Here is a 57,671-nt window from a genome sequence, read left to right as displayed (position 1 = left end):
TTGATCAACCATTTTCTCGGGATCTTCGGCGCGATCAAGAAGTTCGTTGATGTTTGCTTTGATGATTGAGGTAAAACGTTCGAGCATTCCCATGGTGGTTCTCCTAACCTGTTATGAGTTTATTTATCAGCACTTTCGTACTTACTGGCCAGCTCTTCTACCTCCTTATCGCTAAATTTTTCTAGCGGCTGGTCTATAGCATCCAATATTTGTTTGCGTTGCTGTTCTTCAAGCGCTTGCTTTTTCTTCTTATTGCCGATTATAACAATCACACATATCACAGCGCCTGCCAGCAAGATTGCAATCACGTAACCAATTTTGCCGCTTCCTGCGCTATGTATTTCCATGATCTGATCAGCAGTCTCAGAGAAGGTATTGGAGAAGATCTGCTCTTCAGATAGGTCGTAATTGAGATAGTTCTTTTCCAAATTCTGCTCAAATATACCCAGAGCGTGCGCATCCATAACCGTGCGTGCCTGCGTGCCAAGGGCGTATGCACACACATAGGAGCCATCGCCCTGATCGCAAAAGACGAGAAGAAAATGACCCTCATCGCTAAAGAGCTCATCATAGGCCTCTTGAGCATACGCTGCTATCCGATTGCCATCGCCCGATTCACCATTAGGCAAAATGATGACGTAAGGCTGCACGCCCGTCTTGTCATAAAAATGGCGAAGCCCGTTCTCTAACGTGGCTTTCTGGTGAATCAAATCTCCGTCAAGATCCTCATAGTAGCCCGTCTCGGTAACCACACCTGGTGCAAGTGGTGTGCGCTCGATAGTGTTTTGATCTGCATCGGAGCTTACTGCGCCAAACAGGCCGAAAAGAGCCACCGCTAGCACCACAATTGCAACAATCAAAACGATGCGCATCGTCTTTGACATGCCGCCTTGCGGCTTAAATGGAACAGGCCCATTTGAGTTATTCGACGAAGCTGCCGGGTTGCGTGGCGGAACACCGCCAGAAGAAGCGCCATCAGGCGTTTGTGTCTCTGTCGAAGAAGATGTAACTGCTTGCGTCGGAGATTGAGAAACCGTTGGAGGTGGCGGAATGACCTGCTGAGGCTGAGAATTACGTTGCGAAAAGTTCATCAAAAATGGCAAGAATGGCAAAAACGAAAAACCACCACCTGTGTGACGGTGGCCACCTGAATAGCCGTCACCAAAGGGGTCGTCGTCAAAAGCGCCGCCTCCAAACGGATTGCTTCCGGCGCCGCGATTACTTCGACCACCGCTTCTGCCCGATCCGCTTGAAAACAGACCTCTACCACCGCCAGAGAAGCTGCCGCCACTGCGACCGCCGCCTGAAAAGCTGCCGCCTCCGCGACCACCACTACGTCCGCCGCCTGATCCACCTGATCTACCCATGCGAAGCTCCCATCGCTGTTATGTGGCGTACTTTTGCTCCAACTGCTCTAGTTGAAGTGATTTACCCTCATTCAAAAGAGAGAGGGCGTGCGCCTTATCTATGAGGCTTGTCGTCTCGTCATCTATCTGCTGAAACGCGTCTAATGCAGCACGAGCACTTTGACTCTGTTCGTCTGCTGCGCCATGAGCTTGCGTGCGCACATTCGCCTCAAGCAACTTCAGCAGCAAATCCTCTTTGCGGTCTTTGAGCGCTTCAATATGTTCAACAATGTTGTCGTACAAATCGCTCATTGCATCTGAAGCTTTTTGCGCCTCTTGAAAATCTTGATCAAGCTCTTCGCGCTGTGTTTCAAGCTCTTGCTTTTTCGCTACAAAAACACGCGCATCGTCTTCATTGCCCGCCGCCAGCGCCTTCTTTGCCAAGTTCTCAAAACGCTCAATCTGAGCGGCATTTTCCTGACACTCACGCTTGCGAGCCTGCGTCAACGCAAGCGCTGTTTCGGTATCCTGGCGAATACTCTGCAACGTGGTATAAAGGCTCACCAAATAGTTATCTACGACAACTTTTGGGTCGTCTTCCTGATCGAGCAATTGCTTGAACGTTGGCGCTTTATGCGCGGTATCTTTACCAAAAAATGCCACAGGGCATCATCTACCTTAAAGCTGCCACCTTAAGCAGCTGAACAGGGAATATTTGCTTACGCGTACTGCTCCACCAGCTCACTTAAGACCGACGAAAGTGAAAGGCCTGCTGCCTTACACGCCAACGGGAAGAGCGAGTTTTCTGCCATACCCGGAGAGATGTTCACCTCAAACACACGTGCTTGTGCGCCATCCCAAATCAAGTCAATGCGTGCCAAGTCTTTAACGTTATAGGCGCGATATACCTCAAGCGCCGCACGCTCAATTTCAGCGCGAATACCCTCAGCGGTTGACGGGTCATCGGAAAGCGATTCCAAGCGAACAGGGGCAACATATTCCACCATGCCAGGCTTCATGCGTGCATCGGTGTCATACATGTCAGATTTCTTCACGATCTCAACCGGCGGCAGCGCGTATGCATCCCAGCCGGTTCCTAAAACAGAAACCGCAATTTCAACACCCTCAACCCACTGCTCAATAACCACTGCACTATCATACGAAAGCGCATCAAGAACGGCTTCGCCCAACTCATCTGCGCTGTCCACGCGATGCACACCCAATGCAGATCCACCATGAGCAGGCTTTACGCATACAGGAAAGCCGCCAATAACGCGCTCGGGCACCAAATCAAGTGCGGTTGCTGCGCCCATGTTTTTGAACGCGTCACGCGCCAGATAAATACCCTGAGGCCATGAGGCAATGGGCGCTTCACCGGTAATTGCGCGATACGTTGCCATCTCGGAATGCATTGAGTCTTTGTTCCATGCACGCTGGCAAACAGAACCGGGCGAACCCACAAAAGGAATGTCCAAAAACTCAAGTAAGCTTTGAATAGTGCCATCTTCGCCATGTTTGCCATGCAAAGCGCTGTAGCACACATCGGGTCGCTCAGAGCGAAGGGTCGGGACAAGGTCTGCGGTGGTGTCCAAAGGAACAACCTTATGACCTGCCTCTTCAAGTGCGGCGCACACGTTTTTACCACTTGCTAACGAGAACTCGCGCTCATATGACGCGCCACCCATCAATACGGCAACCTTCAGTCCCATTCGGTTTTCCTTTCAAACGAGCTACTCGGTCACAGGCTCGTCTTCGCCAGACGAAACCGCGCCAGCAGCAATAAATGCGCGATACAACTCCATACGGTCTTGAATAACATTGGCTAGACGACGAATTGCTTCGCGAATATTTTCAGGTGATTCATAGCTAAAGTTAATGCGCATAGAGCTTTTGCCACCACTTGCAGCCGGATAAAAGCTGTCTCCCGGCACAAAGGTTACGCCTGCTTCAAGCGCTTCGTTGAGCAGCTGACCAGTATCGAAATAGTCAGGCAGCGTCACCCACACGAAAAAGCCACCCTCGGGGTGTGTCCATGTTGCCTCGGGCGGGAAAAACTCTTCAAGCGCCGCAAGCATAGCGTCTCGACGAACGCGGTAAGTCTCAACGAATTTCTGCAGCGTTTTTTGCCACGGCGTATCGGTAAAGTAGTGCTCCACGACTACCTGGTCAAACGAACTTCCGCATAAATCTGTTCCTTGCTTGACCAGATTAACGCGCTTAAGAACGTCAGCCGGCGCTGCAATCCAACCAGTGCGCAGGCCTGGCGCAAAAACCTTTGAGACGGTTCCCAAATAAATAACCTGGTCATCCATGGCTTTAAGCGGAACCATATGGCCACCGTCATAGCGTAGGCGTCCATAAGGATCATCCTCAACCACCATGAACCCATATTCATGAGCAAGCTCCAACAAGCGCTGACGACGCTCATGTGACAGCGTTACGCCACCAGGGTTTTGGAAGTTCGGAATGGTGTAGAGAAACTTCAGGCGCGGATTGTCCTTGCCAATCTTTTCCAGCTCCGCCTCAAGCAGATCCATTCGCATGCCGTTTTCATCAAAAGAAATGCAACGAACGTCTGGCTCATACGCCGAAAATGCTTGAAGTGCACCCAAATATGTTGGGCCTTCGGCCAGAATAATATCGCCAGGATCAATGAAAGCCTTCGTCAGGAGGTCAAGCGCCTCTTGCGCGCCTGACGTGATGAGGATCTGTTCAGGTTTTACGCGAATTCCAATATCGCGCATCATGTCACAGAAAACCTGGCGCGTTTCTTTACGTCCGTTGGTGCCGCCATACTGAAGTGCAACCGCCCGATCATCGTTGCACGCGGCGCGAACTGCCAGCTCAATTGAGCTTTTTGGCAAAAGTGATACGTCGGGCATGCCACCGGAAAGCGAGATTACATCTGAGCGCGTTGCAGCCGCAAACAAATCACGGACTGCCGATGAACGCATCTTTTTAACGCGCGTGGCAATCTTGTCTTCGGTGGTGTCGAATATGAGATGTGCTGTAGTCATTTCGATAGCATACCATGACCCAAACATCGAATGAGGGTTTTGCATACAAATAGTATGCGAAGTGACATTTTTTGGATTATTAGTTGCTCACAGCTTCAAAAACGTGCCGGTAACGTTGCCCATGTTGCCACCGCGTACCGTGGTTTAACTTCTGGCAGACTCACTTGTTTCTGCTTGTAAAAGATCGTTCAAAAAATCAGTTGCCTGGCGAAACGCAGCCAGAGCAACAAGATCGTCGGCAAAACTTACCTGAACACGCGCAACACCTGCGGCTTTATTGATCCACTCCGTCGTACCAACAAAGGTGTCTTTGTGCTGGGAAACGTCTATCCCCTGTTGAGCTGCTTGCTCTAATGCCTGCTGAGTCATGCGCACCTGCGCGTCAATCACCATATGCTCAAGCACATGGGCAAGCGACGTGTGGTTCATGACATCGGCAAATCGTTCGCCATACTCATTGACGCATGCATGATCGGCGATATGGGGGTACTTCGCAAGAATCTGGCGAATCAGCTCTGGGGAAGACATGCGCGGCACGTCGGGGGCAAACTGCACTTCAGCTTGTATGCGGCTTGCATAGACCGTCAAGCTTGACAGCGAAAGAGGAGCTGCTGTGTTATGCGGCGGCACTCTCGCCACCTTCGTCCGGGGTTACGCCTGGATCCACATACTGGTCTGCGCCCACATCTTCAGCGCCGCCATCACCATCAGCTGCACCTGTGCCTTCGTCCACGAAGGCTTCGTCTGGCTCAAGACCGCCATCATCGGTTGGTCTTGTTGGCAGCACGCCCCCATTAGCTCCTTCGCGAGAAAGCAACGTAACGCCCGCCTGCGGCTCTCGCTTAAGCGGAGACTGCCCGAGCACGCTTCGTTTGAGCTGCTCGGCGTCGTATGACACATCATCAAGCAAGGTTGAAAGGGCGCTGTAGGTGTCGCCATCAGTAATCATGAGCTGCTGGCGATCTTCACTAAACCAATACCGGCCACTCCCCTTCATGCTGCCAAAGGTGTAAGTAATAGTCTTGGCAACAGGGTCAATCGTATAATCATATGCCACATCATCAGCAATGCGAATGGTTGTGTCATCAATAACTACGAGACTTGTCGTGTCATTTGCAAGCCAGTTGCCCAGAAAGTCCTGCGCGTCGTCATAACGCCACCAGCGATTCCACGCAAACAAGCCCACCGCCAATGCAATAACCAGCACAAACGCGCCAACAACCCATGGCCACTTGCGTCTACGACGCAGCGGTTTAGTGGGCTTCGCCGGCAAAACACGTTTCGTGGTAGGTGAAGCAGCGCCTGAGTGTGCTTGCCTGGCAGACGCCGTTGGCATGGGACGCATGGGGGGAACCGGTTGCGCCGGCGCAGGCGCGGGCGTGGGTTGAGCGGGTGTCGCGGGCACAGGTTGCGTTGGCTGCGCGGGCCTCATTGGCGCCGGCGCGCCCTTCGCTGGCGCGCCCTTCGCCGACTTCGCAGCTGCAGCCTTCGCAGCTGCAGGCTTCGCCTTTGCCGACAAACGCGCAGACTTTTGAGCGCCTCGGGAAGAGGCGCCCGTTGTTTTTTTCGATTGTGTGGTTGATGCTTTTCGCTTCGTGACCACGACGAATTGACTCCTTATGAAGCTCGGACTTCACCGGCTATTCGTGGCGTTTGTTTTCGCCTGCTTCGCCTTACTCTGCGGTGATGACCTCTACGCCGCCCATGTAGGGTACCAATACTTCAGGCACTTTAATGGATCCGTCAGGCTGCTGATAGTTTTCCATGATGGCTGCCATGGTGCGACCAACCGCCAAACCTGAACCGTTGAGCGTATGCAAGTAACGCGAACCTTTGAAATTCTCCGGATCGCGATATTTGATATTAGCGCGACGCGCCTGGAAATCGGTGCAGTTCGAGCACGAAGAAATCTCTTTGTAATTATTGTAGCTTGGCAGCCAAACCTCCAGGTCATAGGTCTTTGCTGCCGAGAATCCAATGTCACCCGTGCACAGCGAAATGACGCGATACGGCAAACCGAGCAATTGCAAAATATTCTCAGCGTCCTCTACCATGGACTCTAAGTCGTCATAGCTTTCCTCAGGCTTTGCATACTTCACCATTTCAACCTTGTCGAACTGATGCACGCGAATCAAACCACGTGTATCACGACCGGCTGAGCCTGCTTCTTCGCGGAAGCACGGCGTGAACGCGCAGTACTTAAGTGGCAACTGCTCAGCGTCTAGCACCTCGCCTGAATGGATGTTAGTCAGCTGAACCTCAGCAGTTGGAATGAGATAGAGACCTTCGCGCGTCTTGAACAGATCGTCCTCAAACTTTGGCAATTGACCAGTTCCCGTAAGCGTTTCTGCATTTGCCATTGCCGGGCACCACCACTCTTTATAGCCACGCGATGTGTGCGTATCAGCCATAAAGTTAATGAGGGCGCGCTCTAAACGAGCGCCCTGTCCGCCAAGCAGAATAAAGCGGCTTGCAGCCAGTTTAACTGCGCGCTCAAAGTCAATCATGCCCAAAGCCGGACCTAAATCCCAGTGTGCCTGCGGCTCAAACCCTTCCGCAGCAAAATCTCGCGGAGTTCCCCAGCGGCGAACCTCGGGATTATCATTCTCATCAGCGCCAACCGGCGTTGTATCAGCAGGCATGTTCGGCGTTGTTAAAAGTATCTGGTTCAATTCCGCCTCAACCGCATCGCGCTCAGCGCCAAATGTTGCAATTTCTTCATTGATGGCACGCACGCGCTCTTTTGCCGCTTCGGCCTCAGCTTGCTTGCCTTCTGCCATCATCTTGCCAATTGACTTCGACGCCGCATTGCGCTCAGCCTGCAATGACTCCTCTTTCGCAATGACCGCACGTCGTTTCTCGTCAAGCTCGTTAAAACGTGCTGCGTCCCATGAGGCGTTCCTGTTTTTCATAGCCTGTGCAACGGCCTCTTGGTTTTCGCGAACAAAGCGGATATCAAGCATGATGAGCTCCTTCTTGTGACACATGGGCACATCGGCCGCATGGTTGTCGAAAGCAAATTAGTAGTCTGACCAGTATAGCGCACCAAATCAAACAGACGACACCAAACCACGCAGTTAAACACCAGGTTTACCCGAAAGATGCCGCATAAGTTATATCCATCCGCGCCAAACTTTCACTCATGCAAGCGCTCACTGCAGTTTGAGTTTCTCGTGTAACTCTTTTCTGCAAAACTGCTGGCAACAAATCAGCGCAAAAAACTGCGCGATTTTTCTTCCTTCATTCCTCAACTCCGCTCGTCATAGTATACTTTCTAGGTTATACGTCTTTTGAAACCTAATCCCTGATGAATAGTTACAGGGAAGATATTGAGGTAAGACATGGATTTTGCATCTCTCTATCATTTTTTATTTGAAACCTATGCTGGCATTGGTTGTTTAGTAGGCGCTGGCTTACTTCTCAGTTTAATTGCCTGCGTTATCATGGAGCGCCGCACGCGCAAGACCTATGTTGACCGCGAGCCCACCGAAGACGATTGGTCCTTTTTTGATGATGACGACGAAGAGGACGAGGATTAGTTATGAATGAATTATTGAGCGAAGAGGCAGCAAAGAGCTCAGTACTTTACCAGCGCGATGGCGCCTACATTCCGCGCGTAGGAGCTGTGCATGACTTGTGTGGTTATGGCAAGTGCTCGCTCGGCGTTGCTATTCCGGTTTTGTCGGCTGCTGGCTGCGATGTCTGCCCTGTTCCAACTGGTCTTTTTTCCTCACACACAGCATTTCCTGGCTGGTATATGCATGACACTACCGACATGATCAAGGACTACTTGGCTGCATGGAGCGGTATTGGCGTTGAGCTTGATGCAATTTACTCGGGCTTCTTGGGTGCCCCTGAACAAGTTGATCGCATCCGCGATTTATACGAAATGTATCCAAACGCACTGCGCGTAGTTGACCCCGTTATGGCTGATCACGGCAAAGTCTATCCCACTTACACACCTGAATTATGCGCAGCCATGGCAGAGCTTGCCGCCGGTGCCGACATCCTCACGCCAAACCTCACCGAGGCCGCCATTATTCTTGGCGAACCTATTGGTGAAAACTGGGGTGGCACGAACATCTCAGATGAAGAAGCAACGCGCATCTTAGAAGCTTTAGTAGCAAAAGGTGCCAAGCACGTCGTTTTGAAAGGCATTCGTCGAGAAGGCGAAGACGTGGTGCGCAATTTTGTTGGCGGCGTTGATTGCCCTGTTGTTGAAGTTCACAATGAGTATCTCCCCTACATGCTCCATGGCACCGGAGACCTCTATGCTTCTTGCTTATTAGCTGCAATTATGTGTGGACGCACACTGGTAGAAGCTGCACAATTCGCGGGCGAATTTGTGCGCGACGCCATGGTTGTGTCAGCTCAGCAGCCTGAGTTTGAAGCGCGTGGCGTCAGCTTTGAGCCATTGCTTGGTCGCGTTTGCAACCTACTCTAAAACCCATAGGGCGGATCTTTTTGAGGATCCTGTTCTTTACACACCGCAGGGTAGCACGCAAATAATGCATGCTACCCTGCTTTTTTGTACGTAGCTCTCTTACAGCTCAAAGCCCAATGAATCTAATACGTATTTGGGAACCATGAAGCGTACGGTTTTTTCGGGATCTACCATCTGACAAACCTGCACATCTGCAACGAGCGAAAGAAGCATGATGGCCTCATCTGCTCCCATATCACAGCGGTCACACAACAGATCAACCATCTCATTAACCGCACGCTCAGCTGCTGCATCCAAAGACTCAGCTGAAGCAATGACACCAAAATGGGTTGCGGTCTCAATAAGAGGATCGGGCACACTCAACTCAGGCAACGCCGTAAATGTCACGGTAGCCCAACCAGCAACCTCAGCACCCGAAACGCTTACTTCGCCATCTCCCATAACTGCATGCATGTCTCCGCAGCCAAACAGCGCACCATCTACTGCAACGGGGAAATAAAGCGTAGCTCCCACGCCAATAGCCGTGTTGTCCATGTTTCCACCATGGCTACCCGGGGTTCCGCAATTGACCGCGTCGCCTGCAGGTGCCACACCGATAACACCAATCATGGGATTGAGCGGGATAGAAAGCTTGTCGTTCCAGATGAGTTTGTCGCCTTCAATGGCGCACAAGTGCGTGCTCCACTCATTGAAACGCGCACCGCATACGCCCTCATCAGCGCCAGTACATGATGCAGTCTGAGCATCAAGTTCAATCTCATCAATATGCACCGCCAGCGTGCCTCCCGCAACAGCCCCTTCAACAAAAATCGGACCCGTGGCAGGGTTGATGGCATCCCAGTCAATACTATCAAGCTCATCTTCGGGGCTCTGAACTTGATTGCCAAAACAGTCCTTCGTGCGAATGCGCACCGTCTCTCCCGACGGAACCACAAGCGCAGGTTCTAGTTGTTTGTCGAAAGCAAAAAATGTTGTTGCGTCATTGAGTTCAATCATCCTCAAACTCCTCTTCATCAGACCAATAAGCCTTATCAAATTCGGCCGCTTCTTCTTCATACTGCGGCTCTAAGGTCAACACACATGCAACAAGCATAAGCAAAATGCTTACCAAAAGCGATACCCACTGCATGATGGCGGGGCTTGATGAACGTAAGGTATCGGTAGCCGAAACCAAACAAAGCACCGTACCTCCTACCAGCACAGACAAAAACGCAAATGCACGTGTTGGACGCAGCCGAATGAGCGATACCAACCCACTTACACCAATCCAACCAGCGCATCCACACCAAAAGCTAGGCGAAACCAAAAACGCACTAAACGATTGTTGGATATCAGGCGCAACCGCTCCTTGCACGAGCGCAAGCGCATTCCAACCATACAATGGATTTGCTCCATCTGTAGTGAGCGACGCCAAAATGGCCATCACAAATACCGAATATGCCGTGGTCACAAGCGCACGAACCGGTCGCAGCATATAGCCACTCACGAGCGGCGCAACAGGCGCAAGTCCAAGAGCACCCGACAGCGGTGCCGCTAAAAGTACCTGAGCTGCACAACCGCGCATCTGACCCACGAAATACCACCACAACCCAGAGAGCACAATGGCCACTATGCCAAGTGCTGGCGCTCCATGAGCAATAAGCCCTGCACCTAAAAAGATGCTTGATGCTAAAAATCCCACATGGCCTTTCAAGGCCCCCAGCACCAAAAAGGCCACCACACACACCCAAAAAAGCGGATTGAGCAACCCCGCTGTGGGCGTAATAAGCGATGCAGCAGCCGCTCCCACAAGCGCTGATCCAGCCGCACTACACGCCCGTCCCGCCACAGCAATCTGAGTATCTGTAATGCGATAACGAAGCGGAATATGCGGGTAAACCTCTTGCGGCTCTTCTTCGCATTCTGTTTGAGGGTTCTTTGCGTCTTCCACAAGACGTGCGAGATCTTTTGTTCCCTGCTTTACGCGTCCCAAATGCGGCATGAGCGCCTTGGCGAATTCGTCCACCGAATCAAAGCGTTGCTCCCGATCAGGATCAAGAGCGCAGAACAAAATCTCATCAACCTCAGGCGACAAATCATCCCAACAAAGCGATGGAAGCACGAGCTCAGCATCTTCTATAGCAGACTCCGCCCGTTTAAGGTCTGGCGCAAAAAAGGGATTGTGGCCCACCAACATCCAATACACCACCGAGGCAAGCGCCCATTCATCACAGCGCTCATCCAGGTTTTCCTGGCGCATTTGCTCAAGAGGCATATACCCAATGGTGCCACCCCCTGCTGTGCCATATCCCGTTGCATCGGCAAGAGTAGCTAGACCAAAGTCAGTTACCTTGACCTGGCCTTTTTCGTTAATTAGCACGTTGTCGGGCTTGATATCAAGATGAAGCACTTGATTTGCATGCGCCATTTCCAACGCGTGCGAAATAGCCGCGAATACCGCAGCCACAATGTCTAAAGTAAGCTGATCATCATAGGCGCCCAAAAGTTGTGTGAGCGTGAGGCCTTCCACATATTCCATGATGAGATAGGCAGTGGTTCCCTGAATCTCAAAATCATAGACTGCCACAATATTGGCATCGGTAAGCATTGCGGCAGTGCGCGCTTCATCCAATCCTGGCACATGCGACAAAAACCTTACGAGCGTTTCTTCGTCATTGGTCTCAGGCGCACCCGCACCTTCACCGCTCTCATACACCTGCGGCGCAGCAGCCCCCGGAAGCGCCGCACGCGCAGCATCAATCTCAGAAAGCTCAATGCATTTAATGGCAACCTTGCGCTGAATGCGCGTATCCCATGCTACCTGCACGGTGCCAAAACCGCCCGAACCTGCTCGCGAAAGCGGCTTGTAGCGATTCAAGATGAGATGTTCAGAATGTGTCATAGCGCCTATTATACCGAGTACCACGCAGCTCCGCTGACTAAAAGGCGGCTTCTATTGGTTCGCTTACCTGCACGCATGCCTGCCCGCGCTCAAGTTCAGTCAGCTTCACCAAAAATGGATCCTGCGTACCATCAAGCATGCGCACCACTAAGGTAACCGCGTCATCATAGCGCGTATCGCGAACCTTCGCGCCGCATTCACCTGCAATGCGCACCAGTGGCTCATAATTGGAATACGATGTACGTATAGTAAGATCTACGCAGCGCGAAACCTCCACGAGCTCTGCCGCCTCTATGCCTGCTTGCGTAGCTTGAGTATACGCACGCACCAAACCGCCCGTCCCCAGCAAAACGCCACCAAAATACCTGGTCACAACACAGACCACATCCGTAAGGCCTGCATGCTGAAGCACTTCTAACGTGGGCAACCCGGCTGTTTTTTGCGGCTCGCCATCATCAGAATAGCGAACGCGCCCAACCGCACCCGCGCCCCCTTGGCGCAAAATGTAGGCATACACGTTATGGCGCGCCATACGATTTGCAGCGCGAATCTCTTCAAGAAATGCAAGCGCTTCTTCCTCGGTCTCCACATGAGCGAGCGAGGCTATAAAGCGGCTTTTCTTCTCTTCTATTTCGCCAACAGCGCGGCCTTCAATGGTGATATAGGAATCCATAGTGAACTTCTGGGGGTTGACGGCACCAATGTTTCATTACGTAAGGTCAGTATAGCGTGTTGCAAAGACACGCGGACACGCAACCTCAAAACACCGTGCCAACGCAAATAAATTAACAAAGCAAAGACATCAACGATGCTTTCTTGGCATTTGTAAGATAATGAAACGATGAAGACCATTAACAGCACCCTTGTTGTCTTATTCGCCTGAGGAGCACTCGTGAACTCTACCACTCTCTCACCCACCGCTCTTGCGCAAAATGCCGCCTACACTCAGGAATATCTCGCGTATCTTTCAGAAGACACCCACGATGAGGCCAACCGACGCCTTGCATGGGCACGCATGGGCGAAGGCACCGCGTTTTATCAGGGAAAACCCAACGCCATATCATATGTATCCCGCATATTTGGCGAAGAGACGCGCACTTTTATGAGCACGCTTTCGCAAACTGCCTATCACATCATGTGCAAAGTGATCATTGCCTACCAGCATGATCCTAAGATTCGCGCCCTCTTTCATTTTGATAAGCGTGTAGAGCGTTTGGTGCAACTGCCCTCATGTATCAGCGAACCGCTTCCTCTTACGCGCGTTGATTTCATGCTGGACGAGACCAACGGCGCGGTTCATTTCTGCGAATTTAATACCGACTCTTCAAGTGGCATGGACGAAACACGCAACGCTACTTCCTCTCTTGCTCCAACCACTCCCTACCAGGAGTTTTGCGCACAGCACCCCTGCAAAAATGACCTCGCACAACTTTTTGATGGTTGGGTGGATACCTTCTTAGATCTCTTGCGCAAGCCATCCCAAGAACACACACCATCACCTGCAAATCACTCAGATGAGCCAAGTGAGTCTACGCAGCCGACTCATGTAGGAATCATCGTGTGTCTGGAAGATGCTCATCCCCACATTGGAGAATTGCAAACCTATGCCGAAGTGTTTGAAGCGCACGGAGTGAGCTGTTCGGTATATGATGTCCGCGAGTTGGAATTTGATGGCAAAAATCTGCGCGGTAAACACGCATATTATGGTCGTGACAATACCGTCATTGATGCAATCTGGCGCTTTTGTATTGTCGTTGATCTTTTAAAGTATTGGGATCAAGTGAGCCCCCTGATTAGCGCTGTTGAGTGCGGTGCCGTCCGCATGATCGGTGCGTTTTCTACGCAAATCGTCCACGACAAACAACTCTTTGCTCTTCTTCGCCACCCGCTCATGCAAGCGCTGTTTTCCCCTGATGAACAGCGTTTTATTGAAGAGCACATTCCCGAAACGCACTTTCTTGATGAAGCTGGACTTGATCTTGAGGAAATTGCCGCCAACCCACAAAAGTGGGTGCTCAAACCAACTGATTGGTATGCCTCTATCAATGTGGTAGCAGGTCCTGATTGCACGCCCGAAGCATGGGCTGCCCACCTTGAAAGCGCACGCTCTGATCCGCACACAACATATATCGTGCAGCGTTTTTATGCGCCTTCGCAAACTCCAACAATTCCCCTTTATGGAAACGAAGCTGATTTCTCAGCTCCACCTACCACTGTTGGCAATCTTTTTGGAGCCTATGTATACGCGGGAGGTTTTGCGGGACTCTATGTTCGCCAAGGACCTCATGACGTCATTGGAACTGCTCGAGAAGGCCTTGTTGCTCCTGTTCTTTGGGTGGACGAATAAGAACCCCATTCCCCACATACGCACCTCTTTGACACGTTTGTTCTTTCGTACCTACCGCAAAAGCGGTGGTAGAATAGGTAGCGCATTGTCGCATACTTACACATGAGGAGATTAGTATGTATCGCAAAATTTTGGTTCCCTTTGATAATTCCGAACCGTCGCAACACGCTCTGCAAGCTGCACTTGATATGGTCTCAGATACTCCCGATGCGTGTATCACGGCACTTTCAGTAGCCGACAGCAACGATGCCATTTATGAAACATTTAAGATTGCCTCACGCATGTCAGGCGTTTTGGGCGATTCCCTTGATGTCAATGCGGTGCCAGAACCCGAAGATGAGCGTACTAAAGAAATTGAGCGCATTGAACGTTTGGTTGCTCCTTTGGTGGGCGATACCCAAAACGTTGTCATTGACGTAGTGAAAGGCTCTCCGCATGATGCTATCACTGTCTATGCAGATGAAGGAGATTATGACTGCATAGTAATGGGTCACCGCGGAATGGGTGCCGTACGCGGCATGCTGGGCAGCGTTTGTTATTCGGTGCTTCATAAAACAAATGTGCCGGTACTTGTTGTAAAGTAGCGACACGTTTCGCCTGAGCCCATACTCCTCTCATCTCGGGCAGGTAATGCAAAAGCCGACAAGCTCTCTCTTCACTTGTCGGCTTTTTCTTTTTGGGGCACCTCCACAGAGATGCCCCTCTATTTCGTCTTTACTACACCATCTGCCTCAGAGGCTTCTGGTGTTTAGGGTGCTATCGCTTTGTTGCGCGGCTGCGACGCGCGCGCACAAGTTGAGTGCCCGACAACACACCACCCGCAACAAGCGCACATCCTAACAGCAGATACATGCTGGTTTGCAGCGGATCTCCTGTGGTTGCAAGAGCAGCTTTGCCTGTCTTGGCCAGCGGCGTAAGCACACGTTCTTGATTAACACCGGCAGTCTGCGTCAAGCGATCTTCGTCTTCAGGATTGGGGCTAACAACACCGCCAGCCTCATTGGTTCCCGGCGCATAAGCTTTTGGTGAAGAGACGGTCACACGCGATGATGTCCAGCTCTCCCACGACTGATCGCCCTCACCAAAGGTAAACGGATCACCGGGCACACTCGGATCATGATTCAGATCTACTACTGAAGGCAATTCGCCAGACACCGTAGCAATGTTGCCAATATCAGCATTCAACGCATCATTTGTTACCAACACATCAAACGAAAGCGTCACACTCTGTGTGCCTTCGATATGGCCAAGCTGCACCATCAATACACGCTCAGTGCGATCATAGACTGCATCGGCCACCGCAGCACGGGATCCGTCTGGCATCGTCAACACGAATGATCCTGCCAAAGGCTCAACACCTTGTGGCAGTTCGTCACGCAATACCGCATGCATGAGCGACGTATACTCACGCGTATTTGAAACAACAATGGTATAGCGAAGCGTGTCACCCACATGCGTTGTTCCGTCATCACGCGTCAGGTTTTCAGCCGTCTTGTCTACCGTTATATCACCATCTTGCGGATCGTCAGCAACAACCGTATCAGGAACAACTGATGGAGTGGTAACAACAAACTCAGGATCAGGTGTCTTAGGATTCTCAGGGTCAGACGGGTCATCGGGATTGCTTGGATCATCCGGGTTGTCAGGATTGTCGGGATCACTCGGATCATCTGGATTGGTAGGATCGTCAGGTACCGGCTTGTCGGGAACGTCTGCTGGATCAGGACCAGGTTCGCCCGGTTCATGAGTGTTTTCGGTTCCCTTTGACGGGTTATCGCCGCTGAACAAAGCTAGATTTGCCACTGACTGATGCAATGCAAGCGGCGTCACCTTCGCATCAAAGATCAACTGCGCAGATTGACCGCCAGCCAATTCACCCGCATATACGCGCACCGTATTGCTTTGCGCATACCACGCATCATCTGAAACCGCATGTGTCACGCCTGACGCATCAACCAGTTTTACCGAGCCAGGCACAAAGGAAAGCGCCGTTGGCAGCGGATCGGAAATCAGCACATTGCTCACCGATGAATTTGCTGCTCCCTCATGCTTTAAGGTGATGGTATAGCGAAGCGTGTCGCCCAAATGCGTGCGATCAGAATCTTTGTGCGTAAGGTTTTCCACGCTCTTTGAAGCTACCAAATCGCCAGCTTTCGGATTTGCCGGGAATACCTTCGGTCCTTGTTCGGGGGTGGCAGGGTTAGTTGGGGTTGGCTTTGGGTCATCAATGGTGTCTTGCTCTTCACCTTCAGCCGGAATATCGTTGGGATCCAACTTGGAGCCTTGGAACTGCGCAACGTTAGTGATGTCAGCACCAACTGCGTCGTCATTGACGATGCAATCAAAACTCACCACTGCCTTGGTACCGCCGCCAATATCACCTGCAAATGCATTCAACTGCACCTGTCCATCTGCTGTTTGGGTCACAGCGAATTGGCCGCGAGCAACCGCATCTGTCGTTTCACTCAGAGCATCATCATAGCCATCCGCTTTGTTTTTAAGGTAAACGCTTGTCTGATCAAGGGTCAGCCCTGCAGGAATCACGTCAGTTGCAACAACGTTTTTCCATACCGAACCAAGAGCAGTATTTTCGGCTACCAGCTCAAAACGAATACGATCACCCGGCTGCGTAGCACTGTTGGGATGCGTCAAATTCGTGGCAGATTTCGACGTAACGCGAATAGGATCAATACCCGGATCAGGAAGTACTTTTACCTGATACTCCCACGTGGTTGCCGTATAAGCACCATTGGGCTTCTGCTCAATGGTAAGCGTTGTCGTTCCAATGAGTTTTGGATCAATTTGAATCTCGTAAGTGCCGTCTTCACCACGGATTGGCTTTCCGTTTTCATCTACGACAACCTGCGCTTCAATGATGTCACCTTCTTCGGTGGTAATAACAATAGGAGCGCTTGAAGGAGTCTTCACCTTGATGGTAACCATACCAGGATGCGGGTCATCTTCAGTTGGGCGCACATACTGGATCTCCATTGAACCGGTGATAAGCTTGCCATCTTCGCCATCATCTTTTGGCGGATTTGACTCAATAGTCTTCGGACCATCATCAGGGTCAGCCTCAACTTCAGCCTCTGGGTCTACTGGCTTGATATGAATGTCAGCGCTTGGCACGCTCTCATCTTCATCAGGATTGGTGCTTGCCAAATAGTTCAAACCGCGCTCGTAACGCAATGACACCTTATGCTTGTTGTCATCCGTGCTTGCCTCATTGGGCACATGGAAATCTTCATCCGCAGGCGTAAAGAGATACTCGAAATGCGTTGTAGAGCCGCCACTTCCATTGGGAACCTTAACTGCATTTGCAGGAATAACTGTGCCATCTTCAAGCGTTTCTGGCTCAAAGCGCAACTGAATAGGATCTCCTACTGGTTCATCATCAATGTAGAGTTGCACCTTACCCGTTGGTGCCTTGCAGGTAGCTGCAACGGGTTCTTTTTTATCTTCGTCAAAGTAGCCGCCACCAATATCAGCACGCACCATAATCTGCTGACGCGCATCATGCTCATTGGTGCCAGGTTCTTTGTCGGCCACCCATTCGGCTTCTACCAGTTTTACCTGAGACGGAACGGGGTTAATAACACACCAGCCATAGGCGCGATGACCCCAATAATTCTGGTCGAAACCATCTTCCTTCTCATCAGAATACTGCGTTGATGTCATAACGAAACGCATGACGCCCTCGTCACACGGCATTTCGTTGTCATCAACTTCAGCTCCGATGGAAGTGCCATTAATCTCGGTATAGCGCTGATAGCTATAGGTCATTTTTTCATCAAGGTTTAAGATCTTCGGCGGTTTTTCCTCAGTAATAATCTGATTGCCGGGAATCTCAACGCTGTATTTGTCAAAAGGCAGACCATCGTAGTATTTCACGAGCTGGTCAGTATAAGAGCTTGGCAGCTCAAAATCTACGTAGCGCTTAAGAACGTCTTCTGAATTTGGATTACGGAACAACGGCTTAATGGCAACCTCTTCGCCGTTTTCGTCATAGTATGACATGTTAACCATGATCTGCTTATCGGTTGCAGATTTGGGTAGCCACAGATACAGCACACCATTGTCGAACTGCTGTGGTGCACCATATTCATACGGCTCGCCCGCCACCAACAACTCCCACTTTGCCACAAGGTTGTTGCCATCGGTGATGTAGTTACCGTCATCATCTTTTTTCTTGATCTCAGAGCTCAAGTCAATCTTCACCATGAAGACCTTGTTGGGATCATTGGGATCATTGGGGTTATATCCTGGTTGGTTGTAAGCGTCATTTCCCCAAGCCGTTTTACCAATACCTTGGAAGCGAATACTTGGATCAGTGCATCGCACTGTACCGCCCGTGATCTCTACATAACCACCAGAGCCACCAATTTCAGGGAAGACATTATAGTCACCGGTATGGGCACCGCCTCCACCAGTACCTGCAATAGGAACCAGAGTGCCACCGGTTACCTTAATAATTTTGCCTCTATTTGATGACCAGCACGCACTACCAAATGCGCCACCATGCCAACCGCCATGCGAATAAATGTAGCCGCCGTTAATGGTGATATTGCCTGCCACGTTTCCAAAGTGACCCGAACCACGTGTTCTGATCGTATTTGGTTTCTGCGCAGGAAAACTGGTGTCCCAGCCACTATGACCTGCGCCAATGCCTGCACCATGCAAGCCGCCATAAGCATTAATCGTGCCACCGTTAAACGTCATGACGGTAGCGGTGCCATCGGCAGAGCCCGCAGCTCCAATGCCTGCTGCATAGCTTGCACCGCCTTCACCAGAGAAATTCCAACCATATGTACGAATATCTATGTTGCCACCATTGAAGGTCATCGTACCGCCATTTTCGTAGGTGCTGCCACCAACGCCAGGCGCATACCCGCCACCAACAACATTAAGCGTGCCGGGGTTTTCGCTATTCAACTCTGTTGAAGGAGTTCCTGCGGCAATCTTTTTGCCTCCTACAAGGACAATGTCGTTAACAACTTTTTCGCCCTCAACTACCGCTTCTCCGCCACCTTGCAAGCGATTATCTAACTCATCGTCAATGGTAAGAATAGAACCTTCGCCGCAACGAATGCCTGCGTCGTTGGTTCCTCCTTTTGTCGTAAGCGTGTTAACAGAACCGTCTTTAACGCGCAGGTAGAGCGAAGTAGGATTAAGAATTTGCGACCCATCAGTAGCAGCAGCACCCGTTGCGGTGTTATTGATGTTAGTTACCAAATTCACGGCTGGCACTGTAGCATCTTGAATGGTGACACCATCAAACAGAAGGTCAGCATGAACACCAGCGGCAATCTCAATGGTGTTGTTCGTTGCCTCTGGCGTAGAGATTGTCATAGGCTTAGATGAAAGAATAGTCAGGACTGAGCCACTAAAGGAATAGTCGGTCCCTGCATTGCCGCCCGTAATCTCAAAAGGACCTGCCGCTGCTTGAGTAGAAATACCCTCGTCAGATTCACTTGCAACAGCAAGCGATTGTGCAGGAACCATCAAACCAGCTGCCAAAACACAAGAAAGAGCAAGCTTTGCAACTGCGTGTGTTCGATGTTTCAGTGATTGCGCTGCTCGTTCACGTGACTGTCGTGATGCGGCATCGAGCTTCCCTTCGCTGGGTATCGCGCGCTTCATGGCTACCTCCAATGTGTATCTCGTACATGGTGCGTTTGATCATTAAGTTGTAGCAAATAACCAGATAAATCCCCGTCATTTCTCTAAGCCCCCTGCTTAGAGAACAACATTTTCATGATACGCCTAATGTTGCCTCTCGTGAAGCATTTGATAAAAATTTACGAGCTGTGAATCGGGAATGGTTGCGCCTGCGTTTTGACACACTAATGCTGAAATTTGATTGGCGAAAGACACCGCATCTGGCCACGTCATGCCGCACGAATAGCCTGCAATAAGTGCACCCAGATGCGCATCCCCTGCCCCGACCGTATCAACCACTTCAACGGGGGTAGTTGGTATATGCACGCAGGTGCTGCTCTGGTTCGAGCAAGGATCAGGCTCAAAGATATAAGCTCCCTGCGCACCAGCGGTCACAATAACTATATTTTGAGTTTGCTGAACCAGGGCGCATCCTGCCGCTTCAATTGTTTGGCATCCACTAAATTCAAGCGCCTCTTGATCGTTAATATGCCAGATTGCATCAAGCTCAAGAATCCTTCGCAATTTTTCATCAGACACCGAAGCAATGCGCGGTCCGGCTGCATATATGATGACCGCATCGGGCGACTGCTGGCGAATCCGATTCAAATAGTCAAGAATGGCAAAACCGCCTGCGCCATCAATCTCATAACCACTGCAAAAAGCAAGGGCTACGTCATGTGTTGGCGCCTCCTCAAACCACGCTTGTTGAAAATGCCGCTCTATACCTGGAAGCGTAATCATAGTGCGCTGTCCATCAGGGGTCACCAAGCAGATACACGCTCCACAATCGGCGGGTGTTCCTTCAGGAGAGAGTGTTGGCGGCAACCATATATCCACACCGCGCGCAGCAAGTTGTTCTTGCGCCAGATGGGCGAACATACCCTGCCCCATCGGAGCTAACAGCTCGCAGGGTATGCCCAACTGACGAAGAATCTCTGCCGAATTAAAAGCGCATCCTCCTAAAACAGCGTGCGAAGAGGACACCACTACCCCTTCGCCTGCTTGTGGCAGGTTATCCACACGACAGAGCAGATCAAGCATCAAGGCTCCAACTGCCACTACTTTCAAAGACGGTTTTTGAGCAGACGGTTTTAGCATAGCTTTACGGATGCCTGCACCACAAACGGCGACCAACCACAATGCCTGCTGCCAACACTAACGCACCCAATACGGTGCAGGCTGCACCAAGCGGATCGCCCGTGGGAGCAAGCAGTGTATTTTCTAAGCTCTCGCCAAACGTGCGCGGCAAACGTGTTAAGGGGCTTGCCTCCGTTCCATCTAGTGCAAGCACTCCGCTAATGGCATCCATCTCATGTGGATATACCGGATCAGTTGCAATCGCACCCTCAGGAAGCTCTTTATCTGCAAATGCTGGCGTAAAAGCATCTCCGGGCATCCACGCGCCGTTTTCACCGCTGCCTAAGAGCTCGGAAATCCATGTACCACCAGGTAAGTCAGTACCACCTTGCGCAGCACCAACATTACCAATGTCAGCACCTGCAGCATTCTCTGACACCTGCGCCTCAAATATCAGCATTGCCTGCTCTTTGCCGTACAAGTCACCAACATAAACTGCAATTCGATGCGTGTTTGCGTCGTATGCATCCGGAGAAACAGCTACACGCTCTCCACTTGGCAAAACCAATTCTGCAGTTGCCATATTTGGCGTGAGATCGGTCGGTAATTCGTCAAACAACACCACATCAACCCACTTTGAAGATGTATTGCTGTTCTGCGCAACAAGCGTATAGCGAAGCGTGTCACCTACGCGAGTTTGTTCCCCAGGGCGCGTAAGATTTTCTGCTGTCTTGTTAATGTGTCCAGCAGGATCACCCCAATAAACGGTTGTATCTACGGGCACATTCGGCTCTGTTGGATAGACTGGTGATGACGGATCGCCAGAAGTCACTTCTGCCTCTTCGCCATGCGGAGTTTCACCTACGGCTGCGACAGGGTCAAACTCAAGCGGCTTACCAACGGCGTCTTCGTCCACAACAACCTCATAGACAAGCTTATACTCTTCGCCACCACCCAGAGGTCCAACCTCGTAGGTAAGCGTACCGGTCGTAGGATCAAACACCTCATCAGGAAGCTCAATCTCATGTCCCTCAGAATCAATCAGCTTGATAGAACCAGGCACCACATGAGTGCCCGAAGGGATGGGGTCGGTGATTACCACATCATCCCACACTGAATCAGGGGCGTCGTTTTTAATGGTCACCGTTACTTCAAGCGTGTCTCCTACCTGAGTAGGACCAGTTGCATCAGTGATATTAATCACTTCTTTTTCAACACTTGGCGAAGGATCAAACGGCGTTACAACCCAACTTCCGGGATGAGAGCCCGGCGTCGTATCAGATTCGGGATCAGGATTGGGATATGCCTTATCGGTAACAATAGGCTCAATATTCGTCCCGTCTGAACCTTGACCCGAACCGGTTGCAAGGTTGCCAATATCGCGATGATCTGCACCATCTTCATCATCTGATACGTCAATTGCCAAGCTATTTATCTTGCCCGTAAACACAAGCTGATAAGTCTGGCCGCCCGTTATCGTGGGAAGCTGATACGAAATTGCATGCGATGCTTCATCATATGCCGTATCGCTCACAACGGTAGAGGTTCCATCAGGCGCAACAAGCCTCAGCGAACCCGCAACATAGCTGATACCTGCCGGTAAACGATCTGCAATCAGCGCATTTTGCCAAGCTGAATTAGCCGGACCTGCGTTGGTTGCAGTAATGGTGTAGGTAAGCAGATCTCCCACGTTGTTTTCGCCCGTTGCGTGCGTTTGGTTCTTAACCGTTTTTGTCATCTGGGGTACTGCCTTGCGCACGGGGTAGAGCACCACATTCTCGTCAGGCATGGTCGTTTCATCATCAACGGTAACCGTAGAACCACCCGGCGTGGTTGTCCAACCCACCACCGTATCAGGATCGCTCAGTTTTTCGGGAGCTCCCAGCTCAGTCATTATGTCAGTAAGATTAGTATCGAAATCAACATCCGGATCACTTGCAATCACATTGCCAGCATCGTCGCGCACTTCAACCGCGTGTTTGTTTGGCACCCATACCGCATAAACATCGTTGCGTCCTGCGTGCAATTGCGTCGTTGCTGTCATCTCGTTGGTCAAAGACCCATCTTCTGCGAATTCACCTTCAGGCGCTTGCGCCCAATAACGCACGGTGTAGCCGTGACGCTCAGGAACCGGCACAATGTTGTCACCGAGCGTGGTACCTACCAAATAGCAACCTGGATCAATCTTGTACACCTCCGAGTCATCTGACGATTCATCCTCATCAGTATGTACACCGTCATTCCAGTGATAGACCACATAAGCCGGCTCAGCAATGTTGACGGTCTTAGCACCTTGCGCCTTTAAGACTGTTGCGCCAGCGTTTGTCCACTCATATCCCAGTTGATATACGCCGCGGTCATCCTCGGTTGCCGTACGCTCGCCACTGAAGAGCTGCTCCAACTCCGGCGTCCACGGGATTGGTTCAAATTCGCCCTCTTCGTTTTGCTTATAAAGCGTCACATGCAATTCGTCGTCATCCATGGTGCTACCCAGTTCATAGGTAAGCGTACCATCTGCGCCAATGGTTGATGCAGCATCCTTCGGGAAGTCAACCGATGTGATTTTATGCTTCTCAAGCTTGTCTTCTTTGCTATCGGTACTCTCATCAAGAAGGAAGCTGTTCAGTGCTGTTGAAGTTGTGGTAACGAAATTGATGGTGTCGCGATGGTCGTAACGAATTGACGAATCAGACGGAACCTTCATGCCATCAAGATTAACACTGGGAAGTGACGTTACCACATCGGCATTGTTTAAGCCCGACGCGCCAAATGATGCCATAGCAATTGCGGTTGTAGGCACCAGGCGCAGACGACGCATACCAACAGCTCCACTCTTGCTTTCAGTTGCATTGATTTGCAGCCAACCGATACCAGGAGCTACCGACGATACGTTGTCTGAACGGCCAACATCAGCCAAAGAGACAATGGGGATATCTCCGTCCAAAATGGGGCTAATATTGGGATAAAGCGGGTTTTCAGGATCCTCACCCACATAATTGTTCCAGGCTATTGCGTAATTCGATTTTCCGGAGTTTGCGTTGTTGGTCAGCGGAAAAACGTAGCGAATATGACGAACAGTGTCATAGTCAGAGCCGTCTTCGGCTGCATAGAGATGCACCGTTGCAGCTGACGCAACGGAGCTTGCACGCGCAATAGCGTCATCGGCTTTCGAGAAGACAGCCAGTTCGGGATATCCGCCCTCCGAAAATACCCAGACAGGATCTCCGTTGTCATCAACAACGTCAGCAAAGCCTTCGCCCTTAATAAGGTCACGTGTCAAAAGACCTGTTACATGACCAGAAACAATGCCGTTATCGCACATGCCTGTGGTTTGCTTATCGTAGAAACAATTGGTGAGCGTACCTTTGTTGTCACCTGCAAAACCAGTAACTTTTTGATCCCTCAGGGGGTTTCCGTGCTCATCAAGCGGCGTGCCATCTTTGTCCGAGCGCAACGTGCCCACTTCGCCTGCTGCATAGCAATTAGTAAAAGACATATTTTCGCCAAGACCAGCAAAGCCACCCATGTTTCTGCCGCCACTTGACATGCCGACCATAGAGGTTGAATAGCAGTTCGTAAATGAGGTAGGACCGCCGCTTTCGTAAGCACCAATAAAGCCGCCAATGGTGTCGGTACCCTCAATCTTGCCTGATGCATAGCAATTTTCAAAGGTATGAGTACCCCCGTGCACAACGCCTTGGAATACGCCGGTTTTCGTATTGCCATACACATCAATGTTTGTGAAGCAATTGCGATAAGTTACTGGACCGGTGTCACACGAACCAAAACCACCCGAGTGGCCACCAGGAACAATGAGCGTTCCGTTAATGGCATAGCAGTTTTCAATAAGCGTGTTGGGCTGAGCTGCCTCAATAAAGCCCGCGCTACAACCACCACCGTAAACATGCACATTATCAGTATGGGTATTGCGAACAACTTTATTTGTAATAGGCAAAGCATATCCACCCGTGCCATTGCCACCAAAAGAAACACAGCCAGACATGACCGCCCAAATGCCACTCGTGGCATTGTCCTGCCATACAAGCGCATTCTTGACCGCACAATCGAGCACCTGACCACCTGCAAATTGCGCAATAAGCGGTGCGCCATAGGTTGTTGTGCTGTTAATCTTTGCGTTGGAAACCGTGAGGTTTTTAAGAACGAAATCTGCATGGGCGCTATCGCCAATTAAACCAGTGTGGGTAGCTGCACGCGAATAGAGGTTGTAAACCGTATGCCCATTGCCATCAATCACCCACGCCGTGCGTGCCGCAACACCCGTCCAGTTCTGGCCACTCCGTCCGCCCAGGTCAAGGTCATTTTGCAGCTGACAACTCTTCTGGTTTGTCAGACACCACCGAAACTCTTCGGGTGTCTTTACCAGGTAAGGATCATCTGGCGTACCTGTACCTTGTGTGGGCTGAACTTCAGTTCCATTCCATTCTGCAAGACCAGTTTCTACCCATCCTACCTTTGCCTCGCACTCCGCCCATCGTGCGTTGTAATACGCAGGCTGGCCAGGCTGAGGACCAGTGGCAGCAAAAGCCTGAGCACTCGGTGAAACCATGCTCCAGGTAAGCGTTGAACCAAACGCTAAAAAGAGCGCCAAGATTATCGAAAGGCAAATGGATAAAACTTTGCGTGACATGGCATGAGTTGTGAGCATCATGCAGAGCACCCCGTTTCTTATTTGAGCTTCATTAAATGGGTGTTACCGTATCGTTACTATGATACGCCTGATATTGAAAGAGTAAAAGCACATTTCTGCGAATGTCGCCACGACCAGGGAAAAGCAACTAACAGGTGCGCTGTTTTCGCAATAAAGCACGCGAAAGTTGGTGGTGCGCAACGACTGTGCGCCGTAATCTGTCCGCAGTCGACTAAACTACATAAGCACCAAAAACAAGAAAGGCACAACATGAGCTTTCGAGATAATCTCTTGCACCTTCGCAGTGCTCATAATATGACTCAAGAACAACTTGCCATGCTCCTAGGCGTTTCTCGCCAATCTGTAGCAAAATGGGAGTCTGAACGAAGCTATCCAGAAATGGATAAGCTGCTTAAGATGTGCGATGTCTTCTCTTGCACCCTTGACGATCTTGTTCAAGGTGATTTAACGGATAGACCTCAAACACCAGATAGTACAACCTCCTCGTCCACCTGGCACAAAGACTTATTTGGCTACGATGATCTTATGCGATTATTCGCCGCGCGCATTGCCAATGGCGTTATGGCAATCATCCTTGGTGTTGCCATAATGGTGGTCTTCTTCTCTTTAGGTGATAGCACCGAACACGCCGCTTACTTGAGCGAGAACCTTGCTTCATGTGTTGCTTTGCTGACTTTGTTTATTGGTATCACTATTGGTTTAGCGTTCATTATTCCTATTTCCATGAGCAGGTCTTCTTTTATGAAGGCTCACCCTTATTTGGAAAATTTCTATACGCAAGCTGAGATTGATCAGACGCGAAAGGCATTCACCCTACAACTCCTTGGAGGTATCTTCTGTATTTTTTTGGGCATTTGCATACTTATCGCTTTGGCCGATACCTCTTTAGAAGAACTGGTTGGACTTCCTGTACTACTTGCACTCATAGCCATTGGGGTTCGCTTTATTGTTCATGGTGGCCTTATGCTGGGACGCACCAATCTTGATCTTTATAACGAAACCGCCGCTGAGATTTTAGAAGCCCACGAAATAAGCCACGCGTCCATTCCTCCGGAGCAAAAAAAGCAGATGCTCTCACAAAATAGAACGAACAAAAAGATTGGCGCCATCTGCGGTTGTATCATGCTCATTTCTACCGTCGTAGCACTTTGCATCCTCTCTATCCCTTATCTAGAAGGAGGTAAAGTGAGCTACACCTCAGGTCCGCTTGCGCTGTTTTGGCTGCCTTGGCCAATCGGCGGCATCCTCTGCGCAATTGTGAGCATCCTCATGAAAGGCTTTTCGCACGAAGACGAAAGCCTCTAAAAAGACAACGCCGCGCACCCAGACTTGCTGCATATGCATCTAGTCGAGGTGCGCGGCACACGTTTTTATAAAGCGGTGGTTATTCTTCGCCACCCGGCAACGTCTCATTGGCCTCTTCCACGAGGTCATTTGCAATCTCATGAGATTGACGACGTTCTGAGCGCTCTTCGTTTGCAATACGCTCTTCAATTGGTTCTTTTTCTGATTTCATCTCGTGATATTCGCGATTCTGTTCCGCTTTCCATGCATGACGAATTTCGTCTTCTTCATGATGGCGCTTTTTATCTTCATGAATGCGTTCACGCTTTTCTTCTTCGCGGTTCATGACAGCCTCCTGACGATACGTTTTTCAAGGTCATTGCGACACCTTTACTTTACGCCAGGAAATATGATTAGTTGATTACTCACCCCATTCGTCACGAAAATGAAACGCCGCTTTGACCTGGTTGTAGCAATCATTGTGTCTGCGCTAAGGATGCGCAATGCTGACGTGGCTTTCTTCGTTTGTTCGTCGCAGCGTAAAGATAAGCGTAAACTCGGTTCCTTTGCCCAGCGTACTGCAAACATCAATGGTGCCATTCATCATGTCCACAAGATTTTTGGTAATAGCCATACCCAGTCCCGTACCTTGAATGCCGCTAACAGTTGATGTGCGCTCGCGTTCAAAGGGATCAAAAATGTGCTCCAAAAAGCTTTCGCTCATGCCAATACCGGTATCGCTTACCACAATCTTAAAACGTGCGTGCTCAATTGGCGCATCGGGGAGCTCTTCAACGCGGACGCTTATCAATCCGCCTGTATCAGTAAACTTAATTGCGTTGCCAAGCAGGTTAAGCATAATCTGATTGATTTTTAAGCTATCACATGTAATATCGGAGTGCGTAATGCGCGATGTGTCCACTGAAAGAGTCAAACCCTTACGCACTACCTCGGATTGCAGGATAATTGCAAGGTTATCGAACACCTCAGTAATATTGCACGGCTTTTCGTCAAGAAAAGCCTTACCGCTCTCAATGCGACTCATATCCAAGATATCGTTAATAAGATTCAACAAATGAGCACTTGACGTGCGTATTTTCGCCAAATAGTCACGCACGCGCTCAGTTTCCGTCACATGATTGCTCGCCAAAGTAGTAAAACCCATAATGGCATTCATTGGCGTGCGAATATCATGGCTCATGTTTGTCAAAAATGCGCTTTTTGCCTCACTGGCTTTGTTGGCGCGCATGAGCGCTTCTTCAAGCAAAGTGGTTTTTTGCATCTCTTCGCGTATTTGGTTGTCCACATTGCGCAGACCAAGCACCACTAAGTGGTCGTTACCCCAATCACGCACACGCACAATAGTAGCTTGTCGATACTCCAAAACACCGTCGTATTCGGTACGATACGTGGTGTCAAATCTCTTTTTGCTTTCCATCTCCTTAGCAATGGAATCACGCGAGAGCACACAGGCCAGCATTTCGCGATCTTTTTCACACACACGCTTATTGATGTAAGCCTGCAAGCAGTCTTCCAGATTTACCTTTTCAGGGAACAGCTCTGAGAGCATAGCACCTTCGCCCTCATTAGTAATGCGAAGGGTTTCTCCCTGGCCAGTGTCAAGGTCAAATGCGCAAACAAGCTGGTAATCACGACTCAGCGCATTGATAAGATCACGATGATGGCGCTCTTTTTCCTCTTCGCGCAGCTTATGCTCGGTAATATCAATCAAGAAGCGTTGGTAAAACATCTCGCCATTTTGTTCAACCAGCTTGGCGTTGCCCATTACATGGGTAATTGAACCGTCGTCACGTCGGAGGCGATATTCCACACTGGCACTATCACCAGGGTTTTTCAGGTTGCAAATGCATTCATACAGCGCCTCTTTATCATCTTCAAACAACGAGGGAGCCACCATATCAAAGCCGCTTTCCATCAGCTCCTCAAGCGAGCCGCATCCCAAAATTGAAAGCGCGGCTTCGTTAACACTCAGCACCTGTTTGCCGTCAAGTGAATGAGCAATAACGCCGCCATCCATGGATCTAAAGATTGACTCCAAGCTTCGGTTTTTCTCAATAAGTGAGTTTTTGTAAGCGCGTTCTTGCGTGATATCAATGGCAACCCCAACCGTGCCCATGACCGATCCGTCCAAGTTATAAAGCGGAGATTTGTAAGTGGTAAGAAGCTTTTTTCCATCTCCGGTTTGTACCTCTTCTTCGGCAATGCATGTTTGCTGCGTAGACATAACGACACGTTCAGACTCTATGCATGCAGGATCCTCTTGTTCGACATCCCAAATATAGGCATGGCGTTGACCTTGCACTAAGTCTTTGGGCTTGTTGACCGTCTCGCAAAACGCATCATTTACTATTTCGTGGACCCCATCGGCGGTCTTATACCAGACCAAACAGGGAATTGAATTGATAGTTGCATCCAAAAACTGTTGCGCCTCAAACAAATCATCAGCTTGCTTGCGCACCTGCAACCACCGAGTGAGACGGAATTTGAGCTCTTCTTGATCTCCTGGCAATGTGCCAACGTCAAAGATGCGTGCATCTTGCAGAGCTATCACACTTGGCACTGTTGAAGCTGATACCAAGAAAATAACCTGTGTGTGTTCCCCTATTTGTGACAACACATGTGTTGCTGTGGCAAGTTCATCACCGTCCGAGCACGCTGCAATCACAAGGTCGGCATGCGTCATGAGCGATTCTGCGTGTCTTGGAATATCTTCTTGTGCATCACATGCTGCTTGCGCATCTACCGCCACGACATTCACTCTGCACGCAGACGGCACCGGACAAGCATTCACCACTTCATTAAGCTCAGGCGAAAGACCGCTTGTAACAATTGCTATATGATCTTGATACACGAGACGACCCCCGAAGCTTCATGCACCTGTATCTGAGATATCTAAACTTGCCACACATTCGCCACCCGCATCTTTGCAGCTAGCAACGCTGTTGTCATATTATACGAAAGTGTCAGTGAACTTACAGCTTGCATCACATATGTTTATAATTCCCCTCATATAAAGACACTTGTTCCTGAAATCTCCCCCTGCATTCGCCTTCCGCGTCCCACGCGTTTGGCCTGCGCTCCAGCCTACATGACAATTCGCGCGTTTGGCCTGCGCTCCAGCCTACATTCCGACCCGCATGTCTGGTCGTGCTCGTGATAAAATTCGCACACGCCAAACACTCGCAGCTCAACAAAACTCACGCACGCCAAATACTCGCAACACGCCTACTTGTTCTGGGTACCATGCTTCTTGTAAACCCGAAGTTCAAGCATTAAGCAAATGACAACTGCAAACGCAAACAACAGATAGGTGATCCCATAGCTGCCGGTATAATTCGCCAAAACACCAGGTAACATGGTGAATACGAATCCGCCAAATGCAAACGACACTTGAAAGTCTCGCAAAAATTTTAGCCTATGCGAAGGCGACGACAACTCAAGCGCCCAAATGGATACACCGGTGTTGCCTACCGCAATTCCCGTGCCCAAAAGCAGTGCGGCGAAAAAGGCATCCGCACTTCCTACGCGACTTACCAGATAACTAAGTACCAATCCAACAAAGAAGAGCGTAAAAAATATGATGGATCCTCGTTTGGTTCCAATGAGATCAAATATCCAACCTGTTAGCAGCTTGGAGATGGTAAGGGCGAAGCCCATGATGGAAGTAAAAATAGCAGCAGCTGTAAACGTAATACCAGATGATGTCAGTAAAACCGAGAAGTAGCTGTTGCCAACGATGCAGACTGCACCCATTAAAAAGGTGCATACGAGCATAAGGCGCTTTTCATGCACACCAATGCTGGTGGCACCCACAACCACGCGGCGTCCTCGTTTATGCGCATACGCATCTGGCTCATCCTGTATGCTCAAGCCAATATCTTCGGGCTTTGAACGCAACAGTGCCCCAACCACGCCTGCAAGCAACAAAGCCAGGGCACCTTCAAACATAAATGCCGATGAGAGCGAATATGCTTGAATAATAGATGCGGCAACCACCGGCATAATCATGGATGAAAGCCCTGTTCCCATACCTGCTATACCCACCATGGTGCCCAAATGGCCTTTAAACCAGTTTCCGATAATCATAGTCACAACAACAATTGTGCCAAACCCATATCCTGTACCGGTAAGAATGCTGCCAAGGCACAATAAGAGCAGGTTATCCGCTATTCCATAGACAAAAAAGCCCACAGCCGTAAACAGCATTGCCAAGGTTGCGCCTAACCTCAGCGAGACGCGCTTATACAAACCGCTGACGAAAAATATTGCCACAAGCGACACGAATGTACGCACCGTCAGCACAATTGAGCCACCGATATCGCCCACACCAGGCATCTGCACAATATAGGTTTGAAAGACATTAAATGAGGTAGCGGTTAATCCCTGATTTACAAAGAGAAGGAGGAAACAGCACAGGATAATGCGGGCTTTCACGTTTCCTCCTTCGCATCAAGTTACCGTATTGCCTATTGCGCCTCCCGTCGAAGCGCCTCAACGATGTTGTCAGCTTTGCATCTGTTCATACCATATGCCACTGACAACGCCATAGCCACACTCACCATACCAATTGCAAGCAAGACGTATAGCCACGGAATGCTAAACGTTATTCCACTCAGCGATAGAGTCACTGCTGCATAAAGCAGTGCCGATACTAACAACGACAACACCACACCTGGAATAAGACCGCGCAGGCTATAACCAACGCACTCGCTTACAATCATGCGGCGAAACTGCCTTCCGGAAAGCCCCACGGATTTCATGATGGCAAATTCCCGACGACGCAGAATAAGACCATTCGTAATGGTATTAAAGACATTCGCAAGTGCAATGAGGGCCAAAATTATGGCGAAAAGCAGGCAGAACACATTAACAACGGTGGCCATCATGGTGATGTTTTCCATCTCAGAAGCCATGTTGGATATAGTGTAATAATCTGGGCTTGTTTGGTTCGCCAATGGGGCAAATGCGCTCTCTCGTTGCTCTTCGAGTTCCTCTGCAACTTCTTCATAGGTAAGATCAGTATCTGGACTCAAATTAAACGCCCCATGAAAAGACGGATTGCCTTCGTGCAGGTCAAGGGTTGCTGCGGTTGATGCGGGCATGATAAGCACCACGCCTGAACTGTCACCAAGTATCTCGGGAGCCTCTTCCGCCAACGCCACCACTTCAATGTCAACGTAGTCATACGTGGTTTTCTCAGGATCCAAATATACTATGTCATCAGCTTCGTCGAAGTAGTAAGGAGCCAAAACAACGTCATCACCTGCATTTTGGTCACCCAACTCAGAAGCGTCAGTATCACGCGGGTCAGCGCTCTGTGCACCATTTGCATCTTCTGCGCTGCTGGCGGCTCTATTTGAATTTACTTGCTTGGCAAGATATTCCCTCTCAGCAGTGCTCATAAACGAAATATAAGAAGCCGTTGCACCATCTTCTTGCGCTCCCACTACCAGCTGGATAGTACCCGTATCTTTCAGCATAGTAAGGAGCTGATAAACCATGCCATTGTTGCCGTATCCTTGCGCAAGCGCAAGTGCAGGAGCACTTTGAGCTGTGACATTGTCAAACTGCGTCGCAGTGACCCCCATGCTATCTGCGTAGGAGGCAAAAGAAGCATCATCCAGAAAAACAATCTGAGCCATGCATCCCACCACGCCTTCATCAAAGGTACCAGCAACACCAAACAGCGAGCCATCAACAAGGCTCGCGCCAACCATCTGATCAGGCACAAGCGCGGGCACAGGCATTTTCGCAGTCCAACCAACACCTTCTGCACCTGAAACACTTGCGAGGCTTTCGTAAGCTTGTGCATACTGTTCCATCAACTGTGCGTCAGCATGACGATCTTCAAAACTGGCTGATACGGCAAAGTCGCACAGTTCGCTTCCGCGAGCAGCGTCAACCAGCGAACCCAACCACATATTCAGCGAGCCCGCAGTCATAATAAGCACCACAGCAAGCGCAAGCGAAATAGAAGCTGCGCGACTCTTTGACGATGAGCGCCTCTGATTAATATGCGCCAACTGCCCGCTCATACCAAAAACTTGCCCTGCTAATCCGCGATTCTTCCATACTTTGCCAGGTCGCGCACTTACACGAGCGTCTTTCAAACCGCGCTTACTTATTCTGCCAGTTTGAGCTTCTCGAATTGCATCAATTGCACTTACGCGGCTAATCCTTAGTGCAGGCAAGAACGCTGAGGCGAACACCGTAAGCACGGTAAGCACCGCCGCAAAAATAAGTGCCCAAGCTTCAAAATGCGCTTCAAACTGCGCCGCTTCACCAACAGCAATGCGTGCAATATCTGGCCCCAAAACAGCGAACGTCACAACACAACCACCGATGCCAATAAGCAGACCGAGAGGCACTCCCACAAGCGTGACAAATCCTGCTTCAAACAGCACTGCTCTGCGCAGCTGACGCTTTGAAGCCCCAATAGATGAGAGCAATCCAAATTGGCCTGCACGCTGCGCCAACGAGATGGCAAACGCGTTGTAGATAAGCGATACGCAGGCAACCACGATAATGATTGCAAGAATGCTTACAAGACCAAAAAACGTATCCCAAATAGCGCCATCACCGCTAATGCCCATAAATCGCAACAGCGCTGTATGCAGCGTCACACCTGCATCAGGAAAAAGATTAAGCGTTGCCTCTTTCACTTCAGTCTGGTTGTTCATACCGCTAAACGAGAGATACACCTGCAAAGGTTCAGATGGATCTATTTCACCAGCAATAAGGCATGACTGCCCCACCGCAGAAGAAATTGCGAAAGTGGATCGGTCGTAAAAACCTACCACGGTATACGTGTGCTCTTGTGTATTGATAAGCCGCTCATCATAGATGCCCCCTTTCACTGAGGAATTGTAGGCATCCTCTCCGTGCAAAATCATTCCAGGCTCATAGGTAGTCGTGGTAACTTCGCCCTCCGAAGTAACCTCATACGCATGCGGAAGATCCATGGACTGTTCGGTAACCGTAAGATCTTCTTCGCCTTCAGGCATAATCAATTCGCGTTGTCCCACATTGAGCGTAATCGTGTCACCAATGGCCACGCCTTCTTTGCTCTTCCACGTTTCAAACAACAGAATTTCACCAGGTTGATCTGGCATTTCTCCTTCACATGGCGAAACCGATCCCATCGTTTGTAAGTCTCCCGAAAACGACAAAACCGTAGCATAGGGACCTAAGTATTCTTGCTGTTTATCACTTAAAGCAGCAAAACCAACCTCTTGCACGGTAGCAACACTTGTAACGTCAGAAGCCGATTGCGCCGCTTCAAGCTGCGCAGTTGCATTGGCATCCTCAAGAGTGGCGCGTGCCATCCACGTTCCCGTAAGCTGCTCTTCCGATTGATACATAAAGTGATTGAGCGAGGTAAAAGTACCTAAAACCGCCGTCAAAAGAGCAGCCGCAAGCGCAACACCAGCAATTGTTACCGCAGTTCGGACGCGATTAGCCCCAAGGGAGCGCCAGGTAAAATTGGCTATGGCACTCATGAGCGAATCCTCTCATCGCGCACAATACGCCCATCTTCAATTGCAATGATGCGGTCTGCTGCACGTGCAATGGTTTCGTCATGTGTGATCATAATGAGCGTTTGCCCAAAATCACGATTTGAATCCTGGAGCAACTGAGTGATCTCGTGGGAGTTGCGCGTATCAAGATTACCTGTTGGCTCATCAGCTAACACCACCGCAGGTGCGTTCATGAGCGCACGCCCAATGGCAACTCGCTGCTGCTGACCACCCGAAAGCTGACTAGGGAGATAGCCTTCTTTTCCGCGAAGGCCAAGCTTATCCAACAAGCCCTGGAGTCTATCCTGATTGATAGGGCGACCATCCAGTGCAACAGGAAGCGTCATGTTTTCAACAACATTGAGCACAGGCACAAGGTTGTAAAACTGGTATACCAGCCCTACTTCGCGACGGCGAAACACCGCAAGCGCTTCATCGCTGCGCGCGTATACATCCTGCCCATTGAGTAGAACTTTGCCCGACGTTGGCCTATCCACGCCGCCCATCAGATGCAAAAGCGTAGACTTACCCGAACCTGATGAACCAACAATGGCAACAAATTCACCCTCAGCAACCGAAAATGAAACATCGTCCAACGCGCGCGTGGCGGTGTCTCCTTTTCCGTATGTTTTACTGAGATGGCTGACCGTCAAGATGTCCATGCCAAAACCTTTCTCTTCTCTTTTAGGTCTGCCATGAGTATGACCGACGACGCTTAACAGGCCATAACGCGCACATTACGATTCTGTAATGGAGCGAAATACTAAACTATCATCTGCGGAAACGTAATTTCAAAACAAGCTCCGCCTACAACTTGATCGTTATAGGCGCGCACGGTTCCCCCCTGCGCAGAAATGAGCGAAAACGCCAATGAAAGGCCTACGCCAAACCCGGCATGGTCATGCGTTGCACGTTCTCCACGATAGAATCGCTCGAAGAGGTGCGGCAAATCCTGCGGCGCAATACCCTCTCCGCTATCGTGTACCGTGATTATTGTTGCCAGAGAATCAGCCTTCACTTCAAGATCAATAGTGCCACCAGCAGGGGTATGCTCCATGCAATTCTTGATTATGTTTTCAAGCGCCTCAGCACTCCACCGCACGTCTCCCTGATATGTTGCAAGGCTGTCTCCGCGAACCACCAGTTCAATATCGTGAATATCAAGCGAAGTAGCCAAAGGACTTACCGCACGCGCAATCATTGCCTGCACCTCTACGGGCTGCTGCACAATTTGAAGCGCTCCAGCATCCACCTTAGCCAGCTTTAGAAGCGTTGTAACCAGCCACGAAACGCGATCAATTTGCACCTCTAATTGCCTGAGAGCTCCCTTGCGCTCACGCTCGTCAGTGGCACTTTCAACTTGGGGAAGCATAAGCGTCATAGCCGTAAGTGGTGTACGTATTTGATGTGAGATATCTGCGAGCGCATCAGAAAGTGCGTTGCGCTCTTTGGTGAGCTGCTCGGAAATTCGCCTGAGCCTATCGACCATTTTCCCCAGCTCATTGGACAAAACAGCTATATCGCCTTCGTGACAATTAGTAAAACTCACACGCGAAGATCCGTGAAGCACCTCATCTATTTCAAGCGCAAGACGCGATACCTGTTGATGACGGTACAGCGAGACTGCCGCAAAAAAGCCCAGTGCACACATACCGCTTATCACACAACTTAAGCCAGCCTCAGGTGAAACCATATACCATGCGCCACCAGCGCATGCGCCCATGATAAGCGCCAGCGCTAAGCATTGCCGCACAAATGAATCCCAGGAACCCACTATGCCCCCTCATAATCTGACACGTATTGCAGTGTAAGCGCAAATCAGTGGCGTCGCGTGCACCTTGTACTGCACGCTCTTTTCGCTACAGAGCTCTTACGCTGCGCCTCTTACGCTAATCTTCGACATGTTATTCGATAACTTTATAACCCAGGCCGCGAACCGTCAAAATGATCTGAGGGTCAGCCGGATCTGTTTCAATTTTCTCTCGCAGGCGCTTGATGTAGACGTTGAGCGCATTATCCGAAACATATTCGCCCGCCGTATCCCATATAGCATCACGCAGGTGTTCACGCGTGATAAGTTGACCTTTACGCTGGAGAAAATAGAGCAGCAATTTATATTCAAGCGCGGAAAGATAAACCTCAATACCTGCTTTTGTAACCTGCGCCGATGCAGTATCCATCCGAAGGTCTGCTGCAGTAAATACGCATTCTGTTTGTCCTGCACGGCGAAGCGCAACACGCATACGAGAGAGCAATTCACGCGGACGAAACGGCTTGGATATATAATCCACTGCACCCATATCCAACCCAGCAACCGTGGAGTATTCATCATCTGAGGCGGTTAAAAAGACGACGGGCATGTCAGGCGCTACTTGCTTGGCAGCCGCACACACCGCAAAACCGGTTCCTTGTGCCAGCGTCACGTCCAGAAGAGCAATATCAAAAGTCTGTTCAGCAAGAAACTCACACGCATCTGATTGTGTGTCACACGAGACAACCGTATAGCCTTCACTTTGCAACAAGGAGGAAAGCGCATCCACAATAGCCATGTCATCTTCAACAAGCAGTACGCGCATGAAAATCCTCTCTGTTAGCATGCCTTGCATTCCTGTGGCACGAAGCCGCATTTCATCATTCGTCATCATACCTGCATTTTAAATATGCGACGACACTTCTCAGAGAATATTAAGATTTGTCTGCTCCGTACACTAGCGCTCTACCAGGCGCCTTTGCCCACCGCGCCCTGCATGATTACGTCTATGAGACTCTGCCGATCCGACACACCAATCTTGCGGTAAATACTTGAAGTATGATGCTTAACCGTACTCTCAGCTATGCAAAGATCGCCCGCAATATAGGGCACACTGCGACCCGCCGCAAGCAACGAAAGTACTTCAGTCTCACGCGGTGTCAAACCGCATGCTTGCGCAACAGTTTCAACGTGCACGGCTGCATCCGCACTCACGTTGCTTGTCGGCTTCGCCCGATACAACTTCAATAAATCTGCTGCCGTAAAGACAAATGACCCAATAAAGGCAATCGCAATGCAGAACAAAAGCAGTATGTTAATAAAGAGCTCCGCACTAAAGACAGAGCTCAACTCCAGCACACCAACAAGCGCAAGCGCACAGGTTGTCCCAGTTCGCATGGCTAAAAGCGTAAAGCCAAAGCACACGGCAACCGGTTTTCGTGTGCGAAACGCATAATCGGTTGAAACAAGCATGACAAGCATGTCAACGCAAAAAACTGCTGACAACGTCAGGCCATTGCCAATAAACATCGCGCCAAAAGGCAAAACCACCATGAGGACCAATCCCGCAATGTAGAGCGGCACAATTGGTTTATAAAATGCAATTGATGCCGTTGCTGGCTGTTTTACACACAAATAGACAAGGATTGCCACCAAAACCACCGCAGCTACAATTTGCGAAAGATGCAGCATTTCTTCGTTGAAGCTCACCACCTTAAGCGCGCACTGCACAAACCCGTGCATAAGCCCTATTGCACCAGCGGCCACAATAACTCTCCAGGCGGAAATGGTCTCAGTAAGATATTCAACTTGCGAAGCTAAACGCCGCTCTTCGTGTCTGGCCTGATACAGTGCCACCACTGATGCCACCGGCAGCAGACACGAAATAATCGACGCTACAAAACCTGGTAATACCGTTATTGCTACATACAACACAAAGGCAAACGTATATGAGGCTATAAGGCATGTCCCGACACGACCCGATGCCCATGTTGACCACAGTTCGCCCCACATAATGAGCAACAATGCATTACCGAGTGAAAACGTAAGCGAACTCAGATAAAACAACGCCGCAATGACGCCGGTGCCATTCATTGGAAAAAGACTCAAACCAATTGAGCCAAATGCTGCACATAATCCCACCGCAATATAGCTTGCTCGGTGCGTACTAAACGTGCCGAACTTCATACCGATAAGCGCTACCGCCAAATACCCTACCGTCGTAAAAACCGTAATAGCGAAAATCGGATTGGCTATGGGTGCTATGGGCGGCTGCTGCAAAATAATGACGTCGGTATTCATGGCAAGCAACCACCATGCCTGCCAGAAGCTAAAACCAATGAGATGGAAATATGTATGAGAATGCGTTGGCGCATTTAACTCACGCGTGGTCATGATTCCCTCCTGATCCGCCCCGCCTTAGCGTATGCCCTAGCCTATCAAATTTTCGCAAAATACGAGGTACAACCATATGGCACCTTTCGTACTATTTTGGTTTTTCGGACGAAAATGGAACTTTTCAGCGGGTGTTTGCAACACGGTTTTTTCGCAAGATGAAAGCACAGACGCACAGGGGGCGTCTGATAACACGACACCATCGAGGAAGGGAGATCGTATGTCAGGAAATCTTTCACGTCGCGGCTTTTTATCGGGCGCCGCTGCAACAAGCGCACTTGCTGCAATTGGTGCCATGACCGCATGTTCACCAAGCGCTTCAGAAGGACAAAACACCGCATCAAGTGCGAGCACCTCTGATAATCTTGCCACCACAGGCACGAGCAACACACAATGGTCATGGGATACACCACCTGAGCCGGTAGCTGATGATCAAATTGTTGAGACGGTTGAATCTGACATCGTAGTTATTGGCGCAGGCCTTTCAGGTGTTTCTGCTGCTTGCCGTGCAACCGAGTTGGGCGCATCGGTAACCGTTCTTGAGAAGATGAACATCCCGTCATCTCGCGGTGGACACTTCGCTGCTTATATGACCAAAGCCATGGAAGACATGGGAATTGAGCAAGATCCCAAATCTGCCATTGCTGCCGACTGGCAAAGCCTGTGCGGCAATCGCATCAATCACGACCTGGTTCGCCTGTTCCTTGAGCGCTCAGGTGAGGTATTGGATTGGATGGTTGAGCAAAGTGACGGCGAGTGCACGTTGCTACCCATGGGTGCGCGTTACCTGGGCAATCCCTATGAGCATCTTGGCACGCATTTAGCGGTGGGCGAATGGGAAGACAACACCGACAACCAAACTGCACCGATGTATGTGCTGTATCACAAATCAGTTGAAAACGGTGCCGACTATCGTTTTGAATGCCCGGCTGAACAGCTGGTAAAAGAGGGTGATCGCGTCACAGCTGTTATCGCCAAAGATGCTGATGGCTACAAGAAATTCGTGGGCACCAAAGGCATTATTTTGGCAACAGGCGACATTTCTGGTGATGAAGAGATGCTTCGCGCTTACGGCGACGAGCTGGCGCTGAAACCGCGCACGAACATGTACACCCCTGCTGGTGCCAACACCGGCGACGGCCAGAAGATGGGCATGTGGGTTGGCGGTCGCATGCAAGAGGGCGCAGCTCCGACCATGATCCACCTGATTGCGTACACCCAGTTCGCAGGTCCTTTCTTGCACGTCAATAGCCAGGGCAAGCGCTTCATGAACGAGGACAGCTGGATTCAGGCGAAATCTATCAATATCCTCAACCAGCCGGGCGACGACCAATTCGCTTGGTCAATCTTCGACGCAAACTGGAAGCGCGACATCAAGGATTCATACCAATATGGCGGCGGCCAGTTCTGGGATACACTTGCTCGCGTCTATGGCGAAGAATCTGATCCCGACACCTGCATCATCCCCGCTGTTTCTGTCTCAAGTGTTGTTCAAACCGCAGTTGAAGGTGGCAAAGACGCATTTGAGTGCGACACCATCGAAGAGCTGGCAAAAGCTATGGGTGTGGATGCCGATGTACTGCAAGCTGAGATTGATGAGTACAACCAAGCATGCGAAAGCGGCGAAGATACCAAGTTCTACAAGCGCGCCGAGCTGCTCTACCCGATCAAGGAGGGCCCCTTCACTGCAGTTCGTTTTGGACCGGCAACGCTGGCTGTCCTTTCTGGCCTGGTTGTAAACGGCAACCTGCAAGTACTTGACGAGAATGACGAGCCTATCGAAGGTCTCTGGGCTGTAGGCAATGCTTCAGGTGGTCGCTATGCTGTTGACTATCCGGTATTCATCAACGGCAACTCGCATGGTTCAGCATTGACCTGGGGCTATGTTGCTGCCGAGAACATTGTTAACGCATAAACACTCCTGATAAGTTACGCGCTCCCTCCTACAAGAAGCTGCATCCATCTGGGTGCAGCTTCTTTGCTTGCAGCGTTTGCACCCCCCCCAAAATCTCCTTCGCGAACTTTGCCTGCGCTTGGTTCTATGCAAGGTTGAGCGCATACACTTGACCTGCGCCATAAAGCTTGCCGAAGATATATTTGTTGGACGCGGCTTCGTCGGTGGTGTAAATCAGACCATCGTGACCCTCAATGCCCTCAGACATTGGCGGAGCATCAAGCTCCTCAACTAGGCTGCGCGAGTCAAGCGCATACAGCGGTACGTCCTGACCATCAGCTCTAAACGTGCCATCTTGCACCACTTTGTTGAGATCGTAGACACTCAACGTGGAAGTTGCCAAACCGTACGAACACGACAACACCATCTTGCCATCAGGTGTCTGCGCGGTGCCTTGCACCTTATCGCGAATCGAGTACACACATGCCGCCTGCGTCGCAAACCCATAAGACGCTGATTCGTCAGCAGGATAGGCATAAATGATTGCAGGATTTTTCGAACCATCTGGCGTTGTGATTCTATGCTCATCAGGCGTTTCGTATTTCTCAGGATAGTAGAAATTCCCGACATACAACGTTTTGCTCTCTATGTTCATAAACGAGGGCGTGAATTCTAAATCAACCTCATCTATCACTTGCACATGCGCACCATCTTCGGCTGCCGCCACATCGGTAGCGCTCATTACAAGATATCCGCCTTCGCGCGTCAAAAACACGTAATCCGCCGTTGATGTCACGCCCGATCCATGACCGTCATACACTGTTCCATCAGGCAAATCAACATAAATCCGCGACACCTCTCCGTCTGATGCACGCTTATACAAAGGCGAAGGCGAATCTTTTGAGACGTATCCGCTAAACAACCAACTATCCGACTCATCAAGATAGTCCAGGTCTTGCGGGATAAACCCTTCGTTAATGCCGGGAATTTGAAATTGCGGCTGAGCTGCATCATAAAACGTCGAATACGTGGCGCGAACAAACACGTTGACACCCACAACCAAGCACAGCAGAAGCGCCACCAAAACGCCACACGCAATCCCGACTATCTTTGCCGCTCTATGCTTGCGCGATTTGTCCTTGTGAGGCTTGTTTTCCTTATCAGTCTTGAGCGTATTGTTAATAGGTTTTTGCATAAGAGCCCTTGCCTTATAGTTACACATCTTATGTTCAAGCTTCAGTATAGGTACGAAAAAATCGTGCGCTTGTTGGCTCTTAGTTTGGTTATGTAACTGTTTGCATCTCGTGAAACAGCTTAGGGTCAGCATGATGTAAAAACATAAGCGTCCGCTCAGTGACCCTGCGGCAATGCGCGGCTCTGGAGAATACGCACCATAAAGCAATGCACAAAAATCGGGTGCCGCTTGTGCGACACCCGATTCCTTAATCAATCTTTTCTGCTCCTACATGCTACGTTAAAGCAAACTCAGAACTCTCGGTTGAGTTACCTTATGCAAGCTCAGCCTCTTCGTCCTCGCGACGCTTCTTACGACGATAAGCAACAAGCGCAACCACTCCTGCTACCATCGCTACCAAGCCCAACATCAGCTTCAACGTCCACAGCGGGTCACCTGTCTTGGGCAGCATCTTCAGCAACAGCTGCGTCGGAACATCCGGCGTGGGCTCTTCTGGCTCATCAACCGTCGGCGGAACCGGCACTGGATCAGGATCATCAGGCGTCGGTTCTTCCGGCACGATTGGATCGGGCTCATCAGGGTCAGGATATGCCAGACCCAAGTCAACAGCACGACCCTCATCGCGCGTCCAATTTTGCGGTGCGCTGATGGAGAATACCTGGCCATACGCATTCGGCTCTTTGCCGCGAACCAGACATGCATCCATTGCGTGGGTTACACCGTATGCTTCAGGCGTGATCTCGCCCATTACATTCAAGTGAGCCCAGTCGTTGTCAAGGTTGTCATCAGTGCCAACCGAAATCGGCACATAGTACGTTCCGTCAGGCTTATCCATGCGGATGCGATAACGGTATGCATGACCCTCATCATCAGCCAACGGCAAACCAGTAAAGCTGTAGTCGCCCAAAAGTCCTGACGTAGTTGATGCAACCTCTACCCACTCGCCCGTGTGCAGAATGCCGTCGTCTTCCAAGCGCTCAAGCGGAGGCTCGGGCTCTTCAGGCTCAACAGGCTCTTCAGGCTCACCGGGTTCACCGGGCTCTTCCGGATCAGTCGGCTCACCAGGAACCTCAGGATCAACAGGCGTTGAAGGTTCGGTGTCCTCACCCGGGTTGGTGCCCTCAACATCTGCCTCTGCGTGTGTTGCAAGACCAGCCTCGTCATCGCCGGTGCCTTCGCCTTCGTCACCTTCGCCCTCAGCAGGGTTATCCGGATCAGCAGGATCCGTGGGTTCGCTAGGATCGGTCGGATCGGTCGGCTCAGTCGGGTTGTCCGGATCAATCGGATCGGTGCCTTCATCGCCCCCGTCCGGATTATCAGGATTATCCGGGTTATCCGGATCCTCAGGCTCTGTTGGCTCTTCCGGCTCCTCCGGTTCCTCAACTGGAGCATTCGGATCAATGCGCACTGCTTTCTCAAGCGGCTCGCCATCGTTATCCAAATTGCTACCAAATGCACCATCAGTTAATGTCCAGCCAAGCCACTGCAAAGCTTCCAAGTCCTCGGTGACGCTTTGACGCTCAAGGCGAATCTTCATGCCTGGCAACAAAGCTTCTTCCTCATCCTGCAAGCCATTCTTGTTCTGGTCATTCCAGACGTGACCATCTATTGCCATAGCCTGCTCGGGAACTAAGCCCGCATCATTATCGTCACTTGAAACCAGACCAGCCAGCGACCACGTCTTGCCACCAGGACCATTCGGTACCAATACCTTCTCGTCCTCGTCAGGCTGTGCCACCGTGGTCAGCACGATCAAGCCATTCGTTGGGCTGTCAGGTGCTACGCGTGTTGTCTCTTCGTTGAGGTCGGAGTCAACCGTAACATCGCTACCAACGTTTTGCTTGGTCACACTATAGCCGCTCGGCAGCGACGGAATATTCACGCGATAGCCGTACACCACAATGCGTTCGGTGCCGTCTTCCTCGGTAATCTTCTTAGTTGCCTCCAAGTTATCAAAGCTATACGTACCATCTGCATTAGTAAGAATGCTTACCGGCACAACGCGCATATCAGGCACCGGCTCGGTTGGCGTGTCAGGATCAACCGGTTCGTCAGGATTATCCGAGTCGTCTTCGCCACCCTCGTCACCTTCGTCACCTTCATTGCCTTCGTTGCCTTCGTCGCCTTCGCCCTCAGCAGGGTTATCCGGATCAGCAGGATCCGTGGGTTCGCTAGGATCGGTCGGGTCAGTGCCCTCGCCACCTTCAGTGTCACCTTCAGCAAATGCCACGATCTCACCATCGCCAGCATCGCCCTCGGTTCCGTCACCCTCAGTGCCTTCGCCCTCGGCGTCGCCACCTTCGGTGCCTTCGCCCTCGGTTCCGTCACCCTCAGAAGGATTGTCCGGATCACTTGGGTCAACTGGCTCACTCGGGTCCGACGGATCGGTTGGCTCACTTGGCTCAGTAGGATCACTTGGCTCGCTCGGATCTGAAGGATCTTCAGGATCAGTCGGCTCGCCTGGCTTCGGCTCAATGGGCTCTTCAACAACAAATGCGTCGTCATAAACCCACGTACCCGTACCAGTCGGTTTGCCGTTCTCATCCAACTCGCCGTCGAACCAGTAACGTGTCAGCTCAACCTTCACGCCACCAATGCCAGCTTCGTTTGCACCCTCAATACCATCGCGATCGTTGTCACTCCACACGCGACCCGCAATATGCGTTCCCGGAGGCAACCTAAATCCAGCGTCGCCACCACGCTCTTCAAAGGCCGGACCGATCGGGTCATAGGTAATGCCACCCAAGGTCACTTCGTACAGTGAATGATGCGTCTCATGCTTCTCGCGCGCCAAGATGACAAATCCATCATCACGCAAGGTGTTGTTGAACGTATCTTTATATTGCTCTCCAAGAGCAAACTCTACGCCATTATCATCCTCGCTGACCAAGTCAGAGTCGGTGCGAATTGTGGCCAAATGCGTATGATGCTTGGTTACAACTGCACCCACCGGCGAATCAAGCAAGCGAACGCGATACGCCACGATGCTGTAATCGTCCACACCAACCTGTACATAGCCAGGTAGATCAGTAAACCTATAAATACCATCGGCATTCGACTTCACGATCATCGATGAAGGCTCAACACCCTCATCAGGCGTTTGACCACTGCCGAAATCAAGGTTTTGGACCCACTGGCCATCAATGAGATGGTATTGCGTCAGCGCTACGCGAAGACCCGCAATACCCTTCTCCTTGCCGCGAGGATCAGGTATTACCTCACCCTTCTCGTCAAGCGAAGTTACATGCTCACGAATACCGTCATAGTCAGCGTCGTTCCAGATCACACCAACAATGTCCGAATTATGGAACGGTCCAAAGCCCGCATGCATACGGATCTCATCGGCACTCTCTGTCACGTCAAAGCCGCGAATTGAATACTGGCTTGGCGTATCCTTGTCGGCTATGCCTGCCAAAATAATGCGACCATCCAACGTGCGAATACCATTGGTGCCTACCGAATTCTCTACCGACCAACGAACGGCATGGTCGCCATTGGTGTAAAGACCCTTCGGATTGGTGGACATACGAAGCACCTTCGAGTTGACGCCATCAGCATCAGCCTCAGGATTATCCGGATCGGTCTGCTCGTATTGAGTCGGCGGAACATTGCCTACGCCACCATTAGCCTCATCATGAACAACCTCAATGGTATAACCCGCCAAACATGTAATGTTTACGTCGGTAGCGCCACGTACAACCGCGGGCTCAATGCGCTCGTAATAACCGTTTTCGTCGGTCATTACTTCGTCAGAACCGCCGCGTACCCATGCGCCATCTTCGTAGAACCAACGCTGGATGCGAACCTTAACGTTAGCTAAGCCATCTTCGCCTTCATCCATGATGCCGTCATAGTCATCATCGCGCCAGACATAACCACCCAAGCGAGCGGTCGGCGGCTCAAGTGCACCACCGTCGTTCCATGCACGATCATTGCCTGCACCTAAGTCATATTCATAATTTAGTGCTGCGGCATGACCCATGATGGCCTTTGCTTTGTTCGTTGCCATATTCAAACGCTGACCCATTGTTGAGCCGGTCTGATTCGGGTTATTCGACGGTGCATACTCCACTATGTTCGCATTGAACGAACTCTTTGTAGCTCCATCCAACAGCACGTCATATTCGCGACCCTCATCAACGTTCATGAGGTATGCGTCAACGTAACGAAGGTCAGAGTCATCTTTCCACTCGGTACCTTGCTGGTATTTCGCAATCAGGTAGGTACGGCGAATGTCATCACTTGACGTAATGCGTACACGATAGGCGTACACAATTGACTCACCTGTTGCTTCATCAATTGCTTGCGAAGGCAGGTCGTCGAAACGATATACACCGTTAACCCAGATGCCATCAGCATTGTTGTCCTGATGCGTTTCTTGGCTGTGGCCTGCAGCGTCACTGCCGATACCCTTTTGCGGGTTCTGCTTGTAAGCCTCCCACGGATCAGCCGGATCGGTTGCCGGATCATAATCTGGGTCATTCGTCCAATCCGTGTACCAATTGGGGTCATGCTTCCAGCCGTCGCCATCGCCATCTTCGTCGTTGGGGTCGGGCACATAACGCTCAAGGGTGACACGCAAGCCATTGATACCCAGCTCCGGAGCAATAGGTTTGCCGTCTTCATCCTTGTCCTGGATACCATCATTATTAACGTCGTTCCAAATGACACCTACGATACTATTGCGCGGAGGCGGCAGCTGACCAGCATCGCCACCAGCTACGACAGCGTTGCCTTTGGCATCGCGATTGCGAACCGTGAGCCAATCATAGGTAACCATAGCACCCGTTGCATCTGTAGGCATTGCCTGCGGCCCAGGCACATCTACCTGAGATGCTTGATCAGCACGAACGGTCTTAGCCTTGGCTGCCAAGATAATCTGACCATCAATAGGACGATTTACTCCTGCTTTACCAACATAGTCAGCATTTACCAAAGCAAGCGTATCGTTATCTAATACGTCAGAGTCAATAGCAAGTGATGCCTCAACGCCATCTTCGCCCGTCACATGGCTGCGTGTTAAGAGCCAATGTACGTCCTCATCTGCACCCGTATCAGCCGCACGATCAACGTGAATGTTCGCCAAGCGCACGCGATATGCTGCCAGATATTGAGCGCCCTCATCAGAGGTATAAGCGGTCGGCAAGTTCTTGAAGCTATAGGCACCATCCTCATCAGTTAGTACGCCAATCTCACCTGGAACCAGCAGCGGATCTACTTCACTGCCATCTCCAGAAATATAACTATCAGGTACTTTACCCGTCGTGCGAAGGTCCGCACCGAAGTTCGTATTTTGGAACCAATGGCTGCCATCAGTGTTTATTTCAGCTGGGTTGAAATACCACTGCGTCATGATCACGCACTCGCCTGGCATACCCGGCTCGCTGGCGGCCCAACCCTCAGTTGTTTCGCCCGACTCTTCATCGGTCACTTCTTCAGTTGCTTGCAAGCCATCATAGTTAGCGTCATGCCACACACGACCGGTAACTTCAGCCTCAGGAACCTCAACCAAGCCAGCATCCCACATCTCATAACGCTGAGCGTTGTTGAGGTCGTAGGTATAACTTACTGCCGGCGAGATCTTGATAGTCTTCAGGTCATTTGCTTGCGAATCTTCAGTTGCCGGACCTGCCAAGACAATCATGGAGTTCGGACCAATGCCAGTATCCAGATCGGCTTTCAAGCCAGCGTTGGACTCATTGAAGTAGTGCGTAAACTCGGTTTCACCTGGCGTCACCGTAGACGGACCCGCCAATTCAGTTGAGCGAAGATCAGAGTCATTTTCGTCATCTTCGCCATCTGCATCATAGGCGGAATTGCGCAGGGTTGTTCCCCACGTGGTAGTCAAGCCCGCTAAGGTCTTGCGGTCAATACGCAAGCGATAACCCGCTACAAACTTCTCTTTGTCTTCATCCAGCTTATTCGGGTCAGGATCCAATGGGTCAGGCACGTAGGTACGTAAGCCCTTGAACACATACTGACCAGCGTTGTTGGTGGTTTGCGTCAGGTACTCTTGGTTCGGTACCAACTGCCAAGCACCCGAGGTGCCAGCTTTCGGATTCCACCAATATTGCTCCAAGGTAACCGTAACACCTTCAATACCCGGCTCAAGCAAGTCTTGTACACCGTTGTAGTTCAAGTCGTTCCAGACATAGTTGCCCAGATAGCCCTTCGTGCCATCAACGTAGCCAAGTGCCAGCTTGCGATATACCTTGTAGCCGCGCCATTCTTCGCCCTGCTCGTATACAGCATGTCCGTCTTCATCAACGGGCACAACCGCCTCGAACGGATACGTTTCGCCAATGCCGCCTGCACTGCGCAAGTCGTTATCCCACACGCCCGTGTCGGTTGCAGGACCAGCAAGCGGGTCTTTCGACCACAGGTATGGCGTCGGCTTAATCAGACGCGTGCCAACAGCGTCAACGCACCTAATCAAGTAGGTATAGCCCGGACGCAAGCGGAACTTGAATTCGCCACTTTCATCCGTCAGCGTCTCAGCCACATCACCATTGGCATCCATGATAGGAGCATCCGAAATAGTTCCCGTAATGGGATCATACTGATAGACGCTCACGCGCATGTTCGCCAAACGCTGCTCTCTTTGCGTTGTTGGAGCAGTACCCGTATTTGACGGGTCAGACTGATAATCCAGGTAGCCGTCAATCAACTCAGGATCAATCTCGGCATACTCGTTGGTCACCGGATCGCGCTGGTCATAGCGGTCGTCGCGATAAACAACGCCAGCATAGGTGATCGGACGAGAAATACCCACATCGTAGCTTGTTGCACGTGCGTCATAGATCTCATGGGTCGGATCAGGATTGCTGAACGGATCCTCGGTCTTCTTGAAGTATTCAGCATCATAGTTGACTGCTTTAACATCAATCGGATTCGTGGTGACAGCTACCAGAGCCGTCTCGTCTACATCAGGTGTAGCAGGATCATCATCAACGTAGGTGATCTCCATCGGGTTGCGCGCATCGTCTGGACCAATTGACTTGGTCGTAACTGAGTAGTTTGCATATGCCTTCGGGAAGGTAAAGCGCAACTTATACTGACCTGGCAACAGGTTAGATAAGATCCAATAACCCTTATTGTCGAAGTAGTCAGACTCAGTCACATACGTAGCCGGAGCACCCGCGTCAGCGTTAATGTAGCCGCCAGCCGCATTCAACACCGGCTCGCCTGTGCGATCGTCGCACAGTACCCAACGAGACTCGCCCGCTGCATTGATGTTTTCCATATAGCGAACCACTTGGCCGTCACGGTTACATGGCAAGCCATATGCATTGAGCAACTCAACAGTAACGCCGTTTACACCCGGATCATCCGGCACGCCGTCAAAGTCAAGATCCCTGAACAGGTCACTGGTTACATTGCCATCACCATACAGACCCGTCCATTCGCCCGTTGTCTTATCAATGGTCTTATCCGTTGACAAGATGAAGCGTCCATTGTCTGCCTTATGGTAGGTGGTTTCACGACCAAGTGCGTCTTTCACCACCGGACCGTCGGTTTCGTTTTGCAACATATCCCAGTTGTAGTCAATCCAGACATAGTCGCCCAGGTAACCACGCTCGTCAGGTGCATCAATAAAGGCACCTGCTTGCTTGTTCTCTTGCATACGAGCACCCGCGTCGTTTGCCGCCGAGTTGCCCGCAGTATTAATACGCTGCAAGAAGCTGTTCCACTGCGATACGCTTGCCAAACGTGCTGCCAATTCTTCGTTATTTGACTCTTCTTCCAAGTTCATGTCGAAGTTAGCATCACCAGTTGTCGTGCCCAAATACTTCGGCAGGTTCAACGGAGCATGCAAGTCATAGGTCAGACGAATGTAGCCTTGGCAGGGCAGGATGATGGAATCTTTTTCAACCTGTGCCCAAATGCCACGGATAGACTTCTTGAGTTTTTCGCCCTCATCTGGGTGTGCTGCAACATAGGTCTTCAATTCGTTCAAACGAACGAAGTTATCTTGATACAGCAACGCCGGATTAGACCTACGCTCGTTCATCCACGTGGTCTTCTCGTCGTCACGACCCTTGTTATACATGGTCGGCATCTCAGACTCAGGCAGCGGGATGAACTTATCGTTTGATACCTTCTTGATAGGTCCAACCCAAATAGTTGCCTCATCAGCAGCCAGAACACGACCGCCCGGGTTCTTTGCATCTTGCGGATCCATCGTCGTAAGCTTGATGGAATCAAGATCATTAATCCAACCATTCCAACGCGAATCACGCGGGATACCAATTTGGTTATCTTCGCTATCCACACTGTTGAAGTACACCTGGGTGTCGCCCTCATGCGGAAGCATATCCAAAAGTACGGTATGGACATAGTTCTTCGCTACCAACTGGCTTGCGCCGGGGTTGTCGGCTTGAGCCATGTAGGTGTAGTTCGTACCCTCAGGAACCGCAACCGGACCATTGACGTTACGCGTGTACATCGTGTTGATGATCGATGAGGAGTACTTGGATTGGTCTTGCGTAATATTTGACGCAAAGCCTGCAGCTTCCAACTCTTCCTTGAGCATCATTTGATTCGTATTACTGTCAAGGTTAGCGTCACGTTCGTCCAAAACGAAGCTGATCTTGTCATTGCCTTGGATAACCGGAACATAGGGGTCATAGTTACCCGACTTGTGAATATAACCCGTTGACGTCATCAATGACTGCCCAATTGATGAACTTGCATCAGAACGAATTGGCATCATGAGCTCAATAACAATGGCTTGTCCCATACCAAGCGATCCGCGCATTGCGTGGCCTTCTTCGTCCTCGATACCTGTGAACTGCCAGTTCATGAACTTACGATTCATGCCAGAGTTAACGTCACCAAGCTTATCTTGGGTTGTCAGACTTCCACCAACCTTCGGGTCGGTCAGCAACAACTCGTGGTTATTCAAGATTTGCGTAGTCTGGAACGTCGCATCTTGCTGCTCAATATGGTAGGTCCACATGGGCTTCACGTGGTTGATCGGCGTTGCATAACCGCCATCAGCAACCGTCCAGTAACCCAAAGGCTCGCCCGTATCAGGGTCATACATCGGGTTGCCATTTTCGTCCAAATCAGGCACAAATTCTTGAATGGCTTCGTTCTTGTAATTGATATTCAGTTCGCAGTCAGTTGATTGCGATTGCGAATATGGAATGTATTGGAAGTCCTTCGGAGACAGGGTTGCTGCAGCACCGAATCCTTCAATGAACGGGAAGATCATTGAGATGTCGGGGTTAGAGCAGTAGTCCGTAAAGTCTGTTGGCATGCCAAGAGACTTGAGCTGATCACCGCTCAAGTTGGTCAACGTAATGGAGTAGCGCATCATACGTGACGTTGCTACGTCAATAGAAGGCTTGCCAACAACCCACTCAAATGACGTTGCAGAATTGCCCGTGAAGTACGCTTGCTCCATGTTGATACGCAGCGTCGGATACTCCGCGTCACGATAGAAGCCTGCACGCGAGCGCTGCGGCTCGGCGAACTTCGTATCGTCATAGCGAAGCGATACCGTTGCATAGTGGTTCATATGTGCAGCAGCATTTGCCGCAACTGCCCTGGTTGTTGAACCATCTTTCAAAAGCGGCGAGGTGATACCCAGATCGCGCGCGGTATTGAAGTCTTCAAGCGTACGTGAATGGATGAGTACGCCCGCTGCATTGTCCGTTAATGTTTCAGGCATAACCGTCTTAGCAATTGTTACATGGTTGCCCTTTTCATCATAGACATAGCGGCCGTTTTCGTCCTTATCCCACTCCCAACCAGTATTGAACTGATCAGGATCAACCTCGTATGCCTCTTGCTTGCCTGCCGTAGCAGCACGCGTCTCGGCGGTGCTTGCATCATAAGGCATAGCATCCACGTCAAGACGGAAGCCAGTAGGAATAGGCGTATCATATGCAGCTTTGTCATTTGCCAAGGCATCCCAACCAGTCAAACCTGGTTCAACCGCTTTCACTACCCAGCGAATCTGACGAATATCGTTATAGCCTGACAGATAAATGTTAGATACATCAATCACCGCGTTGGTCTTATCAGATACTGCATAGCCATCTTGGCTACCAACAATGCGCCATGTACCCGTGGTGCCATCAGCGGTGTTGAAGTCAAGCGTGTCATCTTCGCCGAAGTAGTAATCACGATCAGCATCCGAACCGGGCAATGCATAGTTTTCAAACTCTTGGAGCTCAGCACCATTTTGTTCGTGGTAAACACTTGTACGGCTCGTTGGCGTGCAGTCAACCACGCGCGCCATGACAAAGACACGAAGCTTCGTCTCATCTTCAGCCTTATCATTTGTTGGCGTTGCACCCGGTGCCTTGCGAGCACCCTCAGTGGATGCATCGCATGGGTTGCCTTCAGCATCTACGTAGTCAGACCACGTGGCACCCGGAATCTCCCAGACACCTGAGTTAATGCGGTCAACATAAGGACGCGTGCGAATAACCGGCGTGTTCTGATCATTGAACGGTGCGTCATATACACTGCCTTCTGCTGTTGCCCAATATGGTACTTGCCAATCAACCATAAAGCTGTTGACTGCTGCACCGGTATTGATTGCCTGGGTGACATAGAACTGATTCTCGCCACCTTGGTGCGAGTCATCAGCCAATGCCACGCCGAAGTCATCACTAAAGAGGACGCGGCGCTGTGCTGCGGTATCAGCACGAACAGAAGCGTTGGGACGACGTACCTTGAAGTAGCCTGTTTCAGCATATTCGAAGACATCAGTAAGATTACCGTCAAGGTCAAAGTCTTTCTCAGGAATGATCTCGCCTGTTGATGAATTAACGCTTGAAGGACCGTCCAGTACTTTGTTAGCTAAAACAAAGCGTGAAATATCCTGGCTGACGAAGTTGTACAGCGGGCTGGTAGGACCTGCGGCAGCATTACGCGTTGGCTTCGACACTTCGCGACGCGTTACGTTGCCAGCTGCATCAGTGTCTTCATACACGTGCGTCCAGCCTTTGCCCGTCCACTGATCCGGACGCTCAGCAACCGGACAATCAGGGTCAAGCCACGCCATCTTCATGTCGTGCAGCGTCAAATATGCCTGGGAGGTACCACCATCCCACGTGCGAATCTGCTTGAGCGCTTCTTCGTAATTGGTCTTTGCGTCATCAAGAGCGCTGTCTTCAGAGCCCAAGTTGTCAATACGCGTCTTAATCTTAACAGTCATGACATCGCCAACGCCAAAGTAGCCGTCACAACGAACACCTTCCCAGAACGCCTCAATCATAGAGTCATAGCGCTCAAACTCTTCGTCTGTTGCGTCGTCAGGCGGTGCAATCTCAATGACAACCACTTCGCCTTCATGCGACTTGCTCTTCAAAGCCGCACCTGCTGGCACAACATCCAGCGGATCATCAGCATCGGGCTTACCATAGTCGCCGTCAGTAAAGTTATTTGCTGAATAATCAGGTTGCGTTAAGAAGTTCACTGTCCAACCTTGCTCAATAAGCTCTTTTGGCGTGAACGTTTCTTTAATAGGCGTTGTCGAACCACGCGGCGTGTGTGTCCACTCTACAAGGAACTGATAATCGTCGCCCACATAATCGTCGCAATTCTCTGTGGTGAGCGGCTGATCATTATAGAACGTTACCTGCTTGGGCAAATGCAATGCATATACCTGGCGGGCATGCTTTACCGAACCTGCACGCGCAACAACATTCATGCCGTTGTAGTAACCAGCAGGGTTGGTGGAAGTTGGCGCTTTAACATTGTAGATAGACGATGCGAACCAAACAGCATCACCATACTCCAAGCTCTTGCTTGCAGCACCCGTCTTACCACCATCATTGTCCAGTACCTGATATGAATACGTGCCATTAGAGTTCTTAACGCGCGTAGCACCCGTACCCGTAGCCGTAGGCTGCGAGCCATTGTCTCCTTGACCTATTTCTACCTCATAACCCGAGATAACGTTGGGGTACTTCGTACGCAGCTTCAACGTGGAAACTACACCACCGTCAACACGGCTTGCCGTTTCACCCGTATCGTTGCGGGCGAATTTCTCAACGGTGCGTACCGCATTATTCTCATTGAGGCCATATGTTGATTGAGCGGTCAACGCCAGACTGGGGCGGAAGCGATAGTCTTCCACATTAAGACCTGCGTTGAACAGCGTATTATTCACATCGTCAAGACCGCCATCGGTTTCACTATAACGACGCTGATAACCAGGCAACCAGTTGTTCTGAACACGATCCATGGTTGCAGTACCGTCATCAATATAGTCATACGGAATCACGCCTGCCATATAGAAGGTATGACCCTCACGTTGCCATTGAGCAATTTGATCGTAGCTTGATGTGATGTGCTCGTTGGTATTCCAGTACTCAGAATAGCCCGAACGATAGGTTGCAAGGTAGGTCTTGCGTGCATCTAAACGTTGGTCGTCGGCAGCGCCGCCAATGTGACGGTACGCCGCACGTGAACCAACGGTGTAAGGATTGTTTGCAATCTGGTCGTCAGTAATATATTGGAAGCCACCCATCTTAGACGAAACAAAGGTACGAATGTTTTCGTACGAACGTGTCGTTTCAAGACGATTTCCTTCGTTGTCGTTCTGACGGCTTTCACCCAATGACATGATTTCAAGCTTAAACGTATCCATCTCATTTGTGCGGATGCGCTGCTCGTTTGCCACATCACCATTGGTATAGGTGCCATTAGCTGTGAAGCGAACCACGAAGCGATAATCCGTATCACCACTTTCAGCGGTTACCTTCTCATAGGTGACAGTTGCATCGAAGTCAGCCGTCTTTTGCGTATCGGACTCATTGTGAGCATCCGAGAGCTTTTCGCGTGATGACGCCTTCGCGTCGTCAGCATAAACGACATTCCAGTCAGCAACATCCATAGCCTGCTCAACATCAGGCTTCATATCATAAGGTTTACCTGTTGCATGATGTACCGGCACAATGTTTTCTGGGAGAACCACCGTAACCGTAGGCATCACAAGTGTACCCATTGAACCACCGTTGATGGCATAGGTGTGATTGTGGATCTCGTTATAACCCCATGAATTGTAATCGTTGCGGTTGATGTGGTTGACATCAAGTGCCAGGTCATTCCACCAATAACGATTCTCAATATGAACGTTGAGTTGACGCCTATCACCTTCAGACTCAAGGTAGTACGAAGACGCGTCTTCGCTCACACCATCAGCACCAATTGAATTCCACACGCGTACAAACGGAGTACGTTGTTGTGCACGTGTACCAGTTTGTGCGTAGATGGCGCCACCATCTGCGGTCGTGGAACCTTCACCCTTATAAGCCAAGTTCCAATTTACCGTATCCGAATCAGCCACCTTAACACCAGCAGGTGTGGATGAGGTTGCCTGAACCGTATTGTTGAGTACCGTACGTCCATTAACTGAAGGCATGCTCGGCGAACCATAAGCAAGGTCATAGCGGTGATCCAAATTCTCACGGCCATAATTTCCTGCATGCCATTCGCGCAGCATCCACTTATAGTCCATGCCAAACGGTTGGAGATCCATGCTATAAGCACCAGTATGACCACGGTTTTCGGTGACCTCACGGCCTTCGTAATGATCCAAGTCGTAAACCTGGTAGTAAGCCGAAGATTTTGAAGGAAGCTCACCAGCAGAAGTATCTGCACCACTTACTTCGCGCGTATCAACCGGGCGCGTGAGCACGCGGTCATACCACATTGAAGAGAGGTTATTAGCAAATACATGCGAGGCAATGTCAACGCGAATCTTATAACCAGCCATACCTGAATACGTATCAGGGTCAGCCGAGTTCACCAGCGTTGCAGCATCATCCGGCGTACCGTCAATGTTGCGGCCAAACCACTTGCCCAGGCTTTGGCGAACAGTAATCTTGAGAACCCACGGCTGCGAGCTTTCAACATAATCCTGCGTCTGGTTGCTTGTAGAAGCCGAAGTGATTGACGTATACGTTGAGGTGGTTACATCAGATGACTTGTCACCATTTGTTGTATTAGCAATCTGCAAACCGTTGCGCCAATCAGCAGGATTCTGCGAATCACTGGGCGCATCATAGCCTTGATACGGACCGTATGGTGTCTGAATAATTTCGACATCAATGAGATCCGGATCAATGGCTGCATAGCTATCGCTTGTTGTAGGCGTTGCGCCATATCCGCTCGGACCACCAACATTAGCAAGGACGCCAGCGCTTACTTGCACATTGCCGTCAGCATCAAGCTTAGGCTCGGTACCGCGCGGCATGATATAGGTAAACTCAACACCATCCACATTACGGTCACCATAGTTGTACGCCTGCAACCTGGATGTGTAATCCTGGTTGTATTCAAGCGTTGAGTTGTACTGTCCGTAGATGACGCCACGATGATCGCGATAGATGCAAGCAGCCACATTGTTTCCGTAGTAGTTGCTCTCATACCACCACTTCGTAGCATCGCGACCATTTAAGTACTGACGCTGAGCCATGTAGTTGTTGGTAGAGGCATCAGGCACCATCTCTGAAGACGTTGCCAACCATGCCTTCTGCAAGTGCAAACGCGTCTGGCTCCATACCAACGGGGTGGTTGATCCCCAACGGGTCTGACGAGTTACGCCATTTTCGTCAACCGTTGATTTGAGCTCGCCCATCGTACGTGGTTTGGTGACATAGCGATAATAGTCACGACCCCACGTGTTGCCGAAGTTGTAATTGTTGGCATAGTTTTGATACGTGACAAAGTACACGTCCTGCGGCAGGTCGTTTGCCACCAACTCAGCAGCACCAGCCGGTCGAACTGGCGTATAACGAATGTATTGCACGAAGCGCGACGTCTTAACGTCTTCATCCAGATATACACCGAGGTTGCCTGCATTGCCGCGGTTGTTATAGGTGTAAGAGCCATCTACATTATCTTGTGAACCGGGAATAAATGACAGCGAACCATCAAACATCTCCCAGCGATCAGTATTCTTAGGCCTATCAGCTGTAAACGCGGATTCATGCAAGAGCGAATCCATATCCATGAGCACTCCTTCGGTGCTCAGGCGAAGCGCTCCTTCAACATTTACCAAGCCGCTAAAGCCATAGTTTGCCGCACCAAACGGGTTGGCGCCGGATGCACCAGCCCAGTCGTTGTAATACTGATACTCATAGTCAGTCCAGTACTCACCAACACGGGGGAAGTATGCCGGCTCTTTTCCTGCCGTACCTGACTTCTGAGCTGACAGCATGTTGTAAACCTGCGGCAAACCATCAATGGCAGCGGTTACATCAAACCACAGCTCAATAGTGTCGCCCACTTCAACGCAGGTGGTTCCTGGCACTACCAGGTCAACCGGAGAAACTTCTTCGCGTCCAGGAGGCACAACTGAACCGGATACATCAGCAGACGGATCGGCAACCCACTCAATGCGGAAGAGTGCAAACTCGGTTTGTTCGCTCACGCCTGAAGCGGTGGGGTTCATATCCGCAAACGGCTTACCACGACGGGTGTTGGTATAACCCATTTGCGTGGACGTGTAATTCATCATGCCACCGAAGTCGCTTGCATACTGCGGCGCTTCGCTATACGGCACCTGCGTAACTTGCAGTTTCATGCCGCGCAAACGATCGGCAGAAACGTCATTGCCGTCTTTGTCTAACCAGCGAACGTTTCCTTGCAGATGTGCCTCAAGATAAGCCGCATCAATGGTAGATCCGTCAGCTGCCTTGAGATAGTCAACAGGGATGCGCTCGTAGAAGACGGGATTGTAAATTTCACCCTCAATATCCATGGCGCCATTGGTACCCTTTGGCAGGTTCCACAGCGTATCTTTGTACCAGAACTGCTCACCAGGGATATAGCCCGTTTTTTGTGCCGCATCCCACGTGCGTGCATTCGTTGCCTCAACCTGAGATTCAGTCTGGAAGACTTGATTCTGGAAGCGGATAACCGGCGTACGACGATACACGCGCAACGTGGTGGAGTTGTTTTCGTCTTGCTTGGTCTTAATGACGCCATGCTCAACCGCATCACCGCGTACCAGGCCGCCCGCGTCTGCATCAGTGGTGGCATTGTAGAAATCAAGCGCAGTTTGCTCATGATGACGATGCGTATAGGCTACGTCAATGGGGAAGCCTTGAGCTGACTGCCAAGACTCATCCAGCTCACCATTGGTGCGGACATTCTGATAACGACCAACACCGACAAGCGCTACATCATCAAGCGCAAAAGCAGTGTT

General features: G+C 50.6%; 30 protein-coding genes (2 of these 30 cut by a window edge). 6 read left to right on the top strand and 24 right to left on the bottom strand.

The genetic code is table 11. From position 1 onward, the window contains the following. The 8 genes from NFR28_RS02450 to serS form a co-directional block, all read right to left on the bottom strand. A protein-coding gene (locus tag NFR28_RS02450) for a PspA/IM30 family protein (protein ID WP_251178242.1) crosses the window boundary here: on the bottom strand, window positions 1–93 show its beginning. 594 nt of this gene lie to the left of the window's left edge; the window shows 93 of its 687 coding nt (coding positions 1–93); it begins with the start codon at window positions 91–93; the stop codon falls past the left edge of the window. Between the two features lie 26 nt (window positions 94–119). After that, window positions 120–1,367 (bottom strand): hypothetical protein, encoded by a 1,248-nt coding sequence (locus NFR28_RS02445; RefSeq protein ID WP_251178241.1) that lies wholly within the window; start codon window positions 1,365–1,367, stop codon window positions 120–122. 18 nt (window positions 1,368–1,385) lie between these two features. Beyond that, a complete protein-coding gene (locus tag NFR28_RS02440; RefSeq protein WP_251178240.1) occupies window positions 1,386–2,009 on the bottom strand; it encodes a PspA/IM30 family protein in 624 nt (207 codons plus the stop codon). Window positions 2,010–2,065: 56 nt separating this feature from the next. Then, window positions 2,066–3,055 (bottom strand): D-alanine--D-alanine ligase family protein, encoded by a 990-nt coding sequence (locus tag NFR28_RS02435; RefSeq protein WP_251178239.1) that lies wholly within the window; start codon window positions 3,053–3,055, stop codon window positions 2,066–2,068. Between the two features lie 21 nt (window positions 3,056–3,076). After that, the gene (locus NFR28_RS02430) at window positions 3,077–4,363 is read right to left on the bottom strand and encodes an aminotransferase-like domain-containing protein (RefSeq protein WP_251178238.1); all 1,287 of its coding nucleotides are present in this window, start codon (window positions 4,361–4,363) and stop codon (window positions 3,077–3,079) included. 144 nt (window positions 4,364–4,507) lie between these two features. Next, window positions 4,508–4,993, bottom strand: coding sequence for a cyanophycin synthetase family protein (locus NFR28_RS02425; RefSeq protein ID WP_251178237.1), 486 nt, complete (start codon window positions 4,991–4,993; stop codon window positions 4,508–4,510). Further along, a complete protein-coding gene (locus tag NFR28_RS02420; RefSeq protein WP_251178236.1) occupies window positions 4,980–5,966 on the bottom strand; it encodes a hypothetical protein in 987 nt (328 codons plus the stop codon). The genes NFR28_RS02425 and NFR28_RS02420 overlap by 14 nt, the downstream gene beginning before the upstream one ends. Before the next feature lie 70 nt (window positions 5,967–6,036). Continuing rightward, the gene (gene serS, locus NFR28_RS02415; RefSeq protein ID WP_251178235.1) at window positions 6,037–7,326 is read right to left on the bottom strand and encodes a serine--tRNA ligase; all 1,290 of its coding nucleotides are present in this window, start codon (window positions 7,324–7,326) and stop codon (window positions 6,037–6,039) included. Window positions 7,327–7,704: 378 nt separating this feature from the next. Here serS and NFR28_RS02410 point away from each other — a divergent pair, with 378 nt between their 5' ends. Together NFR28_RS02410 and NFR28_RS02405 are read left to right on the top strand one after the other, a co-directional pair. Beyond that, complete coding sequence (locus NFR28_RS02410) at window positions 7,705–7,902, top strand: DUF6724 family protein (RefSeq protein ID WP_251178234.1); 198 nt, start codon at window positions 7,705–7,707, stop codon at window positions 7,900–7,902. 2 nt (window positions 7,903–7,904) lie between these two features. Continuing rightward, window positions 7,905–8,807 (top strand): PfkB family carbohydrate kinase, encoded by a 903-nt coding sequence (locus NFR28_RS02405; protein ID WP_251178233.1) that lies wholly within the window; start codon window positions 7,905–7,907, stop codon window positions 8,805–8,807. A 99-nt stretch (window positions 8,808–8,906) separates the two neighbouring features. Here NFR28_RS02405 and NFR28_RS02400 read toward each other — a convergent pair whose 3' ends face one another. From NFR28_RS02400 to NFR28_RS02390, 3 genes are read right to left on the bottom strand one after another with little or no spacing between them, the layout of a single operon-like run. Further along, window positions 8,907–9,803, bottom strand: coding sequence for an acetamidase/formamidase family protein (locus tag NFR28_RS02400; protein WP_251178232.1), 897 nt, complete (start codon window positions 9,801–9,803; stop codon window positions 8,907–8,909). Further along, window positions 9,796–11,688, bottom strand: coding sequence for a serine/threonine-protein kinase (locus NFR28_RS02395; RefSeq protein ID WP_251178231.1), 1,893 nt, complete (start codon window positions 11,686–11,688; stop codon window positions 9,796–9,798). The genes NFR28_RS02400 and NFR28_RS02395 overlap by 8 nt, the downstream gene beginning before the upstream one ends. Before the next feature lie 37 nt (window positions 11,689–11,725). Then, a complete protein-coding gene (locus tag NFR28_RS02390) occupies window positions 11,726–12,361 on the bottom strand; it encodes an IMPACT family protein (RefSeq protein ID WP_251178230.1) in 636 nt (211 codons plus the stop codon). A gap of 219 nt (window positions 12,362–12,580) precedes the next feature. On the opposite strand from NFR28_RS02390, the gene NFR28_RS02385 reads away from it, so the two are divergent. After that, window positions 12,581–14,035: an ATP-grasp domain-containing protein gene (locus tag NFR28_RS02385; RefSeq protein WP_251178229.1), complete on the top strand. Its 1,455-nt coding sequence runs from the start codon at window positions 12,581–12,583 to the stop codon at window positions 14,033–14,035. A 116-nt stretch (window positions 14,036–14,151) separates the two neighbouring features. Beyond that, a complete protein-coding gene (locus tag NFR28_RS02380) occupies window positions 14,152–14,619 on the top strand; it encodes a universal stress protein (RefSeq protein WP_251178228.1) in 468 nt (155 codons plus the stop codon). Window positions 14,620–14,791: 172 nt separating this feature from the next. Here NFR28_RS02380 and NFR28_RS02375 read toward each other — a convergent pair whose 3' ends face one another. The 3 genes from NFR28_RS02375 to NFR28_RS02365 all read right to left on the bottom strand — a co-directional run bounded on the left by NFR28_RS02375 (window position 14,792) and on the right by NFR28_RS02365 (window position 25,442). Beyond that, complete coding sequence (locus NFR28_RS02375) at window positions 14,792–19,675, bottom strand: hypothetical protein (RefSeq protein ID WP_251178227.1); 4,884 nt, start codon at window positions 19,673–19,675, stop codon at window positions 14,792–14,794. A gap of 123 nt (window positions 19,676–19,798) precedes the next feature. Next, complete coding sequence (locus tag NFR28_RS02370) at window positions 19,799–20,794, bottom strand: carbohydrate kinase family protein (protein ID WP_251178226.1); 996 nt, start codon at window positions 20,792–20,794, stop codon at window positions 19,799–19,801. Window positions 20,795–20,798: 4 nt separating this feature from the next. Beyond that, on the bottom strand, window positions 20,799–25,442 hold the full coding sequence (locus NFR28_RS02365; protein WP_251178225.1) for an isopeptide-forming domain-containing fimbrial protein: 4,644 nt from the start codon (window positions 25,440–25,442) through the stop codon (window positions 20,799–20,801). A gap of 249 nt (window positions 25,443–25,691) precedes the next feature. Here NFR28_RS02365 and NFR28_RS02360 point away from each other — a divergent pair, with 249 nt between their 5' ends. Beyond that, window positions 25,692–26,747 (top strand): helix-turn-helix transcriptional regulator, encoded by a 1,056-nt coding sequence (locus NFR28_RS02360; RefSeq protein ID WP_251178224.1) that lies wholly within the window; start codon window positions 25,692–25,694, stop codon window positions 26,745–26,747. 79 nt (window positions 26,748–26,826) lie between these two features. Here NFR28_RS02360 and NFR28_RS02355 read toward each other — a convergent pair whose 3' ends face one another. The 8 genes from NFR28_RS02355 to NFR28_RS02320 all read right to left on the bottom strand — a co-directional run bounded on the left by NFR28_RS02355 (window position 26,827) and on the right by NFR28_RS02320 (window position 38,408). Then, entirely contained in the window at window positions 26,827–27,072 is a 246-nt protein-coding gene (locus NFR28_RS02355; RefSeq protein ID WP_251178223.1) for a hypothetical protein, read from the bottom strand. 144 nt (window positions 27,073–27,216) lie between these two features. Further along, window positions 27,217–29,598, bottom strand: coding sequence for a PAS domain-containing sensor histidine kinase (locus tag NFR28_RS02350; RefSeq protein WP_251178222.1), 2,382 nt, complete (start codon window positions 29,596–29,598; stop codon window positions 27,217–27,219). Window positions 29,599–29,972: 374 nt separating this feature from the next. Continuing rightward, on the bottom strand, window positions 29,973–31,181 hold the full coding sequence (locus tag NFR28_RS02345; protein ID WP_251178221.1) for an MFS transporter: 1,209 nt from the start codon (window positions 31,179–31,181) through the stop codon (window positions 29,973–29,975). 32 nt (window positions 31,182–31,213) lie between these two features. Continuing rightward, window positions 31,214–34,246, bottom strand: coding sequence for an ABC transporter permease (locus NFR28_RS02340; protein WP_251178220.1), 3,033 nt, complete (start codon window positions 34,244–34,246; stop codon window positions 31,214–31,216). Next, a complete protein-coding gene (locus tag NFR28_RS02335; protein WP_251178219.1) occupies window positions 34,243–34,926 on the bottom strand; it encodes an ABC transporter ATP-binding protein in 684 nt (227 codons plus the stop codon). Before NFR28_RS02335 ends, NFR28_RS02340 begins: the two co-directional genes overlap by 4 nt. Before the next feature lie 101 nt (window positions 34,927–35,027). Beyond that, a complete protein-coding gene (locus NFR28_RS02330) occupies window positions 35,028–36,038 on the bottom strand; it encodes a sensor histidine kinase (RefSeq protein WP_251178218.1) in 1,011 nt (336 codons plus the stop codon). A 130-nt stretch (window positions 36,039–36,168) separates the two neighbouring features. Further along, entirely contained in the window at window positions 36,169–36,840 is a 672-nt protein-coding gene (locus NFR28_RS02325) for a response regulator transcription factor (protein WP_251178217.1), read from the bottom strand. A 140-nt stretch (window positions 36,841–36,980) separates the two neighbouring features. After that, on the bottom strand, window positions 36,981–38,408 hold the full coding sequence (locus tag NFR28_RS02320) for a response regulator transcription factor (protein ID WP_251178216.1): 1,428 nt from the start codon (window positions 38,406–38,408) through the stop codon (window positions 36,981–36,983). Between the two features lie 220 nt (window positions 38,409–38,628). Between NFR28_RS02320 and NFR28_RS02315 the strand changes: the two genes are divergently transcribed. Continuing rightward, window positions 38,629–40,323: an FAD-dependent oxidoreductase gene (locus NFR28_RS02315; RefSeq protein WP_251178215.1), complete on the top strand. Its 1,695-nt coding sequence runs from the start codon at window positions 38,629–38,631 to the stop codon at window positions 40,321–40,323. 124 nt (window positions 40,324–40,447) lie between these two features. Here the strand turns inward: NFR28_RS02315 and NFR28_RS02310 are convergent, their stop codons facing one another. Further along, window positions 40,448–41,497, bottom strand: a complete 1,050-nt coding sequence (locus NFR28_RS02310; protein WP_251178214.1) for a hypothetical protein — start codon at window positions 41,495–41,497, stop codon at window positions 40,448–40,450. Between the two features lie 313 nt (window positions 41,498–41,810). Beyond that, window positions 41,811–57,671: the 3' portion of an SdrD B-like domain-containing protein gene (locus NFR28_RS02305; protein ID WP_251178213.1), read on the bottom strand. The gene runs 12,834 nt beyond the window's last position; 15,861 of the gene's 28,695 nt are visible here — the last part of the coding sequence; the start codon falls outside the window, past its right edge — the gene reads right to left on this strand; the stop codon is at window positions 41,811–41,813.

The organism is Adlercreutzia agrestimuris (genome assembly GCF_943193125.1).
In the GTDB taxonomy this organism is placed as follows: Bacteria; Actinomycetota; Coriobacteriia; order Coriobacteriales; family Eggerthellaceae; genus Xiamenia; species Xiamenia agrestimuris.
This window is presented reverse-complemented; position numbering and strand designations above follow the sequence as displayed.

What these genes read in the sequence shown, in the direction of transcription:
- NFR28_RS02445 (WP_251178241.1), bottom strand. Translation starts at nt 1,367, where the DNA reads ATGGGTAGATCAGGTGGATCAGGCGGCGGACGTAGTGGTGGTCGCGGA.
- NFR28_RS02435 (WP_251178239.1), bottom strand. Translation starts at nt 3,055, where the DNA reads ATGGGACTGAAGGTTGCCGTATTGATGGGTGGCGCGTCATATGAGCGC.
- NFR28_RS02430 (WP_251178238.1), bottom strand. Translation starts at nt 4,363, where the DNA reads ATGACTACAGCACATCTCATATTCGACACCACCGAAGACAAGATTGCC.
- serS (WP_251178235.1), bottom strand. Translation starts at nt 7,326, where the DNA reads ATGCTTGATATCCGCTTTGTTCGCGAAAACCAAGAGGCCGTTGCACAG.
- NFR28_RS02410 (WP_251178234.1), top strand. Translation starts at nt 7,705, where the DNA reads ATGGATTTTGCATCTCTCTATCATTTTTTATTTGAAACCTATGCTGGC.
- NFR28_RS02405 (WP_251178233.1), top strand. Translation starts at nt 7,905, where the DNA reads ATGAATGAATTATTGAGCGAAGAGGCAGCAAAGAGCTCAGTACTTTAC.
- NFR28_RS02400 (WP_251178232.1), bottom strand. Translation starts at nt 9,803, where the DNA reads ATGATTGAACTCAATGACGCAACAACATTTTTTGCTTTCGACAAACAA.
- NFR28_RS02395 (WP_251178231.1), bottom strand. Translation starts at nt 11,688, where the DNA reads ATGACACATTCTGAACATCTCATCTTGAATCGCTACAAGCCGCTTTCG.
- NFR28_RS02390 (WP_251178230.1), bottom strand. Translation starts at nt 12,361, where the DNA reads ATGGATTCCTATATCACCATTGAAGGCCGCGCTGTTGGCGAAATAGAA.
- NFR28_RS02380 (WP_251178228.1), top strand. Translation starts at nt 14,152, where the DNA reads ATGTATCGCAAAATTTTGGTTCCCTTTGATAATTCCGAACCGTCGCAA.
- NFR28_RS02375 (WP_251178227.1), bottom strand. Translation starts at nt 19,675, where the DNA reads ATGAAGCGCGCGATACCCAGCGAAGGGAAGCTCGATGCCGCATCACGA.
- NFR28_RS02370 (WP_251178226.1), bottom strand. Translation starts at nt 20,794, where the DNA reads ATGCTAAAACCGTCTGCTCAAAAACCGTCTTTGAAAGTAGTGGCAGTT.
- NFR28_RS02365 (WP_251178225.1), bottom strand. Translation starts at nt 25,442, where the DNA reads ATGATGCTCACAACTCATGCCATGTCACGCAAAGTTTTATCCATTTGC.
- NFR28_RS02360 (WP_251178224.1), top strand. Translation starts at nt 25,692, where the DNA reads ATGAGCTTTCGAGATAATCTCTTGCACCTTCGCAGTGCTCATAATATG.
- NFR28_RS02355 (WP_251178223.1), bottom strand. Translation starts at nt 27,072, where the DNA reads ATGAACCGCGAAGAAGAAAAGCGTGAACGCATTCATGAAGATAAAAAG.
- NFR28_RS02340 (WP_251178220.1), bottom strand. Translation starts at nt 34,246, where the DNA reads ATGAGTGCCATAGCCAATTTTACCTGGCGCTCCCTTGGGGCTAATCGC.
- NFR28_RS02335 (WP_251178219.1), bottom strand. Translation starts at nt 34,926, where the DNA reads ATGGACATCTTGACGGTCAGCCATCTCAGTAAAACATACGGAAAAGGA.
- NFR28_RS02325 (WP_251178217.1), bottom strand. Translation starts at nt 36,840, where the DNA reads ATGCGCGTACTGCTTGTTGAAGATGACATGGCTATTGTGGATGCGCTT.
- NFR28_RS02320 (WP_251178216.1), bottom strand. Translation starts at nt 38,408, where the DNA reads ATGACCACGCGTGAGTTAAATGCGCCAACGCATTCTCATACATATTTC.
- NFR28_RS02315 (WP_251178215.1), top strand. Translation starts at nt 38,629, where the DNA reads ATGTCAGGAAATCTTTCACGTCGCGGCTTTTTATCGGGCGCCGCTGCA.
- NFR28_RS02310 (WP_251178214.1), bottom strand. Translation starts at nt 41,497, where the DNA reads ATGCAAAAACCTATTAACAATACGCTCAAGACTGATAAGGAAAACAAG.